At 64.0% G+C, this 56149-nt stretch carries 54 protein-coding genes and 1 pseudogene; 27 read left to right on the top strand and 28 right to left on the bottom strand.

Annotated features, from left to right (window positions below; translation table 11 throughout):
* Positions 1-55: 55 nt before the first annotated feature.
* The 3 genes from asd to LO50_RS03275 are packed head-to-tail and all read right to left on the bottom strand — an operon-like array spanning position 56 to position 3338.
* Positions 56-949: an archaetidylserine decarboxylase gene (asd, locus tag LO50_RS03285; protein ID WP_044314109.1), complete on the bottom strand. Its 894-nt coding sequence runs from the start codon at positions 947-949 to the stop codon at positions 56-58.
* Positions 950-960: 11 nt separating this feature from the next.
* Positions 961-1776: a rhodanese-like domain-containing protein gene (locus tag LO50_RS03280; protein ID WP_044314108.1), complete on the bottom strand. Its 816-nt coding sequence runs from the start codon at positions 1774-1776 to the stop codon at positions 961-963.
* Between the two features lie 47 nt (positions 1777-1823).
* The gene (locus tag LO50_RS03275; RefSeq protein WP_044314107.1) at positions 1824-3338 is read right to left on the bottom strand and encodes an HDOD domain-containing protein; all 1515 of its coding nucleotides are present in this window, start codon (positions 3336-3338) and stop codon (positions 1824-1826) included.
* Positions 3339-3504: 166 nt separating this feature from the next.
* Here LO50_RS03275 and motA point away from each other — a divergent pair, with 166 nt between their 5' ends.
* Both motA and motB read left to right on the top strand, forming a co-directional pair.
* Positions 3505-4356, top strand: coding sequence for a flagellar motor stator protein MotA (gene motA / locus LO50_RS03270; RefSeq protein WP_044314106.1), 852 nt, complete (start codon positions 3505-3507; stop codon positions 4354-4356).
* 9 nt (positions 4357-4365) lie between these two features.
* Positions 4366-5367, top strand: a complete 1002-nt coding sequence (gene motB, locus LO50_RS03265; protein WP_023444907.1) for a flagellar motor protein MotB — start codon at positions 4366-4368, stop codon at positions 5365-5367.
* 8 nt (positions 5368-5375) lie between these two features.
* Here motB and rsgA read toward each other — a convergent pair whose 3' ends face one another.
* On the bottom strand, positions 5376-6407 hold the full coding sequence (rsgA, locus tag LO50_RS03260) for a small ribosomal subunit biogenesis GTPase RsgA (protein WP_044314105.1): 1032 nt from the start codon (positions 6405-6407) through the stop codon (positions 5376-5378).
* A gap of 123 nt (positions 6408-6530) precedes the next feature.
* On the opposite strand from rsgA, the gene LO50_RS03255 reads away from it, so the two are divergent.
* Both LO50_RS03255 and orn read left to right on the top strand, forming a co-directional pair.
* The gene (locus LO50_RS03255; RefSeq protein WP_044314110.1) at positions 6531-7337 is read left to right on the top strand and encodes a class I SAM-dependent methyltransferase; all 807 of its coding nucleotides are present in this window, start codon (positions 6531-6533) and stop codon (positions 7335-7337) included.
* 28 nt (positions 7338-7365) lie between these two features.
* On the top strand, positions 7366-7908 hold the full coding sequence (gene orn / locus LO50_RS03250; RefSeq protein WP_044314104.1) for an oligoribonuclease: 543 nt from the start codon (positions 7366-7368) through the stop codon (positions 7906-7908).
* Between the two features lie 185 nt (positions 7909-8093).
* Here the strand turns inward: orn and LO50_RS03245 are convergent, their stop codons facing one another.
* The 3 genes from LO50_RS03245 to LO50_RS03235 all read right to left on the bottom strand — a co-directional run bounded on the left by LO50_RS03245 (position 8094) and on the right by LO50_RS03235 (position 10961).
* Positions 8094-8735 carry an oxidoreductase gene (locus LO50_RS03245; RefSeq protein ID WP_044314103.1) on the bottom strand — a complete coding sequence of 214 codons (642 nt, stop codon included), beginning with the start codon at positions 8733-8735 and terminating at the stop codon, positions 8094-8096.
* A gap of 19 nt (positions 8736-8754) precedes the next feature.
* Complete coding sequence (locus LO50_RS03240; RefSeq protein WP_044314102.1) at positions 8755-10428, bottom strand: C13 family peptidase; 1674 nt, start codon at positions 10426-10428, stop codon at positions 8755-8757.
* 77 nt (positions 10429-10505) lie between these two features.
* Complete coding sequence (locus LO50_RS03235) at positions 10506-10961, bottom strand: MaoC family dehydratase (RefSeq protein WP_003301687.1); 456 nt, start codon at positions 10959-10961, stop codon at positions 10506-10508.
* 228 nt (positions 10962-11189) lie between these two features.
* On the opposite strand from LO50_RS03235, the gene LO50_RS03230 reads away from it, so the two are divergent.
* The 3 genes from LO50_RS03230 to LO50_RS03220 are packed head-to-tail and all read left to right on the top strand — an operon-like array spanning position 11190 to position 12863.
* Positions 11190-11552, top strand: coding sequence for a CidA/LrgA family protein (locus LO50_RS03230; RefSeq protein ID WP_014818946.1), 363 nt, complete (start codon positions 11190-11192; stop codon positions 11550-11552).
* The gene (locus LO50_RS03225) at positions 11549-12268 is read left to right on the top strand and encodes an LrgB family protein (RefSeq protein WP_044314101.1); all 720 of its coding nucleotides are present in this window, start codon (positions 11549-11551) and stop codon (positions 12266-12268) included. Before LO50_RS03230 ends, LO50_RS03225 begins: the two co-directional genes overlap by 4 nt.
* A gap of 10 nt (positions 12269-12278) precedes the next feature.
* A complete protein-coding gene (locus tag LO50_RS03220; RefSeq protein WP_044314100.1) occupies positions 12279-12863 on the top strand; it encodes an LON peptidase substrate-binding domain-containing protein in 585 nt (194 codons plus the stop codon).
* Between the two features lie 76 nt (positions 12864-12939).
* On the opposite strand, the gene LO50_RS03215 is transcribed toward LO50_RS03220, so the two are convergent.
* Together LO50_RS03215 and LO50_RS03210 are read right to left on the bottom strand one after the other, a co-directional pair.
* Positions 12940-14694, bottom strand: coding sequence for a bifunctional alpha/beta hydrolase/class I SAM-dependent methyltransferase (locus LO50_RS03215; RefSeq protein WP_044314099.1), 1755 nt, complete (start codon positions 14692-14694; stop codon positions 12940-12942).
* Between the two features lie 169 nt (positions 14695-14863).
* Positions 14864-16183, bottom strand: a complete 1320-nt coding sequence (locus LO50_RS03210; RefSeq protein ID WP_044314098.1) for a bifunctional DedA family/phosphatase PAP2 family protein — start codon at positions 16181-16183, stop codon at positions 14864-14866.
* A gap of 203 nt (positions 16184-16386) precedes the next feature.
* Here LO50_RS03210 and LO50_RS03205 point away from each other — a divergent pair, with 203 nt between their 5' ends.
* The 13 genes from LO50_RS03205 (at position 16387) to LO50_RS03145 (ending at position 27958) form a co-directional block, all read left to right on the top strand.
* Positions 16387-17652 (top strand): glutamate-5-semialdehyde dehydrogenase, encoded by a 1266-nt coding sequence (locus tag LO50_RS03205; protein ID WP_044314097.1) that lies wholly within the window; start codon positions 16387-16389, stop codon positions 17650-17652.
* Complete coding sequence (gene nadD / locus LO50_RS03200) at positions 17652-18311, top strand: nicotinate-nucleotide adenylyltransferase (RefSeq protein ID WP_044314096.1); 660 nt, start codon at positions 17652-17654, stop codon at positions 18309-18311. Before LO50_RS03205 ends, nadD begins: the two co-directional genes overlap by 1 nt.
* 15 nt (positions 18312-18326) lie before the next feature.
* Positions 18327-18686, top strand: a complete 360-nt coding sequence (gene rsfS, locus LO50_RS03195; protein ID WP_014818953.1) for a ribosome silencing factor — start codon at positions 18327-18329, stop codon at positions 18684-18686.
* A gap of 3 nt (positions 18687-18689) precedes the next feature.
* On the top strand, positions 18690-19157 hold the full coding sequence (rlmH, locus tag LO50_RS03190) for a 23S rRNA (pseudouridine(1915)-N(3))-methyltransferase RlmH (protein ID WP_044314095.1): 468 nt from the start codon (positions 18690-18692) through the stop codon (positions 19155-19157).
* An 18-nt stretch (positions 19158-19175) separates the two neighbouring features.
* Positions 19176-21065 carry a penicillin-binding protein 2 gene (gene mrdA, locus LO50_RS03185; RefSeq protein WP_044314094.1) on the top strand — a complete coding sequence of 630 codons (1890 nt, stop codon included), beginning with the start codon at positions 19176-19178 and terminating at the stop codon, positions 21063-21065.
* Entirely contained in the window at positions 21062-22207 is a 1146-nt protein-coding gene (gene rodA, locus LO50_RS03180) for a rod shape-determining protein RodA (protein WP_023444920.1), read from the top strand. The genes mrdA and rodA overlap by 4 nt, the downstream gene beginning before the upstream one ends.
* 47 nt (positions 22208-22254) lie before the next feature.
* Positions 22255-23238: a lytic murein transglycosylase B gene (mltB, locus tag LO50_RS03175; RefSeq protein WP_044314093.1), complete on the top strand. Its 984-nt coding sequence runs from the start codon at positions 22255-22257 to the stop codon at positions 23236-23238.
* Entirely contained in the window at positions 23229-24221 is a 993-nt protein-coding gene (locus LO50_RS03170; protein WP_044314092.1) for a septal ring lytic transglycosylase RlpA family protein, read from the top strand. The genes mltB and LO50_RS03170 overlap by 10 nt, the downstream gene beginning before the upstream one ends.
* A 47-nt stretch (positions 24222-24268) precedes the next feature.
* Positions 24269-25426: a D-alanyl-D-alanine carboxypeptidase family protein gene (locus LO50_RS03165; RefSeq protein WP_014818959.1), complete on the top strand. Its 1158-nt coding sequence runs from the start codon at positions 24269-24271 to the stop codon at positions 25424-25426.
* A gap of 67 nt (positions 25427-25493) precedes the next feature.
* A complete protein-coding gene (locus LO50_RS03160; protein ID WP_041015896.1) occupies positions 25494-25775 on the top strand; it encodes a DUF493 domain-containing protein in 282 nt (93 codons plus the stop codon).
* Positions 25775-26431 carry a lipoyl(octanoyl) transferase LipB gene (lipB, locus tag LO50_RS03155; protein ID WP_044314091.1) on the top strand — a complete coding sequence of 219 codons (657 nt, stop codon included), beginning with the start codon at positions 25775-25777 and terminating at the stop codon, positions 26429-26431. The genes LO50_RS03160 and lipB overlap by 1 nt, the downstream gene beginning before the upstream one ends.
* Positions 26424-27401 (top strand): lipoyl synthase, encoded by a 978-nt coding sequence (gene lipA / locus LO50_RS03150; protein ID WP_041015898.1) that lies wholly within the window; start codon positions 26424-26426, stop codon positions 27399-27401. Before lipB ends, lipA begins: the two co-directional genes overlap by 8 nt.
* Positions 27402-27613: 212 nt before the next feature.
* Positions 27614-27958: a hypothetical protein gene (locus tag LO50_RS03145; protein ID WP_003301712.1), complete on the top strand. Its 345-nt coding sequence runs from the start codon at positions 27614-27616 to the stop codon at positions 27956-27958.
* Positions 27959-28030: 72 nt separating this feature from the next.
* Here LO50_RS03145 and LO50_RS03140 read toward each other — a convergent pair whose 3' ends face one another.
* From LO50_RS03140 to leuS, 5 genes are all read right to left on the bottom strand, one after another.
* Entirely contained in the window at positions 28031-29326 is a 1296-nt protein-coding gene (locus tag LO50_RS03140; RefSeq protein ID WP_044314090.1) for a lytic murein transglycosylase, read from the bottom strand.
* 62 nt (positions 29327-29388) lie between these two features.
* Positions 29389-29547, bottom strand: a complete 159-nt coding sequence (arfA, locus tag LO50_RS03135; RefSeq protein ID WP_003285150.1) for an alternative ribosome rescue factor ArfA — start codon at positions 29545-29547, stop codon at positions 29389-29391.
* Between the two features lie 104 nt (positions 29548-29651).
* A complete protein-coding gene (gene holA / locus LO50_RS03130; RefSeq protein WP_023444926.1) occupies positions 29652-30680 on the bottom strand; it encodes a DNA polymerase III subunit delta in 1029 nt (342 codons plus the stop codon).
* Between the two features lie 37 nt (positions 30681-30717).
* Entirely contained in the window at positions 30718-31323 is a 606-nt protein-coding gene (locus LO50_RS03125) for an LPS-assembly lipoprotein LptE (protein WP_042921806.1), read from the bottom strand.
* Positions 31324-31366: 43 nt separating this feature from the next.
* Positions 31367-33973, bottom strand: a complete 2607-nt coding sequence (gene leuS / locus LO50_RS03120) for a leucine--tRNA ligase (protein WP_044314089.1) — start codon at positions 33971-33973, stop codon at positions 31367-31369.
* A 305-nt stretch (positions 33974-34278) separates the two neighbouring features.
* Here leuS and LO50_RS03115 point away from each other — a divergent pair, with 305 nt between their 5' ends.
* Complete coding sequence (locus tag LO50_RS03115) at positions 34279-34686, top strand: hypothetical protein (protein WP_044314088.1); 408 nt, start codon at positions 34279-34281, stop codon at positions 34684-34686.
* Between the two features lie 60 nt (positions 34687-34746).
* Complete coding sequence (locus LO50_RS03110; protein WP_023444930.1) at positions 34747-35520, top strand: YdcF family protein; 774 nt, start codon at positions 34747-34749, stop codon at positions 35518-35520.
* A gap of 249 nt (positions 35521-35769) precedes the next feature.
* Here the strand turns inward: LO50_RS03110 and lnt are convergent, their stop codons facing one another.
* The 10 genes from lnt to LO50_RS03060 all read right to left on the bottom strand — a co-directional run bounded on the left by lnt (position 35770) and on the right by LO50_RS03060 (position 45335).
* Positions 35770-37278, bottom strand: coding sequence for an apolipoprotein N-acyltransferase (lnt, locus tag LO50_RS03105; protein ID WP_044314087.1), 1509 nt, complete (start codon positions 37276-37278; stop codon positions 35770-35772).
* 117 nt (positions 37279-37395) lie between these two features.
* Complete coding sequence (locus LO50_RS03100) at positions 37396-38238, bottom strand: CorC family transporter (protein ID WP_003301723.1); 843 nt, start codon at positions 38236-38238, stop codon at positions 37396-37398.
* Positions 38239-38247: 9 nt separating this feature from the next.
* Complete coding sequence (gene ybeY, locus LO50_RS03095) at positions 38248-38730, bottom strand: rRNA maturation RNase YbeY (protein WP_041015905.1); 483 nt, start codon at positions 38728-38730, stop codon at positions 38248-38250.
* Entirely contained in the window at positions 38723-39730 is a 1008-nt protein-coding gene (locus LO50_RS03090; RefSeq protein ID WP_003301727.1) for a PhoH family protein, read from the bottom strand. The genes ybeY and LO50_RS03090 overlap by 8 nt, the downstream gene beginning before the upstream one ends.
* A gap of 119 nt (positions 39731-39849) precedes the next feature.
* Positions 39850-41163: a tRNA (N6-isopentenyl adenosine(37)-C2)-methylthiotransferase MiaB gene (gene miaB, locus LO50_RS03085; protein WP_044314086.1), complete on the bottom strand. Its 1314-nt coding sequence runs from the start codon at positions 41161-41163 to the stop codon at positions 39850-39852.
* Between the two features lie 97 nt (positions 41164-41260).
* Complete coding sequence (locus LO50_RS03080) at positions 41261-41797, bottom strand: tetratricopeptide repeat protein (RefSeq protein WP_014818973.1); 537 nt, start codon at positions 41795-41797, stop codon at positions 41261-41263.
* 117 nt (positions 41798-41914) lie between these two features.
* On the bottom strand, positions 41915-42538 hold the full coding sequence (locus tag LO50_RS03075; RefSeq protein WP_044314085.1) for a hypothetical protein: 624 nt from the start codon (positions 42536-42538) through the stop codon (positions 41915-41917).
* 7 nt (positions 42539-42545) lie between these two features.
* Positions 42546-43829 (bottom strand): glutamate-1-semialdehyde 2,1-aminomutase, encoded by a 1284-nt coding sequence (gene hemL / locus LO50_RS03070; protein WP_044314084.1) that lies wholly within the window; start codon positions 43827-43829, stop codon positions 42546-42548.
* Positions 43830-43884: 55 nt separating this feature from the next.
* Complete coding sequence (gene thiE / locus LO50_RS03065; RefSeq protein ID WP_041015910.1) at positions 43885-44526, bottom strand: thiamine phosphate synthase; 642 nt, start codon at positions 44524-44526, stop codon at positions 43885-43887.
* Positions 44527-44540: 14 nt separating this feature from the next.
* Complete coding sequence (locus tag LO50_RS03060) at positions 44541-45335, bottom strand: hydroxymethylpyrimidine/phosphomethylpyrimidine kinase (protein ID WP_023444938.1); 795 nt, start codon at positions 45333-45335, stop codon at positions 44541-44543.
* 224 nt (positions 45336-45559) lie between these two features.
* Here LO50_RS03060 and LO50_RS03055 point away from each other — a divergent pair, with 224 nt between their 5' ends.
* Together LO50_RS03055 and LO50_RS03050 are read left to right on the top strand one after the other, a co-directional pair.
* A complete protein-coding gene (locus LO50_RS03055) occupies positions 45560-47560 on the top strand; it encodes a sensor histidine kinase (RefSeq protein ID WP_044314083.1) in 2001 nt (666 codons plus the stop codon).
* A gap of 144 nt (positions 47561-47704) precedes the next feature.
* The gene (locus LO50_RS03050; RefSeq protein ID WP_044314082.1) at positions 47705-49351 is read left to right on the top strand and encodes an acyl-CoA dehydrogenase family protein; all 1647 of its coding nucleotides are present in this window, start codon (positions 47705-47707) and stop codon (positions 49349-49351) included.
* Between the two features lie 22 nt (positions 49352-49373).
* Here LO50_RS03050 and LO50_RS03045 read toward each other — a convergent pair whose 3' ends face one another.
* Positions 49374-50216, bottom strand: coding sequence for an ion transporter (locus LO50_RS03045; protein WP_044314081.1), 843 nt, complete (start codon positions 50214-50216; stop codon positions 49374-49376).
* A gap of 521 nt (positions 50217-50737) precedes the next feature.
* On the opposite strand from LO50_RS03045, the gene scpC reads away from it, so the two are divergent.
* The 3 genes from scpC to LO50_RS03030 all read left to right on the top strand — a co-directional run bounded on the left by scpC (position 50738) and on the right by LO50_RS03030 (position 54269).
* Positions 50738-52249 carry a succinyl-CoA:acetate CoA-transferase ScpC gene (scpC, locus tag LO50_RS03040; protein WP_023444942.1) on the top strand — a complete coding sequence of 504 codons (1512 nt, stop codon included), beginning with the start codon at positions 50738-50740 and terminating at the stop codon, positions 52247-52249.
* Positions 52250-52469: 220 nt separating this feature from the next.
* Positions 52470-53945 (top strand): AMP nucleosidase, encoded by a 1476-nt coding sequence (gene amn, locus LO50_RS03035; RefSeq protein ID WP_044314080.1) that lies wholly within the window; start codon positions 52470-52472, stop codon positions 53943-53945.
* An 81-nt stretch (positions 53946-54026) separates the two neighbouring features.
* Positions 54027-54269, top strand: coding sequence for a DUF2789 domain-containing protein (locus tag LO50_RS03030; RefSeq protein WP_014818983.1), 243 nt, complete (start codon positions 54027-54029; stop codon positions 54267-54269).
* Between the two features lie 14 nt (positions 54270-54283).
* Here LO50_RS03030 and LO50_RS03025 read toward each other — a convergent pair whose 3' ends face one another.
* The 3 genes and pseudogenes from LO50_RS03025 to LO50_RS03015 form a co-directional block, all read right to left on the bottom strand.
* The gene (locus LO50_RS03025) at positions 54284-54856 is read right to left on the bottom strand and encodes a HupE/UreJ family protein (RefSeq protein ID WP_044314079.1); all 573 of its coding nucleotides are present in this window, start codon (positions 54854-54856) and stop codon (positions 54284-54286) included.
* A 107-nt stretch (positions 54857-54963) separates the two neighbouring features.
* On the bottom strand, positions 54964-55578 hold the full coding sequence (ureG, locus tag LO50_RS03020) for an urease accessory protein UreG (RefSeq protein WP_021210224.1): 615 nt from the start codon (positions 55576-55578) through the stop codon (positions 54964-54966).
* Positions 55579-55939: 361 nt separating this feature from the next.
* A pseudogene (locus LO50_RS03015) lies at positions 55940-56149 on the bottom strand (urease accessory protein UreF); the annotation flags it as partial.

The following is a 56149-nucleotide window of genomic DNA, read 5'->3' as shown; positions in this document are numbered from 1 at the left end:
TGATATTAGCCGACGTTCGGCAGTTATGGGCTGCCGAACGTCGCGGGGGCGGGAATCAGAGGGTTTCGAGCGGGTCGGTGGCGGTTGGGCTGGATGTCGCCAGGCCCAGCGCTTCGCCCATGCACACGGGGCTCAGCGGCCCCAGTTGTTCAGCCCAGCGCACCTGCTCCGGTCCGAACAGCAGAATCACCGTTGAACCCAGCTTGAAGCGGCCCATCTCGGCGCCTTTCTCAAGATGGATGGGCGCACGCGCCGCTGCGTCGTAGCGGAAGGTCTTCAAGGTGCGCTTGGGCGGTGTGACCAGCCCAGCCCAGACGGTCTCGATGCTGGCGACGATCATCGCGCCGACCAGCACCATGGCCATTGGCCCGTGCTCGGTATCGAACAGGCAGACTACCCGCTCATTGCGTGCGAACAGCTCCGGCACGCCCTGCGCCGTGACGGTGTTGACCGAGAAGATGCGCCCCGGCACGTAGACCATCTCCCGCAGCGTGCCGCTGACCGGCATATGCACGCGGTGATAATCCTTGGGCGAGAGGTAGACCGTGGCGAACGCGCCGCCCATGAACGGAGCAGCGCGTTCGTGATCGCCGCCAAGCAGCTCCATGGCGCTGTAGCTGTGGCCCTTGGCCTGGAAGATACGGCCTTGTTCTATCCGGCCCAACTGGCTGATGCCGCCGTCGCAGGGGTTGAGGATGGCGCCCGGAGTCTGATCCAGCGGGCGGGCACCGTCTCTCAATGCGCGGGTGAAGAAGGCATTGAAGTGCTCGTAGGCCGTGGGCTCCTCGACCTGGGCCTCGCGCATGTCGACCTGAAAATGCCGGACGAACCACTTGATGAAGGTGTTCTTCACCCACGGCAGCCGGCACTCGGCCAGGCAGCCAGCCAGGCGGGAGATGAGGTGATGGGGCAGCACGTACTGGCTGATGACGAACAGGCGATCTTTCATGTGGGTCCTTTTCATTGCTGCACCGGTGTATCAGGCAGGTTGCCCCATTCGGACCAGGAGCCGGCATAGCCCTTGACGCGTGGGTAGCCGAGTGCCTTGGCCAGGAGGTAGGTGAGGCCGGAGCGATGATGGGTGTGGCAGTGGGTTACGACTTCCTTTTCCGGGACGATGCCCAGTGCCTCCAATTGCTCGGCGATGTCCTCGCGGATTCGGAGGTCGCGAGCACGGTCCATGGCGGCGGTCCACTCGAAGTTGATTGCCCCGGGTATGTGGCCGCCCCGCGCGGCAAAGAGTTTTTCGCCACGGAATTCGGCCGGCGAGCGCGCGTCCCAGATCACCAGATCGTCTGCGCCGAGGCGGCTTTCGATGTAGCTGCGGGTCGCGATTGGGGCGGGGTCCAGCGTCAGGTTCGGCAGGCCGGGCGCCGCCTCGGGTATCTGCTGGGTCAGCGGTCGCGCCTCGCCGAGCCAGGCGTGCAGCCCGCCGTTCAGGTAGTGGTAGTGGTGATGGCCGATCACGTCGAGCAGCCAGATGAAACGACCGGCCCAGCCGCCGCCTTCGTCGTCATACACCACGTACACCGCGTCGTGCCGATGACCCAGTGCGCCGAACAATCGCTGCAGTTGCGCAATGTCCGGAAGCAATCCCGGCGCTGGCGGCTGGCCGAGCTGGGTCTGTTTGGGATCGACGAAGCGAGCGCCCGGCAGGTGGCCTTCGGCATAACGGGCGGCGCTGGTCAGGTCGACCAGAATCAGCTCCGGCGCCTCCAGGCGTGCGGCCAGGTCGGCTGGCTCGATCACCAGCGGCAGGTTGGAAAAGGCGGACACGGCAGCCCTCATCTAGTCGTAGAAGGGGCGAAGTCTAGCGAAAAAGCTCAGACCCCGCGCCTGCTGAAGGTAGCCAATGCGCGCTCGATGCACTGCGTTGTTTTAGCGAATGTTTGCAGGGTAGTGTCGGAGAAGGGTGCGCCGTTCTTGTCGGAAACCACCAGCATCAGCACGCGCCCGTCGATGCCCAGCGAGCGCAACAGCAGATGTTCGCCGCTGAAAAGCGCTTTCAGGCTGCCGGGCAGCAAGGCCGAGAACTGTGCCATGTTGGCCGGCTGCAGGCGCAGCTGTGCCGGCTTTTCCAGCAGGCGGCGCACGATCTGGCTCTGCTCGGGGGTGAGGGTAAGTCGCGCAGCATCGCTTGGCAGGCCGGCCGATTGCTGGGCGACCAGGCGGTTCTGCTTTCGGTCGAACAGCAACACCAGTGTGCGCTGCATACCCGCGCAGGCAAGGGCTTGGCTGGCGGTAGCGGTCAGCTGCAAGACGTTGCTGAACGGCGTCGGCTCGCTGAGCAGGCGGCGACAGTGCTCGCGCCATTCGGCTAGATCGGCATCGCTTGCTACCGGCGCAGCACGCAACACCTGAAAACGGGTACCGGTAGGCCACAGCAGGCCTTGAGCCGGATGCCAGAGATCGGTCCGGCCGATCTCCCGGGCGCTGGTCGCCGCCTGCTGGTGCACCATTTGTTGCATCTCGTCCAGCGGCACCTGCAGGTACAGTCCGGCCAGCCGTTGCCAGCGCAGGCTGTGCACGCCGCTCCAGCTGTGGTGTGCCGATAGCGCCAAGCCGTTGGCCAGCACGATGGTGTTGCTCGGCAATGTAAGCCAGCGGCGTAGCTCGGGGTCGGCGTCGAGCATCTGCTGCTGATGCAGCGGGTGCTCGTTGTCGTGGGCAATATGCAGGGCCTTGATCAGGCGCCGCCGATCGGTGCCCAGCAGGCGATAACCCTGAATGATCCAGTCTGGCAGCCGCCAATGCTCAGCAAGCCTTAGGCACAGCTCCAGCAGGGATACGCCGAGCAGCTCGCGCTCGACCCTGCTGGCCGGCTCGCCCTTGACCAGTACCCGCTGCTCCCAACTGTCGAGCAGATGCGGATAGGCGCCTATCAGCGCCCAGGCGGGAGACAGGAACAGCAGGCTGCCCCAGTGAATGTCCTGCCACAGTCGTGCGAGGCGGGCGGCGAACAGTCCGTTGGCCTGCTGGCTGGCGTGGCGGCTGATTAATACCAGTTGCCGCAGTGGCTGCGGCATGTCGGCGGCCTCCATGGCCGGAATGCGCGCCAGCAGCGCTTCGGCGCGCTGCAGGCCGATGCGGCTGAGCGCGACCTCCAGGCTCTCGGCCGGCTGGCTGTCGCCGATGCCTCGATTGGCCTCCTGGATGAAACGCAGCGCCAGCACGGGGCTGTTCTGAATAAGCTCGGCGATCTGCCGCATCGACTTGCTGCTGTCGCGCAGCGCCAGTCGCACCTTGCCATGGACGCCGGCAAACGCTGGAAGGGGTGCATCGTCGAGAGCCTTGATCCAGGCGGGTATCGTGCGTGGCAGCGGAGGTGTGGTGGTCATGGCCGAACTAGCTTTTCATCGGGATGGCCTTTAGTCTGGCGCAAAAGTTCCGATAACCAGAACAATTCTTCCAACATTCCTTTCGCAAGGTCGTCTGGTGGCGATTCTGGGCGTTTATTTGCCCTTGATCCGGACGGCTCGTAACCAGGTTTTAGACGTACCTCCTATGGTCAAAATAATCGGGATTATCGTCGTGTTCGCCAGCGTGCTGGGCGGGTTCGTGCTCTCTGGCGGCAAGATCGGCGCGCTCATCCATCCGTTCGAGGTGATGATCATCGGTGGTGCGGCGCTGGGCGGTTTTCTGCAGGCCAACCCCGCCAGCACCACCATGCTGGTGTTCAAAAAATCGCTGAAGATGTTCAGCACCCGTTTTACCCATACCTATTATCTGGAAGTGCTCAGCCTGCTCTACTCGATCCTCAACAAGAGTCGTCGTGAAGGGATGATGGCCATTGAAGCTGACCTGGAAGATCCCGCCGCCAGTCCGCTGTTCAGCAAGTACCCGGGCTTCCTGCAGGACGAGCGCATGACCGCCTTCACCTGCGATTACCTACGCATCATGTCGTCCGGCAACATGGCGCCGCACGAACTCGAAGGCCTGTTCGATATGGAGCTGAACAGCCTGAAGGAAGAGCTCGATCATCCCTCCCATGCGGTCGCCAAGGTGGCGGATGGCCTGCCGGCAATGGGTATCGTCGCGGCGGTACTGGGTATCGTCATCACCATGTCGATCCTGGCTGAAGCGAACAACGCCGAGATTGGCGAAAAGGTCGCTACCGCGCTGGTCGGTACCTTCCTCGGCATCCTGGCCTCTTACGGCTTCTTCAGTCCGCTGGCCGCGGCGCTGGAGCACGACGCCAAGGAAGAGCTGAACGTCTACGAGGCGATCAAGGCAACGCTGGTCGCCTCGGCCTCGGGCATGCCGCCGACGCTGGCCGTCGAGTTCGGGCGCAAGGTCCTTTATCCGGCGCATCGCCCGAGCTTTGCCGAGCTCGAGCAAGCCATGCGCGGCAGCTAAAGGCTCGTCATGGACAACACTCAACCGATCATCGTCAAACGGGTCAAGAAGGTTGCGGGCGGCCACCATGGCGGCGCGTGGAAGATCGCCTTCGCCGACTTTGCTACCGCGATGATGGCGTTCTTTCTGGTGATGTGGTTGATGAGTTCGGCGACGCCAGAGCAGAAGAAACTGATCTCCGGCTACTTCCAGGATCCGATCGGCTTCACCGAAAGCGCCAGCCCGCACGTCATCGACCTGGGGGGGACGCCAACCCCCTCGCCGGACCGCACACTCAATCCAGAGTTGGAGCCGGCGCAGAGCGAAGCGCAGATCGATAGCGATCAGGTGGAAACCTTCGCCGAACAGCTGGAGCGCGAGCGCCTCGAGCTGCTGTTGCAGGAGCTGCAGAACAAGGTCGACGAGAATCCCGAGCTGCAGAAGTTCAAGGACCAGATCCTTTTCGAAATCACCCAGGACGGCCTGCGCATCCAGATCATGGATGCCGAGAACCGGCCCATGTTCGCCCTCGGTAGCGCCCAGTTGCAGCCCTACTTCGAAGACATCCTGCTGGCGCTGGTCGACACCATCGCCGCGGTGCCGAACAAAATCAGCGTCAGCGGCCACACCGATGCCAAGCCTTTCTCGGGGCGCAGCGACTTCGGCAACTGGGAGCTTTCGGCCGGGCGTGCCAACGCTGCACGCCGCACGCTGGTGATCGGTGGTTACCCGGAAGACCAGATCGCGCGGGTAGTGGGCTACGCCTCGTCCGCGCTGTTCGATCGCAAGGACCCGCTCAATCCGGTCAACCGCCGCATCGATATTCTGGTGCTGACCAAGAAGGCGCAGCGTTCGATCGAGGATGAGCAGCCCGCGGCCACGGATTCGACCGGTGCTGCCGAAGGCGAAGTCGCGCCATCTGGCGGCGCGGCGCCGGCTGGGGAGGAGCCGTTACAGCCGGAGCAACTGCGGGAGCGGTTGAACATCTTCGAAGATGGCGTGTTGCAGTTCAGTCAGCCCGGCGAGGGCTGAGCGCCAGATCAGTAATCCGGTTCTGGCAGGCTGCTGAGAATGTGTCGGTAACTGCTCATGCGCTGCGGCTGGATGCGCCCGTCCTCCAGCGCCTGGAGCAGGGCGCAGCCGGGCTCGCGATCATGCTTGCAGTCGCGGAAGCGGCAGTGCCCGAGCAAATCCTGGAATTCGATGAAGCCCGCTTCGACGTCGGCGCGACTGACGTGACCTAAGCCGAATTCGCGGATGCCGGGGGAGTCGATCAGCTCGCCGCCACCGGGAAAGTGGAACAGACGTGCCGTGGTGGTGGTGTGGGTGCCCTTGCCGGTCATTTCCGACAGCGCCCCGACGCGGGTGTCGACGCCCGGCAACAGGCTGTTCACCAGCGAAGACTTGCCTACCCCGGATTGCCCGACGAAGACGCTGACGTGGCCGTCGAGCCGCGCCTTGAGCGCTTCCATGCCGCCACCACCGTGGGCCGAGACTTCCAGCAGCGGGTAGTTCAGCTGCCGATAGACTTCCAGCAGGCGATTCAGCGCGGCTTCGTTCTGCTCGTCGATCAGGTCGACCTTGTTCAACAGCAGCAATGGCGTGATGCCGGCGTGCTCCGCGGCGACCAGATAGCGGTCGATCAGGTTGGCGTGGGGCTCCGGTAGCGGCGCGAAGACGATGACGATCAGGTCGACGTTCGCCGCCACGGGCTTGAGCTGGCCACGGGTATCCGGGCGGCAGAGTTCCGAATGTCGCGGCAGCTGCGCAACGATGACACCGATGCCCTGGTTGCCCGGGCGCCAGACCACACGATCGCCGGTGACCAGTGCCGGCAGGTTGGCGCGCAGGTGGCAGCGAAAGACCTGCCCGCTGTGTTCGCCTTCCAGTGCTTCCACCTCGACCTGCACGCCGAAATGCGCGATGACCAGTCCGGTCTGCTCCGGGCCAAGATCGCCGACTTCGAGTTCTTCGAGTGCACGACTTTCGCGCCGCGCGGCGCGGGCGGCGCGCTCTTCCTGGATTTTCTCGATACGCCAGTTCTGCCGGCGGTTGAGTTGGCGTTTGGCCATGAATTCGGTTGTCTCTGAGGTTGGTGAGCGAGTCTAGCATGCTGCAACCCGCCCACTTCGGCCTGTATCGCGCTGAAGCCGGAGGGTTAGACTGGCGCTCCTTCACCCGTTCGATTGTCGGTCATGCCTGCTTCTGTCGTTACTCGCCTGCCCATCCTGCGTGCGCTGCTGGCCCAGCTGTTGGCGCTGCTGGTGGTCTGGCTGCTATTGCTCGGACTGGTCGGCGTGCTGGGTGTGCGTCCCGGTCTCATCCTTGTGGCCGTCGCGCAGGGCTGTCTGGCGGCGCTGATCGGGGCCCGGCTCGGGCTGTCGGCCTGGTGGCTGGCGATCAACCTGATGTTCGTTCCTGGCCTGGCGTTGCTGCGTGATTTCGATGTGCCGGGCTGGTTGCCGCTGGGCGCATTCACGTTGTTGTTGCTGTTGAACTGGAATGCCTTCACCGAGCGCGTGCCGCTCTACCTGACCGGTCGTGAAGCCGAGCGCCAGTTGCGCAATCTGCTGAGCGAGCTGCCGGCGGGTTTCCGCTACATCGACCTGGGCAGCGGCCTGGCCGGCACGCTGTCGCGCCTGGCACGGGACTTTCCGGCGGCGCAGTTCATTGGCGTGGAAACCGCGCCGCTGACCTTCGCACTGTCCTGGCTGCGCTGCCTGCCGCGGCGCAACTGCCATATTCGCCTGCTCAGTCTGTGGCGGGTCGATCTCGCCGAGTATGACGTGGTCTATTGCTTCCTCTCACCCGCACCCATGGCCGCCCTGTGGGACAAGGCGCGCGCCGAGATGCGTCCCGGCGCGCTGTTGATCAGCAACAGCTTCGCGGTGCCAGGGGTCGAGCCGGTTGAAGTGCAGCAATTGAATAACTGGCGCCGCTCGCGGCTGCTGATCTGGTACCCCGGTGGCGCGACACCTGACGGCGTCGATACGAGCGGCTAAACTGCGCCGCACAGCCAAGGAGCCCGCCATGCAGAACCCGCAGAACCTGATCTGGATCGACCTGGAAATGACCGGTCTGGATCCGGACAACGACGTCATCATCGAGATGGCGACCATCGTCACCGACAGTCAGCTCAACGTGCTGGCCGAGGGGCCGGTGATCGCGGTACACCAGAGCGATGAAACACTGGCGCGCATGGATGAGTGGAACACCCGTCAGCACGGCGGCTCGGGCCTGACCCAGCGCGTGCGTGAGAGCAGGATTTCCACCGCCGAGGCCGAGCAGGCGACGCTGGCCTTCCTCGAGCAGTGGGTGCCCAAAGGCAAGTCGCCTATCTGCGGCAACAGCATCTGCCAGGACCGACGCTTCCTCTACCGGCAGATGCCGAAGCTCGAAGCCTACTTCCACTACCGCAATCTGGACGTATCGACGCTCAAGGAGCTGGCCGCACGTTGGGTGCCGCAGATCATGGAAGGCTTCAAAAAGAGCGGCACGCACCTGGCGCTCGACGACATCCGTGATTCCATCGCCGAGTTGCGGCATTACCGCGAGCATTTCATCAAGGTCTGAAAGGGCGTTAACGCCTGACGCGTTTGCGGATCGTTGGGTGGATCACGCTTCACCGATCCACCGACGAGGCCAGGTGGATGTAAAAAGCGACATCCACCCTGCGTCACTGATGATGATCGTGAGAGCGATGCTGCAGCGTCGTCCATCCTGTGGTCAATCGGCGCCTTTTGGCGAGGCGCCGACAGTCATTTCCCCAGCTTGCGCAGCTCGTCCGATTCGACGATGCGCACGCCGTCGCCTTCCTCCAGCGCCAGTCGCCACAGCGCGCGGGCCAGGGTGCAGGTCTCGATGCCGTGGTACTTGCCCGGCAGCAGCTGCGACAGGGGCGCCGCGATGCGTTCGCTCAACCGCGGCTCCAGGCGTGGGCCGATCAGTTGAGAGGGGCGGGCGATGGTCAGCTGTGGCCAGTCCTGCTGCTGCAATGCCGCCTCCATTTCGCCTTTGACCTTGAGGTAGAAGATCGAACTGTCCGGGTTGGCCCCCAGCGAGCTGATCACCAGCAGGTGACGCGCGCCCATCTCCTTAGCCCGGCGGGCAAACGCCAGCACCAGATCATGATCGATGGCGCGGAACGCCTCCTGGCCACCGGCCTGCTTTAGCGTGCTGCCCAGGCAGCAGAAGGCCGTGTCGATCTCGCCGCCCAGCGTTGGCAGCAACGTCAGCAGCTCTCCGACCGGGTTTTCCAGGCGCTGATGGGCCGCCAATGGCCTGCGTGTGGGCGCCAGCACGCGTTCGACGGTGGGTTCGTTGAGCAGGCGATCGAGCAGGTGCTCGCCAGTGAGTCCGGTGGCGCCGGCAAGCAGAATGCGCTGTGGCGTCAAATACATGGTCTTGCTCCTGTGGCGATCATTGGGTGGCACGCCGCTGCCGCAGCTCCTGCCAGCGTTGGACGACCGCTTCCGGCGCCCAAATTTGCGGTTCCGATGCCTGATAGTCGTCGGCCTGCTCGCGTTCGGCAACTTTTGCTGCGGCCAGCGTGAAGGCCTGCACGATATCGTCGGTTTCCTGCAGCGCTTCGGCGAACAGCGCGCGGCCGAAGTAGGTGAAGTCGCTCTGCTCGGAGCAGCCGAAGGACACCCGGTCGGCGCGGGCGGCGGTCATGATCAGCGTCTGCTCGTTCTTTAGTGGCTCGATGAAACCGCCGGAATAGCAGGCCGAGATCACCAGGATGACCTTGCGCTTGGCGAGCGGCGCGAGCAGTTGCGCCAGATCCGCTGCCGGCAGGTCGTCCAGCGAAAGACGCGGCTGGTTCAGCACCAGTTCGTGGTCCGCCGAACCGTGGCTGGTGAAATAGAGAAAGATCAGGTCTTCCTCGCCACTGCGTTCGGCCAGCGCGCGAATCGCTCGGGTCAGGTTCTCCCGGGTCGCCAGCGGCCGGTCGACGAGATGATCGCGGTGGTTGACCAGGCTGAGTTGGCCATGGGCGGCGAAACGCTCGGCGAGCAGCTTCTGTACGTAATCGGTTTCGCGCATGAACACGCTCTGCCGGCCATCGCCGGCCACGGTCAGCGTATAGAGGTCCTGGGCAGGGCTGGAAGGCGGTAGCGCACTGATCGCACGCTCGAGCAGTGAGCCTTGTTCCAGCAGGGCGAGCTCGAGCGGGTCCGATAGCGCGTGTGCCTGCTCGTCGCGGACGCGTCGGTCATTACGCCAGCTGCCGCGCAGCTCGGTGCCGTCGGCCTGGGTCAGTACGCCCTCGCCGTCGAAGTGTCCGTGGCGGAAACCGCCGGTATAGAAGCTGCCGTCTGCGCGATCGAGACGGCCCTGGCCGTGGTAGCGCCAGTTGCGGAACTGCCCGCTGTAGCGGCTGCCATCGCTGGCGACATAAGTGCCGGTGCCGCTCAGTTCGCCCTGGACGAAGGTGCCGCTCCAGGCGTTTCCCTCGCCGTCCTCGTAGCGTCCCTGGCCATGAAACTGATCGTTTTCGAAGTGACCGCTATAACGCTCGCCCTGCTCGGTCGAAAAGCGACCTTCGCCATTCAGATTGCCCGCGCTGAAATGCCCGCTGAGCTGACCATTGGCGTCGCTGCGGGTGCCGGGGCCATCCGGCTGCCCTTCACTGAACTGCCCTCGATGACTGAAACCGTCGGCGTATTCCAGGCTGCCCTGGCCGTGGTAGAGGTTGTTGCGAAACTCGCCTTCGTAGACCGTGCCGTCCTGGCTGAAGCGCCCGTGGCCATGCATGCGTCCGGCCTGGAATTCGCCCTCGTAGACGCCACCCTCGACATAGCTGAAACGGCCCAGGCCGTCGAACAAGCCGTGCCTGAACTCACCCTCGTAGCGATCGCCTGTTGCGCTTTGCCAGGTGCCCAGGCCATGCCACTGGCCGTCCTTGAATTGTCCGAGGTAGTAGCTGCCGTTCGGGTAGTCGATACGACCGCTGCCCTGCAGCAAGCCGTCGACGATTTCGCCGCGATAGCGGCCGCCGTCCGGCAGCACTCTATCGGCAGGGGTGAGAGGCTCGCCCTCGCCGCAGGCGGTGAGCAGACCAAGTAACAGGAAGGGAAGAAGACGCAGCATGCGGACATCCGCTCAGGCAGGACGTCCGCAGTATGCCGCAAACCGAGCGGGCTGCGACAATCGCGCAGAGTTGCCGCTCAGAGGACGCACAGCGCCAGGGTTTCGGCGATATAGGCCGGTTTTTCCGAGCCTTCGATCTCCATCACCGCGCGCGCCTTGAGCAGCCATTGCCCGGGATTCTTCTCGTAGGCATCGATCAACGTCAGTCCCAAACGCACCCGCGAGCCGACCCTCACCGGCTGGATGAAGCGCAGGCTGTCCAGCCCATAGTTGACGCCCATCCGCGTGCCTTCCGGCACGACCATGAGGTCGCCAGACAACATCGGCAGCAACGACAGCGACAGGAAACCATGGGCGATGGTGCCACCGAACGGTGTTTGCGCGGCTTTTTCGGCATCGATGTGGATGAACTGGTGATCGCCGGTGCAGTCGGCGAACTGGTTGACGCGCTGCTGATCGACGGTCAGCCACTCGGAGTGGCCCAGTTCCTTGCCGATGTAATCCTTGAGCTGTGCGACGGGTACCTGTGGCATGTGTCCTCCTGATTGTTCTTGTATGGCTGCAGCGATGTGAGTCTGACTAGAGAGGGGCAGTGCCGGGCCCGAAGCGGCCGACTGGCTCTGCGTCATTTACAGCTCTAGATCAGCACGGGCAGGCGTCGCGGCAAACCAGCATCGGCACCGCGAATGGCCGGTCATAGCGCAGCGCGGGCGCCTGCCGGCGTTGCCCTTTATACTGTCGCAATTTTGCGGGAGGCTCCCATGCTGCTCAGAGGCCTGACCTGGCTGGTCGCATTCCAGTTGCTCGGCACCGTCCTCAATGTGCTGTTTCTGCCCATGCTGCCGGGCCCCATCATCGGCATGGTGCTGCTGTTCGCCGGCCTGCTGGCGCGCGGCCGGGCCAGCGAGTCGCTGCAGCTGGCGGCGAGCAGCCTGTTGCGCTACCTGCCGTTGCTGCTGGTACCGCCGGCGGTTGGGGTGATGGCCTATACGGAGGCGATCCTCGATGACTTCTGGGCCATCGTCGGCGTGCTGGTAATTTCGCTGCTGGTCTCGCTGGTCTTCACCGGCTGGCTGATGCAGACGCTGATCCGGCGCAAGCAGCGTCAGCAGGAGGGCGCATGATCGAACTGCACTGGCAGGCCGCCTGGGAGGCGCTGATCCATCATCCGCTGTTCGGTGTGGCTATTACCCTGGCTGTCTTCCAGCTGGCGTATGCGGCGTATGAGAAGACCCGCTGGGTATTCCTGCAGCCGGTTCTAGTGTCGATGACGCTGATCGTCGGCATCCTCCTGCTATGTGGTATCGACTATGACGAATACCGCATCAGTGCGCAGTGGCTGACGCTGTTGCTGGGTCCGGCCACCGTTGCGCTGGCCGTGCCGCTGTACCTGAACCTGCGGCGGATTCGCGAGTTGTTCGGCCCGATCGTGATCACTTTGCTGGTCGCCGGTTTGTTTGCCACGGCGCTGGGCATGGCCCTGGCTTGGGCTTTCGGCGCGGATGACATGATCCTGATGACCCTGGCGCCGAAGTCGGTCACTTCGCCGATCGCCATGCTGGTGGCCGAGCAGATCGGCGGTGTGGTGGCGCTGGCGGCGGTGTTCGTGATGATCACCGGCGTGCTCGGCGCGATTTTCGGTCCGGAACTGTTGCGCCGGTTTGGCGTTCAGCATCCTGCGGCCCGCGGCATTGCGCTCGGGCTGACCGCCCACGCCGTGGGCACCGCGCAGGCGCTGCAGGAAAGCGACGAATGCGGTGCGTTCGCGGCCCTGGCCATGAGCCTGATGGGGGTAATGACTGCGGTGCTGTTGCCGCTGGTGGTTGCCTTGCTGCTGTGATGGAGTCGCCATGAGATTGCCGTTGTTCCCGCTGGATACCGTGCTGTTCCCCGGTTGTTTTCTCGACCTGCAGATATTCGAGGCACGCTATCTCGACATGGTCAGCCACTGCCTCAAGGCTGGGCATGGCTTTGGCGTGGTGCATATTCTGGATGGCAAGGAGGTTGGCGCAGCACCGGCGGCGTTCTCTCATATCGGTTGCGAAGCGCTGATTCGCGACTGGCAACAGCTGCCCAACGGCCTGTTGGGTATCCGGGTCGAAGGCGGGCGGCGCTTCGATGTGCAATCGTTCGAAGTACTGCGTGACCAGCTGGCCGTCGCCCAGGTCGCCTGGCGCAGCGAAGTCGATAGCCAGCCACTGGCCGAACAGCACGCCGACCTCGTCGTACTGCTCGCCGCGCTGGGCCAGCATCCGATGGTGAAAACCCTGGGGCTGGGCGGCGCGGTGAGCGATCAGGCAGCTCTGGCCAGTCAGCTGGCCTACCTGTTGCCATTCGATGCGGAGCAGAAGATCGAATTGCTGGGGCTGGACGAGCCAGCGTCGCAGCTCGAGCAGATTCAAAGCCTGCTCGAGCAATTGCAGGACGGGGCGTAAGGCGTGTCGCCCCCGTGTGTTCGCGAGCGTGACCTAGGGCCGCACTGGCCAACCTTGATGTCGCTAGAGAAGGTCTTCAGTAGGGTTTTTGTGCCAACGACACCGTAAAGATCCCCCAGTCGTCGATACGCTGCTTGATTTTTACCAAACCTGCCGCTGCTACCAGTTGGTCAATCTCCGCTTGGGTACGCCGCCGCATCACCCATGCCTGCCCATCTCGGTGACTGGTCAGCGCTCGGGCTATGAGCTTCAGCTGTGGGTGCCAGGGTTGTCCGGTGTAAAGGATGTAGCCGCCCGGTTGCAGCGCTTCGGCGACGCCGGCAAGAGAGCGGCCGATCATCTGGTTGTCGCCGAACAACTCGTAGAGACCCGATACCACTACAAGCGTGGGGCGCGGCGAGAGTGCGGCGAGATCCGCCTGATCGAATGCGTCTGCCTTGATGAATCGAGCGATCTCTTCGAAACCCTTTGCCCGGATCAGGGCACTGCCGTCGCGTACATTGATATCGCTGTAGTCGCGCAGGAGAATCGAGGCAGGGCGTTCTCCGAGGTCCTGTATTGCCTCGAGAATGTAGCGGCCATGGCCGGCGGCAATGTCCACGATATGTACTGGCTGATCTGCGCTTCGCAGGCAGCTCATCGCCCCACGTAACAGCTCTTCTACATGCCTTTTTCTCGGGCGTATTGCACGCCAGCCTATGGAGTTCAAATAAAGCTGGTCAATCTTGCGCCCCAGTACAGTCAGCCCTGCTGGTTCGTTTCTGTAGACATAATCGAGCGTGCTGCCGGAATCGAAACCCGCTTCGAAACCGAGTTTCAGTCCGTGAGAAAGCCGGGCGCCAAGGCGCATTCCCGCACGCATGGCGCGCCAATAACATCCTTCCATGGAGTTCGGAGCTACAGGGGCAGCCAGTGCTTCTGCTTCCGCACACATCGGGCCTATTCGGTCCGCATCGAGGAGCGATGGGGGCGCCATTGGCATATCGAAATTATGACGAATGAAGCGGCGGGCCTGGCTTACTGCCCGATTACGATCTCGCTCGCCGAGCGTGTCGTGAAAGAAACCCGGCAGAACGTGTTTTTCTTTTCGTAAGCTGCCAAGTCTTTCGAAAAAAGTTACTTGTGGTTTGTGTTCTACGACGAAGTCTGCGCCTGAGATAAAAAGCTGAGTTGGGATCTGGATAGCCTGCGCATCCGCAACCACGCGCCGTGCCGCTTCATGCAGCCCAAGGAGCACATTGACGGAAATGGCCTTGGTGATAAGCGGATCCTGCTGATAGCTCTGAATCCGCGCGGGATCGTGCGTCAGGAAGCGGGCCTTGACGTAGCTGTCGACGAAGAAGTTGCCGCGAAACGCTCGTATTAGCCTTAGGCCTGTCCGTGCGAATGGTACATACAGCTTTACCTTGAACGCCGGTGACGCCAGCACCAGCGCCCGAACTTTGGGCGCATAGTCGTGGGCCCATGTCGCAATAACTACCGCCCCTACACTTTGCGCAACAATTGCTAGGTCTTCCTCTTTGATGCAGTGCATAGAGCCGATGTGATCAATGAACGTCTGCACGTCTCGTACGCTCGTCGCGAAGCTCGGGCTGTCTCCACGGGTGCCAGGCGACAGACCGTGCCCGCGCGCATCCCAGGCAAAGAAATCGCAGTCAGGAAGGTCGAGCTCATCAACGAGGTGGGCCAGCCGGCCGGAATGCTCATGTCCGCGATGGAACATGACGACGGCCCGCCTTGTAGGCCCTGTGGACGAAAGCGCGGGCCAATGGCGGTAGGAAAGCTCTAAGGCATCGTGGGTGCTGAAAGTTAGAAGGCGTGACTCGCGCATCGGAATATCCTGGTCCCTGGACAGTTATTGAGTTATCCGAAACTCAGCGGCGGAAGGCTGCTCTGCCAAGGCGAGGACTTTCCGCCGGTGGCGCGACATACGCAACGACGCCTCGCACATTCCTGGTTCGCACCAGAAAAAATTTCGGATCACACGCTTGAGGGAGCAATCACTGATACCGATACATCTGCATCGCTGTCGGCAGGGCCCAGACGCTGAATGCGCCGAGCAGGCCCATACAGGCCGGCAGGATCAGCCACCAGGCTCTCGGTGCCATTGCGTGCAGCGGGCTGCGCCATTGCACCAGGGTCAGGCTGGCGGCGCAGATGCAGGCGGCCAGCAGGGCGCCGGCCGTGACGTCGGTGGTCCAGTGCACGCCGAGATAGACCCGCGAGAGTGCGATTGCCGTCGCCGGCAGGCTGGCGAGGACCAGCCAGGCAAGGCGCAGGCGCGGTGGCTGGCCGCGACCGGCGAGCACGCCGAGGGTGAGGAAGAAGGCAAACGCCGCTGAGCTGTGCCCGCTGGGAAAACTGTAGCTGCTCAGCGGCTCCATCAGCACTTCCGGACGAACGCGAGCAAAGGTGGCCTTAAGGGCGCCGTTGGCCAGGGCCGTGCCCAGCAGCGTGAGAATGGCGAACAGGGCGGCGCGCCATTGGCGTGCGACCAGAAGCAGCAAGCATAGCAATACCGCGGCCCACAGTTGGGTGTGAAAGTCCCCGGCGCGGGTGACGATCACCATGATGCGGTCGAAGGTGGTGCTGCGTGCGCCCTGGATCACTGCCAGCAGGCCTTCGTCGAGTTCCTTCAGGTGCGGCCAGCCGAAAAACAAACCGAGCAGGATGGCAACGCCGAGGCCGGCCGACAGTGCGCTGACCCAACGCAAGCCGCGCAGGCTGCCGAATGCAGTTGCCGCGATCAGCGTCAGCAGCGCGCCGACCACTATCCCGGCTTCGCTCCAGAAACCCTCCTCCAGCGGCAGGCGGATGGCGGCTCCGGCGCTCCAACCGGGCAGCAGATAAGCCATCGACCAGCCGGCGGCAGCACACAGGCTGACCAGCAGGAAGCGTCCGAGCGGCATGTCGAGCATGCCGGCGGTCATCGGCAGCATGGGGCGCAGCGGGCCGATGAAGCGGCCTACCAGCAGGCTGGCTACGCCGTAGCGCTGAAAGTAGTGCTCGGCCTGCACCAGCCACTCGGGATGGTCGCGCAGGCCTCGCAAGCTGCGAATGCCCTGGTGATAGCGTCGACCGAGGGCATAGGAAAGTAGGTCGCCGATCAGTCCGCCGATAAAGCCCAGCAAAAGGGTTTCCCCCAGGCTCAGCACTCCGCTGCCAGCGAGTACAGCAATCGCGAATACCAGCACCGTGCCCGGGATGATCAGTCCGACTACGGCCAGACACTCCATGCAGGCGACGATCAGCAGCGCGAGGCCCAGCCATTGCGGATGTCCGGCGAGCCATTGGGTTAGGGTTTCGAGCCACTGGCCCATGCGGATTTCCTTGAATCGAGATCGCCTTTCGACCTGACGAAAGGGTGGTGGGTTTCCTCGGCGCAAGGATACTGCGCCGTGCTGGTTGGTTCGTAGCGCTGTCCGCGCATGCATTCGAGCGCCTTTCGCCCGGCGCCGCTGTGCGCGGGCGGTCGGGGTGGCTATAATCAGCCGCTTTCCCTTCAGTCAGGCCAGCTAGATCCATGACCGAGTCCGTACTCGATTACATGAACCGCCTGGGCCGCGCCGCGCGCGAGGCCTCGCGGGTGCTTGCGCGCGCCAGCACGGCGCAGAAGAACCGTGCCCTGCAGGCCGCCGCCGCCGCGCTCGACGCAGCCCGCGACGAGTTGGTCAGCGCCAACGAGCGGGACCTTGCCGGTGGCCGCGCCAAAGGTCTGGACGCGGCGATGCTCGATCGTCTTGCGCTGACGCCCAAGGTGATCGACGGCATGATCGAAGGGCTGCGCCAGGTCGCCACGCTGCCGGACCCGATCGGCGAGATTCGCGATATGCGCTACATGCCTTCGGGCATTCAGGTCGGCAAGATGCGCGTGCCGCTGGGCGTGGTCGGGATCATCTACGAGTCGCGGCCGAACGTGACCATCGACGCCGCCAGCCTGTGCCTGAAGTCGGGCAACGCGACCATCCTGCGCGGTGGTTCCGAGGCGATCCATTCCAATCAGGCCATTGCCCGCTGCATCCAGCTTGGCCTGGCCGAAGCCGGGCTGCCGGCAGCGGCGGTGCAGGTCGTGGAGACCACTGACCGGGCTGCGGTCGGCGCGCTGATCAGCATGCCGGAATACGTCGATGTGATCGTGCCGCGCGGCGGCAAGGGTCTGATCGAACGCATCAGTCGCGACGCCCGGGTACCGGTGATCAAGCACCTGGACGGCATCTGCCATGTCTACATCGACGTGGCGGCGGACGTGGACAAGGCCGTTCGCGTCGCCGACAACGCCAAGACCCAGCGCTTCGCGCCGTGCAATACCATGGAGACGCTGCTGGTTCACCAGGGTATCGCCGACCGGGTGCTGCCGCCACTGGCGGCCATCTATCGCGAGAAGGGCGTTGAGTTGCGTGGCTGTGCGCGAACCCAGGCGCTGCTTGGCGGCGATGTGCTGGAGGCCAGCGAAGAAGACTGGTCCACCGAATACAACGCACCGATCCTGTCGATCCGCATCGTCGATTCGCTGGATGCCGCCATCGAGCACATCAATCGCTACGGCTCGCAACACACCGACGCGATCGTCACCGAGAATTTCACCGATGCCCGGCGCTTCCTCACCGAGGTGGACTCCGCTTCGGTGATGGTCAACGCCTCGACGCGTTTCGCCGATGGCTTCGAGTATGGCCTGGGCGCGGAGATCGGCATCTCCACTGACAAGCTTCATGCCCGTGGTCCGGTCGGTCTGGAAGGGCTGACGAGCGAGAAGTACGTGGTGTTTGGCGACGGCCACGTCCGTACCTGATGAGCCAAGGCAGCGGCGCCCGGCGCATCGGTATACTTGGCGGCACCTTCGATCCGGTACACATCGGTCACTTGCGCGGGGCGCTGGAAGTGGCCGAGATGTTCGATCTCGACGAGCTGCGGCTGATACCCAACGCGCGTCCGCCGCACCGTGACACCCCCAATTGCTCGGCGCAGGATCGCCTGGCAATGGTTCGCCTGGCGGTGCAAGACCTGCCGCCACTTTGTGTGGACGCTCGTGAGCTGGAGCGGGAGAAGCCGTCCTACACCATCGACACGCTGATTTCCCTGCGCGCCGAGCTGGGCGAGGAGGATCAGTTGTTGCTGGTGGTGGGCTGGGATGCCTTCTGCGGCCTGCCAACCTGGCATCGCTGGGAAGAGCTGCTCGACTATTGCCATATCCTCGTCCTGCAACGCCCGGATGCCGGCAGCGAGGCGCCGCAGGTGCTGCGCGATCTGCTCGCCGCACGCAGCGTGCCCGATCCCCAAGTGCTTTGCGGGGGCAGCGGGCAGATTGCCTTCGTCTGGCAGACACCGTTGGAAGTGTCTGCCACACAGATTCGCCAATTGCTGGCCATCGGCAAGTCGGTCCGATTCCTGGTTCCCGATGCCGTACTGGCTTATATCAACGCGCACGGACTGTACCGGGCGTCGAACTGAGGTTGTTTTCACGTTATGCAAACTGAAGAGTTGGTCCAGCTGGCGGTTGCCGCCCTGGAAGATCTGAAAGGCCAGGACATCACCACCATTGATGTGCGCGGCAAGACCAGTGTCACCGATTACATGATCATCGCCAGCGGCAGTTCCAGCCGGCACGTCAAGTCGCTCGTCGAAAACGTGCTGGAGCAGGTCAAGGAGCAGGGCGTTCGCCCGCTTGGCAGCGAGGGTCTCGAAGGCGGTGAGTGGGCGTTGCTCGACCTGGGCGATGTCGTCGTCCATGTGATGCAGGTGCCGACCCGCCAGTTCTACGATCTGGAACGTCTCTGGCAGGGCGCCGAGCAGAGCCGCGCGCAGCACGCCCACGATCCGGAATAAGCCGTGCGTATCAAGCTGATTGCGGTCGGCTCGAAGATGCCACGTTGGGTCGAGGATGGTTGGCAGGAATATGCCAAGCGCCTGCCGTCCGAACTACCGCTGGAGCTGCATGAGATCGCGCTCAATAACCGTGGCAAGAACGCCGACGTGGCGCGGTTGATTCGCCAGGAAGGCGAGGCCATGCTGGGCAAGGTTCAGCCAGGCGAGCGCATTGTCACGCTCGAAGTACATGGCAAGCCGTGGAGCACCGAGCAGCTGGCGGCGGAAATCGAGCGCTGGCGGCTCGATGCACGCAACGTCAACCTCATGGTCGGCGGTCCGGAAGGGCTGGCACCCGAGGTTTGTGCGCGCAGCGAGCAGCGCTGGTCGCTGTCGCCGCTGACCCTGCCTCATCCGCTGGTGCGAATCCTGATCGGCGAACAGATCTACCGCGCCTGGACGCTGCTGTCCGGTCATCCCTATCACAAGTAGTCCGCGAACCCCTTCAAGATGCCGCAACCGATTCAACTCAAGGATCACGAGAAGGACGCCGTGCTGGTGCGCCGGCGCGTCATCGTTGGCCTTGTGTTCGTGTTGCTGTTGATCGGTGTGCTGGTGTCGCGGATGTACTACCTGCAGGTGGTGCAGTTCGAGCACCATTCGACGCTGTCGGAGAACAACCGCGTCCACGTGCAGCCGATCCCGCCCAATCGTGGCTTGATCTTTGACCGCAAGGGCCGGGTCATCGCCGACAACCGGCCCAGTTTCAGCCTGACCGTCACCCGCGAACGCGCCGGCGACTGGAAGACTGTGCTCGATGGCGTGGTCGAGGTGCTGGAGCTCAGCGAGGAAGAGCGTGGGCTGTTCGAGAAACGCGTGTTGCAGGGGCGCCGGCCATTCGAGCCGGTACCGATCATGTATGAGCTGTCCGAGGAGCAGATTGCGCGCATTGCCGTGAATCAGTTCCGCCTGCCTGGGGTCGAGGTGGCGGCGCAGCTGGTCCGGCATTACCCGCAGGGTCCGCACTTCGCGCACTCGGTAGGCTATGTCGGGCGAATCAACGAACAAGAGCTCAAGCAGCTCGACCCGGTCAATTACAGCGGCACGCACCATGTCGGCAAGACCGGTATCGAGAAATTCTACGAGTACGAGCTGCACGGCCAGGTCGGCTACGAAGAGGTCGAAACCAACGCCCGCGGCAGGGTCTTGCGCGTGCTCAAGCGTACCGATCCGATACCGGGCAAGGACATCACGCTGTCGCTCGATCTCGACCTTCAGGAGGCCGCAGAAGCGGCGCTCGGAGGTCGTCGCGGTGCAATCGTCGCGCTGCTGCCGAGCACCGGCGAGGTGGTGGCGATGGTCAGTCAGCCGAGCTTCAACCCCAACCTGTTCGTCACCGGCATCAGCTTCAAGGATTACGGTGAACTGCGCGACTCTATTGATCGTCCGTTGTTCAACCGTGTGCTGCGCGGCCTTTACCCGCCCGGCTCGACCATCAAGCCAATGATGGCCGTTGCCGGCCTCGATGCTGGCGTGATCACGCCGAGCAGTCGCGTGTTCGATCCGGGCTTTTTCCAACTGCCGAACGTGAAGCACAAGTACCGCAACTGGAACCGCAACGGCGACGGCTGGGTGGACCTGGACCTGGCCATCGCCCGCTCCAACGACACCTACTTCTACGACATGGCCCACAAGCTGGGCGTCGATCGCATGCACGAATACATGACCCGTTTCGGCCTGGGGCAGCGCGTATCCCTGGACATGCACGAGGAGACGGCGGGCCTGATGCCGTCGCGCGACTGGAAACGGGCGCGCTATCGCCAGCCCTGGTATCCCGGTGAAACAGTGATTCTCGGTATCGGCCAGGGTTACATGCAGGCCACGCCGCTGCAGCTGGCCCAGGCCACGGCGCTAGTGGCGACCCGCGGCAAGTGGATTCGGCCGCATCTGGCGCGCAGCGTCGGTAGTGAAGCGCCGGTGGACCATGATCCGGTTCCGGACATCCAGCTTCGCGATCCGCGCTTCTGGGACTACGCGACCCACGGTATGGAGCAGGTTCTGCATGGCGCGCGGGGTACGGCAAGGAAGGTCGGTGACAGCGCGGCGTATCGTATTGCCGGCAAGAGCGGTACCGCCCAGGTGGTCGCGATCCGCCAGGGCGAGAAATACGACAGTGCCAAGCTGGCCGAACGCCATCGGGACCATGCGCTGTTCGTCGCCTTCGCCCCGGTGCATGACCCGCAGATCGCCGTGGCGGTGATGGTCGAGAACGGCGAATCCGGTTCGGGCGTCGCCGCGCCAGTGGCCAAGCAGGTCATGGACGCCTGGCTGCTGAACGAGGAGGGCGTGCTCAAGCCCGAGTTCGCCCCGCCGCTGACCGCCGAAGGGAAGAAGCCATGAGCGGCAATTTCGACCGAACCCTGTCGCGCGAGGACGTGCTGCGGCGTCGCGCCAGCCTGTTGCAGCGCCTGCATATCGACGGGCTGCTGCTGGTGCTGCTGCTGATGCTGGCGGCGGGCAGCCTGTTCATTCTCTATTCGGCCAGCGGCAAGAACTGGGATCTGGTCATCAAGCAGGCGACGTCTTTCGGCCTCGGCCTGGGTGCAATGCTGGTCATTGCACAGTTCGAGCCGCGCTTCATGGCGCGCTGGGTACCGCTGGGCTATCTCGCTGTGGTAGCGCTGCTGGTGGCGGTCGAGGTCGTCGGCCATACAGCGATGGGCGCCACCCGTTGGATCAACATTCCGGGGGTGATCCGCTTCCAGCCGTCGGAGTTCATGAAGATCATCATGCCGATGACCATCGCCTGGTATCTGTCCTCGCGCAGCCTGCCGCCGAGCATCAAGCACACTGCGATCAGTCTGTCGCTGATCCTCGTGCCCTTCGTGCTGATCCTCAAACAGCCGGATCTGGGCACGTCGCTGCTGATTCTCGCCTCCGGCGCATTCGTCCTGTTCATCGGCGGCCTGCGTTGGCGCTGGATCATTGGCGCGGTCACGGCGATCGTGCCCATCGCTGTGGCGATGTGGTACTTCGTACTGCACAACTACCAGAAGCAGCGAGTACTGACGTTTCTCGATCCGGAAAGCGATCCGCTGGGCACTGGCTGGAACATCATCCAGTCGAAGGCGGCGATCGGTTCGGGTGGGGTGTTCGGCAAGGGCTGGCTGGCAGGCACGCAGTCGCACCTGGATTTTTTGCCGGAAAGCCACACGGACTTTATCATCGCCGTGCTCGCTGAAGAGTTCGGCCTGGTCGGGGTCTGCCTGCTGCTGCTGGTGTATGGTCTGCTGATCACCCGCGGCCTTGTTATCACCGTGCAGGCGCAAACGCTGTTTGGAAAACTGCTGGCCGGTGCGCTGACGATGACCTTCTTTGTTTACGTTTTCGTCAATATCGGTATGGTCAGTGGGCTGTTGCCGGTGGTGGGGGTGCCATTGCCCTTCATTAGTTATGGCGGAACTTCATTGGTGACCCTGCTGTCAGGGTTCGGGGTTTTGATGTCGATCCACACCCATCGCAAGTGGATCGCGCAGGTTTGACGAGAGTGAATTTGTTGACTTCATTACGGCGTGGCTGGATGGCGCGGATGCTAGGGGGCGTGGCTTTGGCCGGCGCTGTGCTGGGAAGCCTGCCGCTGCAGGCGGCCGATTACACCGGCGCCAACGTGGACGAGTTCATCGCGGAGATGACCCGCGACTACGGATTTGCCGACGAGCAGCTGCGTGACCTGTTCAAGCAGGCCGAGCGCAAGCAGGCGATTCTCGATGCCATTTCGCGTCCTGCGGAGCGGGTCAAGCCGTGGAAGGAATACCGACCTATCTTCCTCACCGACTCGCGCATCGCCCAGGGCGTCGATTTCTGGCGGGAGAACGAAGCCGCGCTGACTCGTGCGGAAACCGAATACGGCGTGCCGGCGGAAATCATCGTCGCGATCATCGGCGTGGAAACCTTCTACGGCCGCAATACCGGTAGCCATCGGGTGATCGATGCGCTGTCGACGCTGGGCTTCGATTACCCTCCGCGTCAGCCGTTTTTCCGTCAGCAGCTCAAGGAGTTCCTGCTGCTGACCCGTGAGGAGCAGGTCGACCCGCTTACGCTCAAGGGCTCCTACGCGGGTGCGATGGGACTGCCGCAGTTCATGCCGAGCAGCTTCCGCGCCTACGCGGTGGATTTCGACGGTGACGGGCACATCGATATCTGGAACAACCCCACCGATGCCATCGGCAGTGCGGCCAGCTACTTCAAGCAACATGGCTGGGCTGCGGGCGAGCCGGTGGTGGCGCGGGCCAAGGTAGGCGGCGAGCGTTATGAAGAAGGGCTGACCGTCGGCCTGGAGTCGCAGAAGAATGCCGGCGAAATGCGTAGCCTGGGCTGGCAGTTCGACAAGTCGGTGGCCGACGATACGGCCATTACCGCTTTCCGCCTGGATGGCGCAGAGGGTGATGAGTACTGGCTGGGCCTGCCGAATTTCTATGTCATTACCCGCTACAACCGTAGCGTGATGTATGCGATGGCCGTGCATCAGCTGTCCCAGCTGCTGGCCGAAGCGCGAGGCGAACAATGGCCGTGATCTGGACAAGGCTGGTCGCGCTGGGTGTCGCCGTGGCGCTGCTGGCGAGCTGCTCATCGACGCCGACACCGAGCAGTGCACCAAGCAAGAGTACCGGTATCAGTGGTCCCGGCGACTACAGCCGTCCGCACAAGGACGGCGCGCCCTGGTGGGACGTCGACGTTTCGCAGATCCCCGATGCCACGCCGATGCCGCATTACGGCCGTTACAAGGCCAATCCCTATACGGTGCTGGGCAAGACCTACTTTCCAATCAGCGATGGTCGACGTTATTCAGCTACCGGGACGGCATCCTGGTATGGCACCAAGTTTCACGGCCAGCCCACCGCCAATGGCGAGAAGTACGACCTTTATGGCATGAGCGCGGCGCACAAGACGCTGCCCTTGCCCACTTACGTCAAGGTCACCAATCTGGATAATGGGCGCACAGTGGTCTTGCGCGTCAATGACCGTGGTCCGTTCTACTCCGATCGGATCATCGATCTGTCTTTCGCCGCGGCGAAGAAGCTCGGCTATGCCGAGAGCGGAACGGCGCGGGTAAAGGTCGAAGGCATCGACCCTCAGCAATGGTGGGCCGACCAGGGCCGACCGGTGCCGACGATGATGGCGCAGCCGGAGATGGTTGCGAGCAAGCCCGCCAGCAATGTCGCGCAGCCGATCGAACAGTACACGCCGCCGCCCCAGCAGCACGCTGCGGCCACGGTGCCGCTGGAAGTCGATGCAAAAAAAAACGCTTCGCCCGCAGCCTCTGGCCTGTTTCTCCAGGTTGGCGCCTTCGCCAATCCGGATGCAGCGCAGTTGCTCAAGGACAAGCTGAGCGGCGTGGTCTCTGCCCCGGTGTTCATCAGCTCGGTGGTACACAATCAGCAGACCCTACACCGCGTGCGCCTGGGACCCATCGACACACCGGATGAGGCCATGCAGCTCGAAGAGAGCGTACGCCTGGCCAACCTCGGACAGCCGCGGCGCGTTGCCGCTGACTGACCGCTGCAAACCTTGCCTTCGTTTTACCTGACTAATTTGAGATTCGGATGAACATCACCAGCCTCGTGCAACGCTTCATAGTCCTGGCAGTGCTGACGGTCACCCCGACCGTCTGGGCAGCGCAGATCGTACCGTCCGCCCCGCAGCTGGCGGCCAAGTCCTACATGCTGATGGACGCGGCCAGCGGCGAGGTACTGGTCGAGCACAACGGTGACGAGCGCCTGCCGCCAGCGAGCCTGACCAAGCTGATGACCGCCTATATCGCCACCCTGGAAATCCAAAAGGGTCAGATCAGCGACAGCGACATGGTCACGGTGAGCGAAAAGGCCTGGCGTACCGGCGGCTCGCGGATGTTCATCCAGGTCAACACGCAGGTCTCGGTCGACGATCTGCTGCATGGCATCATCATTCAGTCGGGCAACGACGCCAGCGTTGCCATGGCCGAGCACATCGCCGGCAGCGAAGAGGCCTTTGCCGACCTGATGAACAGCACGGCTCAGCGCCTGGGCATGACTAACAGCCATTTCATGAATGCCACCGGCCTGCCGGACCCGGATCATTATTCCTCGGCCAACGACATGGCCAAGCTGGCTCGCGCGATCATCTACGAAGACCCGGCGCACTACGCCATCTACGCGCAGAAAGAGTTCTTCTGGAACAACATCAAGCAGCCCAACCGCAACCTGTTGCTGTGGCGCGACAAGACCGTCGACGGCCTGAAAACCGGTCATACCGAAGAGGCCGGCTACTGCCTGGTGGCCTCTGCCGTGCGTGACAACATGCGCCTGATCTCGGTGGTGTTCGGTACCGACAGCGAGCAGGCCCGCGCGGCGGAGACCCAGAAGCTGCTGACCTATGGCTTCCGCTTCTTCGAGACCCGCACCTTCTACCAGAAGGGCACCGAGCTGGCTCAGGCGCAGGTCTGGAAAGGCCAGCAGGACAAGCTTAAGGCGGGCCTGGCACAGGACCTGACCATGACCCTGCCGCGTGGCCAGGCAGAGAAGCTGCAAGCGGTCATGAGCTTCAACGGCACACTCACCGCACCGATCCAGCAGGGTGACGTCATCGGCAAGGTCGAGGTCAAGCTGGAGGACAAGGTCGTCCGCAGCACCGATCTGGTGGCGCTGGAAACCATCGAAGAGGGTGGGCTGTTCCGCCGGTTTTGGGATAGCATTCGCCTCTTCTTCTACAGCCTGTTCAACTGACCACGCGCGAGTGCACCGCGGCTGATCCCGCCGCGGCGCACGTGCGGATCACGAGTCCGTTACGCCCATGACCGATAACCAAGATGTCGCAGCACCCAAGATTGACTTCCCCTGCGAGCGCTACCCGATCAAGGTGATCGGCGACGCTGGCGAAGGCTTCCGTGAGGTCGTGATCGAAGTCATCCAGCGCCACGCGCCGGATTTCGACGAAACCACCGTCGTCACCCGCGACAGCCGCAACGGGCGATTCCTGTCGCTGCAGGTGCTGATCACCGCCACCGGCGTAGAGCAGCTGCAGGCCATTCACGTCGACCTGCGCGCCACTGGCCGTGTTCACATGGTGCTGTGATGACCCTCGAAGTGGGCGTGCGTGAGCTCGGCCAGATCGAGTACCGGACTGCCTGGCAGGCCATGCAGCACTTCACCAACACGCGCGATGCAGACAGTGGCGACGAAATCTGGCTGCTGCAGCACCCGCCCGTATTCACTCAGGGCCAGGCCGGCAAGGCCGAGCACCTGCTGTTCCCTGGCGAAATTCCGGTAGTGCAGGTGGATCGAGGCGGTCAGGTGACCTATCACGGGCCCGGCCAACTGGTTGGTTATCTGTTGCTCGATGTGCGCCGACTCGGTATCGGTGTGCGCGAGCTGGTGAATCGTATCGAGCAGAGTCTGATCGATCTGCTCGCCGGCTATGGCATCGAGGCGGCTGCCAAAGCGGATGCGCCGGGCGTTTACGTCAACGGTGCGAAGATCGCGTCTCTGGGCCTGCGCATTCGCAATGGCCGTTCCTTCCACGGCCTGGCGCTGAACGTGGACATGGATCTCGAACCTTTCCGGCGCATTAACCCCTGCGGTTATGCAGGGTTGCCCATGACCCAGTTGCGTGACCTGATCGGGCCGATCGACATCTCTGAAGTGGCCGATCGACTGCGTGATCACCTGGTCCGGCAGCTCGGATACGCGCAACAGAAGACCCTCGCGGGCGGAATCGAAGCTTATGAGTAGTGTAGAAACGGCAGGCAAGCGCCCGGCCAAGGTAGAGGCAGGCGTCAAACTGCGTGGTGCCGAGAAGGTTGCGCGGATTCCGGTGAAGATTATCCCCACCGATGAGCTGCCGAAGAAGCCGGACTGGATTCGCGTGCGCATTCCGGTTTCCCCGGAAGTCGACCAGATTAAGCAGACCCTGCGCAAGCACAAGCTGCACAGCGTCTGCGAGGAAGCCTCCTGTCCTAACCTGGGCGAGTGCTTCTCCAGCGGAACCGCGACCTTCATGATCATGGGCGACATCTGCACCCGTCGCTGCCCGTTCTGCGACGTCGGCCACGGCCGGCCGAATGCGCTGGACCCGGATGAGCCGAAGAACCTGGCCCAGGCCATCGCCGACATGCGCCTGAAGTACGTCGTCATCACCTCGGTGGATCGCGACGATCTGCGCGACGGTGGCGCCCAGCACTTTGCCGATTGCCTGCGCGAGATTCGCAAGCTGTCGCCGTCGATCCAGCTGGAAACCCTGGTGCCCGACTACCGTGGGCGCATGGATATCGCTTTGGATATCACTGCCAGCGAGCCGCCGGATGTGTTCAACCACAATCTGGAGACCGTACCGCGGCTATACAAGTCGTCGCGGCCGGGCTCGGATTTCGAGTGGTCACTGGATCTTCTGGAGAAGTTCAAGCAGCGCGTGCCGGGCGTGCCGACCAAGTCGGGACTGATGCTTGGCCTCGGCGAGACCGACGAGGAGGTCATCGAGGTCATGCACCGCATGCGCGAGCACGATATCGACATGCTGACCCTGGGTCAGTACCTGCAGCCTTCACGTAACCACCTCCCGGTGCAGCGCTTCGTTCATCCCGACACCTTCGCCTGGTTTGCCGAAGAGGGGATGAAGATGGGCTTCAAGAACATCGCCTCAGGCCCGCTGGTGCGCTCGTCGTACCATGCCGATCAGCAGGCGCACGGAGCCAAGAAAGACTGAAACCGTAAAGTTGTTGCGGCTCTTGAAGACCGCGCAGACAGTCCAGGCTGTCTGCGCGGTTTTTTCTTTTCCGTCCGCCATGCGCCTTGCGAAAGCGCATGGCGCGGGAACTGCCAAACGGTTGGCAAGAAAATTGCGGCATTACGCCGCATTAGACTTTGGTCTATAGTGGCGTTCGTTTACACCATGAGGCCAACCGAGGGCCACTGCAGATGAACGAACCCCAATTGAAGGACTTGCTTGACGATCTGGATGCCGCGAAGGTCGAGTGCGACGCGATGAGCCGCCTAGTGGTGACGCGGCTGGCCAAGCAGCACATTCCATACCGAGCGATGTTGGGGCAGGTCGAACTGGACGGTAAGGTGGTTTCACCGCACTTCTGGGTCGAGACCGACGGCTGCGTGATCGACTACCGCGCACGCCAGCGCCTTGGTGGTGATCAGCGCGTGCCACATGGTGTGGTCGCGCGCGAGGCAGTGAAGGCCCACTATCAAGGCCAGCAGGTAATCATTGATCCGCTGCCGGACTACCTCTACGAAGTAGCCATCAAACACTGACCTTGTTGCAGGGATAAAAAAAGCCCCGGCAGTCTGCCGGGGCTTTTGTGTTTGGCGCCAAGCCCAACGCGATCAGTTGTGCGCGCGCAGTCGCCCGAGCAGCTCCTGAGTGGGATGGCCATCGGCCGGCCAACCCAGGCGTTGCTGGAAGCCGCGGATAGCCTTGCGGGTATTGGCGCCGATGATGCCGTCCGGGGTGCCCGGGTCGAAGCCCTGAGCGACTAGACGTTCCTGCAGTTCAAGGCGCTCGGAGCGGCTGAGTGGCTGTTCGCCGCGTGGCCAGCTGCCCGCGATCTCGCCTTTGCCCTGGAAATTCTCTGCCAGCAGGCCGATCGCCAGGGCATATGCCGAGGAGTTGTTGTAGCGCAGGATGGCGCGGAAATTGTCCATGATGAGGAATGCCGGGCCACGATGGCCGGCAGGCAGCAGCAGGCTGGCGCTGGCTTCTTCCTGGTCGCCGGGCAGGTTGCGCAGGCCGAGGCTGCGCCATTCGGCCAGCGGCTTGCGAATCTCGGTGTCGGCCAAGGCGTAGTCGAACCCTTCGGGTAGCTCTACCTCGAAGCCCCAGGCCTTACCCTGTTTCCAGCCGGATGCCTGAAGGTAATGCGCGGCGGAGGCAAGGGCGTCGGCCGAGCTGTTCCAGATATCGCGCTTGCCGTCGCCATCGAAATCCACGGCATGGGTGTTGTAGGTGGTCGGAATGAACTGCGTCTGCCCCATGGCACCAGCCCAGGAGCCGCGCATGCGCTGTGGCGCGACGTCGCCGTGCTGGAGGATTTCAAGCGCTGCAATCAGCTGACTCTTGGCGAATGCCGGACGGCGACCCTCGTGGGCGAGGGTCGCAAGGGAACGAATCACCGATTTGTCGCCCATGATCTGGCCGAAGCTGCTTTCCAGTCCCCAGACGGCAACCAGGGTTTCGCGATCGACGCCGTAGCGGGCCTCGATCTGATCCAGTGTGGTGGCGTGCTCGCTAAGCAAGCGGCGGCCGCTGCGCACGCGCTGTGGCGAAATGGCGCCTTCCAGGTACTGCCAGACGGGCCGGGTGAACTCGGGCTGGCTACGGTCCGCCTCGATCACCGCTGGATCGGGCTGGACGCCGGCGAAGGCCTGGTCGAAGGTCGCGGCGGAGATACCGGCCGCAAGGGCTTCAGCGCGGAACTGCTCGCGCCACTGGCTGAAGCTCAGGTGAGTGGCTTCCGAACGGACATCGGCGATGGTGGCGTCGCTAGGCTGGCTGGCGGCGGGGACGTTGCTGACCAGAGTGGACTGCGCGAGGGGTTCGGCTGCACAGGCAACGACCAAGCTCATCGCCGAAGCGGCAACCAGGGTACGTAGCAGCAGAACGGGAACGAAGGTGTGATACATGCACCGCTCTCGAAACGTGTCGTCGGCCGCAGACATTATCACGCTTTGGCGGTGTTGGGTTTTCAGGCTGCCAGAAGGACCGAAGCCTCCCAGTTAGTGGACTGGGAGGCTTCGCGGCGGTAGCTGCCTTTGCCTTTTTTCGGCGTTTCCTGGCGGAGGCGGAACAGGGGTTGCGCAACCAGGTGCTTGGCCTTGTTCGGCCGTTTCTTGCGTGTGCTCATTTCGATTTCCTCAAATGGCCCGCTATCGGGCGAGGGAATCATAGGCCTTGTGCAAAAAATGTCCAGTGCGCTGCGGCGTGAATTCGCTCTCCACGATTCGCTCGTCAGGTACCGATCCGGCGGCCACTCAGTTGCAGGCAAATATCCGCCAGACCGATCCAGGGATCCCCGGCGGCCTGGCCCTTGATCTGCTCGTCTATGCGTTGCGCGTCTCTCAGCAACTGGTTCCAGCCGGCCGCGTCATGCCTTTGCAGTGCTTTGGAAACCAGCGGGCGACGCTTATCCCAGACCGGCGGGCGGGCCTGGCTGAAGGCACGCTCGAGCGGAGTGCCCTGGGCATATTGCTGCGCAATATTGGCCAGCAGGCGCAGTTCGCGGGCCAGCGCCCAGAGGATCACCGGCGCCTCGACGCCTTCACCGCGCAGGCCCTCCAGCATGTGCAGCGCATGGGCCGCCTGGCCGTGCAGGGCTGCGTCGATCAGGCCGAATACATCGTAACGGGCGCTATCAGCCACCGCGGCCTGGACGGTTTCCGCGGTGACCTGTCCGGCTTCGGCCAGCAGCTTGAGCTTTTCGATTTCCTGCGCCGCGGCCAACAGGTTGCCTTCGACCCGGGCGCTGATCAGTTCGACGGCTTCCTGGTCCGCGGACAGGCCCGCCTGTGCCAGCCTCTGACGTATCCACTGCGGCAGCTGCGCGGCATCCACTGGCCAGATCTGCAGGAACTGCACGTCCTTGCCATCGATCAGCGCCTTGGCCCACTTGGTCTTCTGGGTGCTGCCGTCGAGCTTGGGCAGACTGACCAGCAGCACGGTGTCCTCGGCGGGGCGGGCGAGATATTCCAGCAGCGCCGCGGCACCCTTGTCACCGGGCTTGCCGTTGGGGATGCGCAGTTCGAGCAGCCGCTTCTCGGCGAACAGCGAAAGACTCGCACCGGCTTCGATCAGCTGGCTCCAGTCGAAGCCGGTCTCCACGTGAAAGACCTGACGCTCACTGAAGCCCTGCGCTCGGGTCGCTGCGCGGATCGCATCGCAGGCTTCCTGGCACAGCAGGTGCTCGTCGCCACAGACGACGTACACGGGCGCCAGCGGGCCTTGCAGGTGTTTGCCGAGCTGAGCGGGAGAAAGCTTCATGGTGCGAAGACGGGGGCCTTGAGGCCCCCGTTACCTGTTACTGGATGGGCAGCTGGATGGGCGACTGTTGCGGCTGCGCGTCTTGGGCACGACGGGCAGCTTCCATGGCTTCAGCCTCGGCGCGGGCCTTGGCTTCGGCTTCCTGTTGCAGGCGGTCGAGCTGCGCCGGGGTGATGCGCTGGATACGCAGGGTCAGCTGCTGCAGCAGCTCGCGGCGCATTTCCTGGCGCAGCTGATCGCCTTCCTGGGACGAGCCGATCAGGTTGTTGCTGTCGTGCACGTAGACCTTCTGCACTTCGATGCTGTCCTCGAGCAGCAGCATGTTCTGCGGGCCGAGGAATTCGTAATCGAGGGTGCTGGTCAGCTCATACTCGGCGCTGCGTGCCGAGCTGGTGTAGCTGGCGGTGCGCTGGCGGGTCTGCTCGCGGGCAAGGTTCAGGCTGTACTTGGCGCCCGGGTAAACCCGCACGCCATTGCTCTTGAGTAGGTCTTCGAGCTGTTGCACCGTTTCGCCGTAGCTGTTGCGCGCCTGCAGGTCGATCTCCTTGAGACCGAACTCCACGTCACCGGTGCCGCGCAGCTGGAAGCCGCAAGCGCTCAGCAGCAGTGTCAGGCCCAGCACCACCAGATTCCGTTTGTTCATCTTGTTATCCCCTTGCAGGCCCGGCGCGGACGCCGGGGCCGAATCAGTTAGCGACGATGTTGACCAGCTTGCCCGGCACCACGATGACCTTGCGGATCGTCAGGCCCTCGGTGAAGCGCAGCACGTTCTCATTGCCACGGGCAGCAGCCTCGACCTCCTCGCGGCTTGCCGCGGCCGGTACTTCGATCTGCCCGCGCAGCTTGCCGTTGACCTGTACCACCAGCGTCAGGCTGTCCTGCACCAGGGCGGACTCGTCGACCTTCGGCCATTGCGCGTCGATGATCGCGCCCTGTTTGCCGAGTCGCTGCCACAGTTCGTGAGAGATGTGCGGTGTGATCGGTGCGAGCAGCAGGGCGACCGTTTCCAGGCCCTCCTGCAACAGCGCGCGATCCTGCTCGCTGGCGGTAGCGGCTTTCTCCAGCACGTTCATCAGCGTCATCACCTGGGCAATGGCGGTGTTGAATTTGTGATGCTGGCCGACTTCGACGCTGGCCTGCTTGATGGCGAGATGGATCGCGCGGCGTACGGCCTTCTGCTCGTCGCTCAGGCTGGCGGTGTCCAGCGTGCCTGCGACGCCAGCGCTGACATGGCCCTGAGCCAGACGCCAGACACGACGCAGGAAGCGGCTGGCGCCCTCGACGCCGGAGTCGGACCACTCCAGGCTCATGTCCGGCGGCGAGGCGAACATCATGAACAGGCGGCAGGTATCTGCGCCGTATGCATCGATCATGGCCTGCGGGTCGACGCCGTTGTTCTTCGACTTGGACATCTTCTCGGTGCCGCCGATTTCCACCGGCAGGCCGTCGGACTTGAGTTTGGCGCTGATGACCTTGGCCTTGGCATCGCGTTCCAGCTCGACATCGGCCGGGTTGAACCAGTCCTTGCCGCCGTTTTCCAGGGTGCGGTAATAGGTCTCGGCGACCACCATGCCCTGGGTCAGCAGGTTCTTGAACGGCTCGTTGGAGGAGACCAGGCCCTCGTCGCGCATCAGCTTGTGGAAGAAGCGCGCATAGAGCAGGTGCAGGATGGCGTGCTCGATGCCGCCGATGTACTGATCCACCGGCAGCCAGTGGTTGGCTGCCTGCGGGTCGACCATGCCGCCCTCGTAGTGCGGGCTGGCGTAGCGGGCGAAGTACCAGGACGACTCGACGAAGGTGTCCATGGTGTCGGTTTCACGCTTGGCCGGCGCGCCGCACTTCGGGCAGCTGCATTCGTAGAACTCCGGCATGCGCGCCAGCGGGCTGCCGGCGCCGTCCGGTACCACGTCTTCCGGCAGCACGACCGGCAGCTGGTCTTCGGGGACCGCGACGTCGCCGCAGCTGTCGCAGTGGATGATCGGGATCGGGCAGCCCCAGTAGCGCTGACGGCTGATGCCCCAGTCGCGCAGGCGGAACTGGGTGCGTGCCTGGCCGAGGCCTTTCTTCTGCAGCGCCACTTCGATGGCATCGAACGCGCCGTCGAAGTCGAGGCCGTCGAAGATGCCGGAATTGATCAGCTCGCCGTGTTCGCCGTAGGCGTCCTGCCAGGGTGCCGGGGTCTGGTCGCCGGCGCTGGTGCGTACCACCGGCTTGATCGGCAGGTCGTACTTGCTGGCGAACTCGAAGTCGCGCTCGTCGTGCGCCGGGACGGCCATGACCGCGCCTTCGCCGTAGTTCATCAGCACGTAGTTGGCGACCCACACCGGCAGCAACTCGCCAGTCAGCGGATGCTGCACGCGCAATGAAGTGGCGAGGCCCTTCTTCTCCTGGGTGGCGATGTCGGCTTCGGCGACGCCGCCACGCTTGCATTCATCGATGAAGGCCTGCAGCTCGGTATTGTTCTGCGCGGCAAGCGTGGCCAGCGGGTGCTCGGCGGCCACCGCGACGTAAGTTGCACCCATCAGCGTATCGGGACGGGTGGTGAAGACCTTCATCACGCCTTCGCTGCCGATGCTGGCCACGTCGTAGGGGAAGCTGATCTCCATGCCGCGCGACTTGCCGATCCAGTTGCGCTGCATGGTCTTGACCTGTTCCGGCCAGCCATCCAGTTCGTCCAGACTCTCCAGCAGCTCATCCGCGTAGGCGGTGATCTTGAAGTAGTACATCGGGATTTCGCGCTTCTCGATCAACGCGCCGGAACGCCAGCCACGGCCGTCGATGACCTGCTCGTTGGCCAGTACGGTCTGGTCGACCGGGTCCCAGTTGACGGTGCCGTTCTTGCGGTAGATCACGCCCTTTTCGTACAGGCGGGTAAACAGCCACTGCTCCCAGCGGTAGTAATCCGGCTTGCAGGTGGTGACTTCACGCGTCCAGTCGACCGCCAGGCCGAGGCTTTTAAGCTGGGCCTTCATGTAGGCGATGTTTTCGTAGGTCCACTTCGCCGGTGCCACCTGATTCTTCATCGCGGCGTTTTCCGCCGGCATGCCGAACGCGTCCCAGCCCATGGGTTGCAGGACATTCTTGCCCTGCATGCGCTGATAGCGCGCGATCACGTCGCCGATGGTGTAGTTGCGCACGTGACCCATGTGCAGCTTGCCGCTGGGGTAGGGGAACATCGACAGGCAATAGAAGGTGTCCTTGCCTGGCTGTTCGCTCACTTCAAAGGATTTCTGCGCGTCCCAATGGGATTGCGCGGCGGCTTCGATTTCGCGGGGCTGATACTGTTCGTGCATGGCTACTGGCGTTGGGATGGGGGCTGGCTCTCCGCGAATGCGTTGTCGCGGGCACGTTGGCAGGTCCGGCGGACCTGGCGCTAACGCGACCCGGCGGGCTGCGGGCGGAGGCATGGAAGCGCCGTAGCATACATGACCCCCCGCGGCCTAGGGAAACCCCATTTGCCGCTGCTCCAGAGCTCCGTCCGTCGTGCGCGGCTTGAGCGCGTCAGGCTGAGCTACGCTTGATCCAGGGGCGGGACGAATGTGAGGTGAGGTTGATGGACCGAGAGCCACGATCTGAGGACAGTAGTCTTTATGCAAGGGTGTTGCAGCGACTGAGCTCGGCCCTGCAGGAGGCCGAACGTGCTACGTCCGCTGATGCGGACGGTGCTGGCGAGCTGGAAGTGCGCGGTTTGACGCCGGCGGAATTCGAGCTGATCCGTGCGTATCTGCAGCGTGATTCCCAATGGCTCTCGGGCTGGCATGCCGCGGCGGAGGAGCAGGCTCACCTGTCGCGCCAGGCGCTGCGTCCGGCTGTGCGCAGCGGTAGTCGACAACGGCACGGCGCGCATGGCCGCCACGCGCCGCTGACGTTGCAACAGACACTGAGTTGCGCGCTGTGCAACGCCGAAGTGAGCTGGCCGGAAGGCGCCGGTCCCGCAGCCTGCCACGTCTGCGGGTCGCAGCTGCTGCGCGCCAGGCAGCGTCTGCACACCTATCCGCGGCATTGAGCAGTGGCCGACAAATCCTCCGGCTGCGGCTAGAGTGTCTGCCTTTGCCGCGGAGGTCGGATGCCGATTCGCTATTTCTTCAAGCAGCTGCTTTTGCCGCCGGGCGTGCTGCTACTCCTGCTGTTGCTCGGATGGTGGCTGCGCCGGCGCGCGCCAAAGCTGGCGGCGCTGTGCTTCGTCACGGGGTTGGTTGGGCTCTGGTTGATGAGCCTGCCGGTCGTCGTCGAATGGACGGCGCGGCTGGTCGAGCGCGAGCCGGCGCTGGCCGAGGCGCAGTGGATGCAGCTGGATGAAGAGGCCGGCGCCATCGTGGTGCTGGGGGCCGGGCGCGAGCAGAGTGATCCGGCATGGGGCGGCGATCAGCCCGGCTACATCGCGCTGGAGCGCTTGCGTTATGCGGCGCGGTTAGCCAAGACCAGCGGCCTGCCGATTCTCACCAGTGGCGGGCTGCACTACGGCCAGCCACCCAGCGAGGCGATGCTCGGCGCGGAGGTGCTGCAGCGCGACTTTGGCGTCGCCACGCGCTGGCTCGAGGAGCGTAGCCGGACGACCTGGGAGAACGCGGTTTTCAGCGCCGAGATGCTGCGTGCGGCGGGCATCGAGCGGGTGGTGCTGGTGACATCCGCCTCGCACATGCCGCGCTCGCGCTGGTGCTTCGAGCAGAACGGGATCGAGGTGATCGCTGCGCCGGTGGGCTTCATGGGCGTGCCCAATCGTCGGCCGTTGAATGGCTGGTTGCCGGAGGCCAAGGCCTTCTGGCAGAACGGCATGTTGCTCAACGAGGTCGTCGGTATGGCGGTTTACCCGCTTGTGTACCGCTCCGCGAACGACTGAGTCGAACGCATTAACCTGAGTGTACGGTCGTGGGTGAGCCTCAGCCCGCAACTCGCCATTCGCGGTCAAGGTCGCCCCCACGTTGGCGGCTGTAGGAGCGGCCTTGGCCGCGAACAAAGCCAGCTCGGAGCTGGACTTTCGCAGTCAATAGCGGCGCAGCGCTCAGCATAACCGCCTGGCTTGCGATGAAGCCCTCTCAGCGGCAGCCAAAAGACCCGTTCAGGACCCAGCAGCTTCGCATAGATGAGGCTATGCCTTGCGCCTGATCAGTGCCCAACCGAGCAGCAGCACGCATACCGCGATCAGCGGCCAGGAGCGCCAGCGCAGATACGGCGTCAGCCCCTGCATCGGGGTGACTTCGCCATACAGCACGGCCTGTTCGAACTGCGGAATCTGCTCGGTGATCTGGCCGTAGGGGTCGATCAGCACGGTGATGCCGTTGTTCGTCGCGCGGATCATCCAGCGCCCGGCTTCCAGAGCGCGCATCTGCGCCATCTGCAGGTGTTGCAGCGGACCGATGGAGCGGCCGAACCAGGCATCGTTGCTCACCGTCAGCAGCAGATCGCTCTGCGCCGCGAGCCCTGCGGCGAACTCCGGGTAGACCACCTCGTAGCAGATGTATGGCGCGATCTGCAGGCCCTTCGCCTGCAACAGTGGTTGGCCGGATTCGCCGCGGGCGAAGTCGGACATCGGCAGGTCGAAGAAGGCGATCAGGCCGCGCAGCAGATCCTGCAGCGGTACGTACTCGCCGAACGGCACCAGTTTCTGCTTGAGATAGGTGCCGGCACCGTCACCGGTGCTGGTCAGCCCGTTGTAATAGCGCAGCTCGCCAGCCGCATTGGGCTGGCGTACCGGTACGCCGGTGATGAGTGCCGATTCGCGCTGGTTGGCGAAGCCGGCCATCATCGTCAGGTAGCCCTCGGCATGATCCTTGAGGATCGGCACGGCGGTTTCCGGCCAGACGATCAGGTCTGCCGGGCGACTACCGAAGGTCATGTCGCGATACAGCAGCAGCTGCATCTCGAGCTTCTTCGGGTCCCACTTCATGCTTTGTGCGACGTTGCCCTGCACTGCGGCAACGGTCAGCGGTTCGCCCTTGCTGGTCGTCCAGGCATGGTCCTTGAGTGCCAGGCCTGCCAGCCAGGGGGAAAGCAGCAGCACGACGGCGGCGGCCAGGCGTGCTTTGTCGGCAAGCAGTCGCGGGATCGCCGCGAGCAGGGTGGCGCTCAGAGCGACGGCAAAGCTCAGCAACCAGACCCCGCCGAGCGGAGCCAGTCCGGCCAGCGGACCATCCAGCTGGCTGTAGCCGATGTACAGCCAGGGAAAGCCGGTGAGAATCCAGCCACGCAGCGCATCCAGCGCCAGCCAGAGTGCGGCGAAGGCCAGCGCATCGCCAAGTGCGGAATGGCGATTGCGCAGCAGGCGCACCCAGAGCCAGCCGAGCAGGGCGAAGAACAGCGCCAGGCCGGCGACGAAGCCGAGAGTGAGCAATCCGGCCAGCGCCGGCGAGGCCGCGCCGAAGTCATGGATGCTGACGTAGACCCAGCTGACCCCCGAGGCGAATAGCCCAAAGCCGTAGCACCAGCCGCGCTGCGCCGCCTGCTTCGCTGCGGTTTCGCGCAGGCCAAGGTACAGCAGCGCCACCGAGAGCAGCGCCAGCGGCCAGATGTCGAAAGGCGCCAGCGACAGCGTGGTCAGTGTGCCGGCGACCAGTGCCAGCAGGTTGCCCGGCCATCCGGGACGGGTGATCCAGTGCATGGAAGTTCCTTGCGCAGCGGTGCGGGGAGGGAGGCTAAGGGCGATGAAGTTGGCCGGCAAGCAGCTGGCGGACGAGCGTCCGCGCAGGGTCGGCTGCGCGGAACGGCTCGTGCCGGCTTACGCGCCCGCGGTGCGGCTCAGGCGCAGCATATGCACACGGCGGCTGTCGGCGTTGAGCACACGCACGCGGAACCCGTCGATCTCGGTGACTTCGTTGCGCTTGGGCAGGTGCCCGAAGGTGCTCATCACCAGGCCGGCGACGGTATCGAATTCGTCGTCGGGGAAGGCGCTGCCGAAGTATTCGTTGAAGCTGTCGATCGGGGTGAGCGCCTTGACCAGGAAGTCGCCGCTGGGCAGCGGGCGGATGTAGCTGTCTTCCTCGACGTCATGCTCGTCCTCGATGTCGCCGACGATCTGCTCCAGCACGTCTTCGATGGTCACCAGGCCGGCCACGCCGCCGTACTCGTCGATGACGATGGCCATGTGGTTGTGGTTGGCGCGGAATTCGCGCAGCAGTACGTTGAGACGCTTGGACTCCGGCACGAAGGTGGCCGGGCGCAGCAGATCCTTGATGTCGAAACTGTGGTGTTCATCCTTGAGGATCAGCGGCAGCAGGTCTTTGGCCAGCAGCACGCCGATCACTTCATCGAGGCTTTCACCGACGACCGGATAACGCGAGTGTGCGGCACCGATGATGGCCGGCAGAAACTCGCGGGGGGATTGATCGGCCTTGATGCTGATCACCTGCGAACGCGGCACCATGATGTCGCGTACCTGCAGATCGGCGACCTGGATGGCACCTTCGACGATGGCCAGCGCCTCGCTGTCGAGCAGCTTGTTCTGATGGGCTTCGCGCAGGATTTCCAGCAGCTCCTGGCGATTCTTGGGCTCATGGGCAAAAGCCTGGGTGATTTTTTCCAGCCAGGTCTTCTGCCCGCTGATCGATCGATCTTCGCTCATGTCGTTGACTCAGGAGTCCTTGCAAGTGCCCATGACGGGCGATTCTTCGGCATAGGGGTCGGGATGACCCAGCTCGGCCAGCAGTTGACGCTCCAGCTCTTCCATCTCTTCCGCTTCGGCATCGTCGATGTGATCGTAGCCGAGCAGATGCAGACAGCCATGGATGACCAGATGCGCCCAGTGTGCGGCCAGTGCCTTGCCCTGTTCCGCGGCTTCGCGCTCGACCACCGGGACGCAGATGACCAGGTCGCCGAGCAGCGGGATGTCCAGCAGTTCGTCGGGAACGTCTGCCGGGAACGACAGCACGTTGGTCGCGTAGTCCTTCTGCCGCCAGGTGCGGTTCAGCTCGCGCCCTTCTTCCTCGTCCACCAAGCGAATGGTCAGCTCCGAGTCGCCGCTACGCTGGCGTAGCGCCAGTTCGCACCAGCGCTGCAGATCGGCGAGGGCCGGCGCAGCGCCCGTGCTGGCGCACTGCAGGTCGAGCTCAATCATCGCTGGCGTCCTGCGCGGCACGCTTGCTGGCCGGCGACTGGCGATCCTCGAAGGACTCGTAGGCCTCGACGATGCGCTGCACCAGCGGATGGCGCACGACGTCCTTTGGCTTGAAGTGGGTGAAGCTGATGCCGTTGACGTCCTTGAGCACCTCGATGACGTGCGCCAGACCGCTCTTGGTGCCGCGGGGCAGGTCGACCTGGGTGATGTCGCCGGTGATCACCGCGGTGGAGCCGAAGCCGATCCGCGTAAGGAACATCTTCATCTGTTCCTGGGTGGTGTTCTGGCTTTCATCGAGGATGATGAAGCTGTTGTTCAGCGTGCGGCCGCGCATGTAGGCCAGCGGGGCGATCTCGATCACCTGCTTCTCGATCAGCCGTGCCACATGCTCGAAGCCGAGCATCTCGTAGAGCGCGTCGTAGAGGGGGCGCAGGTAGGGATCGATCTTCTGTGCCAGGTCGCCGGGCAGGAAACCGAGCTTTTCGCCAGCTTCCACAGCCGGGCGTACAAGGAGGATGCGGCGCACCTGTTCGCGCTCCAGCGCGTCCACGGCACAGGCGACGGCGAGGTAGGTCTTGCCGGTACCGGCCGGGCCGACGCCGAAGTTGATGTCGTTGTCGAGGATGGCTTTGACGTAGCGCTGCTGATTCGCACCGCGGGGGCGGATCATGCCCTTCTTGGTGCGCAGGGCGACGCCCTGGTGCGCATTCGGATTGGCCAGCTCCTCCATTCCGGATTCCTGCAGGTACAGGTGCACCATGTCCGGAGAGAGCTCGGTGTTCTTGGTTTCCCGGTACAGCCGGCGCAGCAGCTGTTCGGCAGACTTGGCCGCGTCGGTTGGGCCGATCAGCTCGAACTGGTTGCCGCGGTTGCGGATCTCCAGTTCCAGGCGCTGTTCGATCAGGCGCAGATGCTCGTCGAATTGGCCGCAGAGATTGGCGAAGCGACGGGCTTCAAAGGGTTCGAGGGTGAAACGATGCGGTTCTATGGGTGCGTTCAAGGGCTTTTATATGTGGCCGTGGTCGGCGAAGTGGTGAGGGAAGAATAGCGCCGCGGGCGCAAAGCGGAAAGCGCAGTCGCGGCCCCGATGCAATCACATGGGGGCCGCATGCCCGGTTCTCAACCTAGCAAGGTGCCACGTAGCGAGTGCGGCAGCGCGTCGTCGATGTGCACGTCGACGAACTGGCCGATCAGCCGCGGGTTGTCGCAGCGGAAGTTGACGATGCGATTGTGCTCGGTACGGCCCTGCAGCATGCCAGGGTCCTTCTTCGAGTAGTCGCTGATGAGGATGCGCTGAGTGGTACCTACCATCCGTCGGCTGTTCTCGAAGCCCTGCTGATTGATGCGCTGCTGGAGGATCGCCAGGCGCTGCTTTTTCACCTCGTCCGGGGTGTCGTCGACCAAGTCCGCGGCTGGGGTGCCGGGGCGCGAGCTATAGACGAAGGAGTAGGAGAAGTCGAAGCCAACGTCTTCGATCAGCTTCATGGTCTGTTCGAAGTCCTTGTCGGTCTCGCCGGGGAAGCCAACGATGAAGTCCGAGCTGATCAGGATGTCCGGCACTGCGGCCTTGAGCCGGCGGATGCGCGACTTGTACTCCAAGGCGGTGTGGTTGCGCTTCATCGCCGCGAGGATGCGGTCGGACCCGGCCTGCACCGGCAGATGCAGATATTTCACCAGCTGCGGGATGTCCGCATGGGCCTGGATGATCGCGTCGGAGAACTCCAGTGGATGGCTGGTGGTGTAGCGGATACGGCCGATGCCTTCTACTGCGGCGACGGCGTGCAGCAGGTCGGCGAAGTCATGCCCGTCGTAGCGATAGCCATTGACGTTCTGCCCCAGCAGGGTGACTTCCTTCACGCCGTTTTCGGCCAGGTGGACGACTTCCGCCAGCACGTCGGCCAGCGGGCGGCTGACTTCTTCGCCGCGGGTATAGGGCACCACGCAGAAGGTGCAGTACTTGCTGCAGCCTTCCATGACTGAAACGAAGGCACTGGGGCCGTCGACGCGCGGCTCTGGCAGGCGGTCGAACTTCTCGATCTCGGGGAACGAAATGTCCACCTGCGGCTTCTTGGTGGTGCGTGCGGCGTCGATCATTTCCGGCAGACGATGCAGGGTCTGTGGCCCGAAGACCACGTCGACGTACGGGGCGCGGTCGCGAATGGCCGCGCCTTCCTGGCTGGCCACGCAGCCGCCGACGCCGATCACCAGTTGCGGATTGTCCAGCTTCAGTTCGCGCCAGCGACCCAGTTGCGAGAAGACCTTTTCCTGGGCCTTTTCGCGGATCGAGCAGGTATTGAGAAGAATCACGTCGGCTTCTGCCGGGTTCTCGGTGATCTCCATGGCCTGGTGTTCGCCCAGCAGGTCCACCATGCGCGAGCTGTCGTACTCGTTCATCTGGCAGCCATGGGTTTCGATGAAAAGCTTGCGGGTCATGTTACGGGCCGGCGTTGTGCAAAAAATGACCGGCGATTATATGCCCACGACCGAGCAGGGGAAAGCGCGGGTGGATGCCGTGGGGTTTCTCGATTGTTCAGGGGATCTGCGGCGCGTCGGCGGCCTGCAGTTGCATCAGGTAGTCGCGGAAGATCTGCCCGAGGACCTGGGTGGCAATTTCCAGCTCGTCGCGACGCATCTGTCCGGAAACTCGGTCGGCGGTATCCAGCGCATCGTCTTCGCCATTCACGGCAGCCATCTTCAGCACGATGTAGGCCTGGACGTTGTTGGCCTTGACCCCTTCGCCGCGGAAGAACATCACGCCGAGCCGGTGTTGCGCGGCTGCATGACCGCGCAGTGAGGCCTGCTCGAACCAGTACAGCGCCTTGGCCAGGTCGCGTGGCGCACGCTTGCCGTCGTAGTGAAACTCGCCCAGCTCGTAGGCGGCTTGCACATCGCCTTCGCTGGCGGCCTGCTGGCAGTTGCGCAGTGCTTCGGGGAGTTCTTCGGGAAGGGTGTCGAGCGCGCAGCGCGCGGTCGCCGGGATCAGCAGGGTATTCCCGCCGGCCAGGGCCGTGAGAGGCGAGAGAAGCAGCAGACAGCCCAAAGACAGGATGCGGCCGGTGCGGATCATGAAAATCTGGCGCCTCGAGGAGCAGGGCGGTAATGAAAGGCTGGAACGAGCCAGCCGTCACATTATGGATAAGCTGCAGCCTGCTTACAAAGCCTTTAACCGCCTGTCATCGGCTTTTTACGCGACTGCCGGACTGTCCTCGCGTGTGCTGCCCGGCAGGCGCACCAGCAGAATGGCCAGCAGCGGGCTGGCGATGGCCAACAGCAGCGGTCTCAGGTCGCCGAGCGGATGGACGATCGACACGCCGTTCGGCAGCGGTGCCGCGCCCAGCAGAAGCGCGCCAGCCGCCAAGCCGGCAAGGGTCGGCAGGCTTGCCGGCCATTGCAGCGCGCCGGCATAGACCACCAGCAGCGCACTGGTCAGCATCAGGCCGAAGGCGTAGGGCTCGCTCCAGCCCAGCTGTCGCGCCAGTTCGAAGAACACGCACAGCCCCAACACCACGCGACCCCAGTTCGGTCGACTCCACACCCAGCGCCGCGCCAGGGTCAGCGCAGCCACCGCTATCAGCGGCAAACCGAGCAGCAGGCTGGCGCGCTCCAGCCACTGGTGCGCCTCCTCCAGATCCATGCCAAACAGGCTCGCCGCGGCGCACGCAGCGCTGGCGGCCGTCAGGATGAAGCCAAGCAGTGCGCTGAACAGCGCTGGCTGGTCCGCCTCGCCGTAACGGCGCCGGGCGCGGCCGATCAGCACCGCGCTGACGCCGGCAGTCAGGGCGAGCAGGATGCTCTGCAGCAATTCCATCGTCGGGTCACTTGAGCTTGGCGAAGGCGCGCTCGGCGGCATCCAGAGTGATTGCGAGCTCGGTGTCGCCATGGGCGATGGAAGTGAAACCGGCCTCGAACGCGCTCGGTGCCAGGTAGACGCCACCTTCGAGCATCAGATGGAAGAAGCGCTTGAAGCGGTCGGCATCGCTGGCCATGACATCGGCGAAGGTCACAATGTCATCGGCGCCGCTGAAATACAGACCGAACATGCCGCCGACCTGGGTGGTTACGAAGGGGATGCCAGCGGCATCGGCGCGGTCCTGCAGGCCTTGCAGCATACGGCTGGTGTAGGCGCTCAGTTCGTCATGGAAGCCGGGGCGGCTGATCAGGCCCAGCGTGGTCAGGCCCGCGGCCATCGCCAGTGGATTGCCCGACAGGGTGCCGGCCTGGTAGACCGGGCCAAGCGGCGCGATGTGCTGCATGATGGCGCGCTTGCCGCCAAAGCAGCCGACCGGCATGCCGCCGCCGATGATCTTGCCGAACGTCGACAGGTCCGGAGTCACGCCGTAGTAGGCCTGGGCGCCGCCGAGGGCGACGCGGAAACCGGTCATCACTTCGTCGAAGATCAGCACCACGCCATACGCGTCACACAGGGCGCGCAGGCCTTCGAGGAAGCCTGGTGCCGGGGGAACGCAGTTCATGTTGCCGGCGACCGGCTCGACGATGATGCAGGCGACCTGCTCGCCTTTTTCCTTCAGCGTGGCTTCGACTTCTGCTAGGTCGTTGTAGGCCAGGGTCAGGGTGTGCTTGGCGAAATCCGCCGGCACCCCGGCCGAGCTCGGCACGCCCTGGGTCAGGGCGCCAGAGCCGGCTTTGACCAGCAGGCTGTCGGAGTGACCGTGGTAGCAACCTTCGAACTTGATGATGTCATCGCGGCCGGTGTAGCCACGGGCCAGGCGGATCGCGCTCATGGTCGCTTCGGTGCCGGAGCTGACCATGCGCACCATCTCCATGGATGGCACCAGGCGGCAGACCAGTTCGGCCATCTCGGTTTCCATGGCGGTCGGCGCGCCGTAGGACAGCCCGTGTTCGAGCTGGCGGCGCACGGCATCGAGCACCTCAGGGTGGCTGTGGCCGAGAATCATCGGGCCCCAGGAGCCGACGTAGTCGACGTAGCGCTTGTCATCTTCGTCGATCACATAGGCGCCGGCGGCGTGCTTGAGAAACAGCGGGGTGCCGCCGACGCTGCGAAAGGCGCGCACGGGGGAATTGACGCCGCCAGGGATGTGGGTCTGGGCGCTGGCAAAAAGGGTTTCGGAACGGGACATGCGGGCCTCGCAGAACAGGGGCTGACCGCCGTATGGCGGGTCAGCGGTGGCGGAATCAGGGGGTATTGAACAACTGGCTGAACGCTCTGGCGCGGCGCTCGACCTCGGCGGGGCTGTCAGCGGCGAACAGCGCGTGCACCACGGCGATCATCTGCACGCCCTCGGCGATCAGGCTTGGTGCCGTTTCCGGCGTGATGCCGCCAATGGCGACAATCGGCAGGCCAATGCGGGCGCGGGCCTCGCGCAGCAGCTCGGGACCGGCCGAGGGTGCGCCCGGCTTTGTCTGCGACTGGAAGAAGCGGCCGAAGGCGACATAGCTGGCGCCCTCACGCGCGGCCTGCTCGGCCAGCGGCAGCTGCGCATGGCAGGTGGCGCCGATGATTGCCTGGCGGCCGAGCAGGGCACGGGCGGCGGCCAGCGAGCCATCTTCCTGGCCTAAGTGCAGGCCGACACCCAGTCGCGCCGCCAGCTCGGCGTCGTCGTTGATGATCAGTTGCGCGCCATGGCGGGCGCAGAGTTCCTGCAACGCATCGGCCTCACGCAGTCGACGGGCCTCGTCACTGGATTTGTCGCGGTACTGCAGCAGGCGGGCGCCACCTTTCAACGCGGCTTCGACATACGGCAGCAAACGGCCCTCGGCGAGCAACTTGCTGTCGGTGATGGCGTACAGGCCGCGCAGGCGGGTCGAATCCTTCATGCGCTGCTCTCCAGTCAGACCAGGTCCAGTGGCAGGCGCCGCGGGACGAATTGCCCGTGGCCGGGCGCCTCGGCATCGCGCAGGGTGCGCCAGGTGTAGTCGAGCGCCGAACGGACGGCACTGGTCAGCTCCTCGCCCAGCGCCAAACGGCCGGCCAGGGCGCTGGCCAGTGTGCAGCCGGAACCGTGATAGCTGCCGGGCAGGCGCGCGCAGGTGAAATCGTGGCGGCTACCATCGCGGCAGTAAAGACGGTTATGCACTTCGCTTTCATCGCCGTGGCCGCCGGTGATCAGCAGGTGGCGGATGTGCGGCAGCAGGCGTTCGGCACATTCGTCGGCGCTGCCCTCGGGCAGCTCGGCGAGGATGCGGGCTTCCGGCAGGTTCGGTGTGGCGATGGTCGACACCGGGAACAACCGCTCGCGCATGGCGAAGCCGACATCATCCTTGCCCAGCGCGCCGCCGCCACCGGCGCGTAGCACCGGATCGCAGACCAGCGGCACGCCGGGCAGCCTGGCCATGATCTCGAGAACGGTCTCAACCATTTCCACCGAGCCGAGCATGCCGAGCTTGACTGCCGCGATCGGCATATCGGCGATCACTGCGTTGGCCTGGGCGAGCACCCATTCGCGGTCGAGGACGCGGAAGTCGGTGACGTTGACAGTATCCTGCACGGTCAGTGCGGTGACCGTCGGTGCGGCGTGACAGGCTTGCGCCAGGAGGGCTTCGATGTCCGCCTGCAGGCCGGCGCCGCCACTGGGATCATGGCCGGACAGACAGAGGACGACGGGTCTTGAAGTAGGGTTTTTCATGGCGTGCGAGCTTATCACCAAACAGCGCTGGCGGGACGCGGCAGTTGTGCGTTTAACCGCCGCTGCGGCGCTCGCCGGCCATCGGACGATCGATCCCTCAGGCATTCGCCTTTTCCGGCTGCAACCATCGCTGTGGTAGATTGCTGGCACTTTGGTTTTCGGACCGGGTGGCGGGGTTCGCGGGGCGTGAATCCGTTTTCGTCGCCTGGCCTGCACGAGGCATCATGCGGTACGTCTTCCTGCTTATCCTGGCCCTCTTGCCGGCGCTGGCCGCTGCCGTCGAACTGGACGAACACACCCGTCACCTGCCACTCGGGCAGCACATGCGGGTGTTCGAGGATCCACTAGGCAACGCGCAGATCGACGAGGTCGCCTCGCCCGCGTTCGAAAGTCACTTCCTGCCTCACCGGACTGCGGTGTTCAATGCCGGCTATTCGCGCTCCGCGCATTGGGTGCGCGTCGATCTGCATTACCGTCCGCAAACCGTGCAAGGCGCGCGACGCTGGTTGCTGGAGGTGGCCTATCCGCCGCTCGACAGCCTGCAGCTGTACCTGCCGGACGGCAAAGGCGGTTACCGCCTGGCCCGCGACACCGGCGACACCCGCCCCTGGGCCAGCCGTGAGATCGGCCAGGGCAACTACCTGTTCGAAGTGCAGCTGCCGACTGATCGGCCCCAGCGCCTGTACCTGCGCGTGCAAAGCGAGGGTTCGATCCAGGTGCCCCTGAGTCTCTGGTCGCATCACGCCTATCTTGAGGCGCAACCCGGGCGGCTCTATGTGCTGGGCATGATCTACGGCGTACTGCTGGCGATGCTGGTCTACAACCTGTTCATCTATATCAGCATCCGCGATCCCAGCTATCTCTACTACATCCTCTACATCGCCGCGTTCGGCCTCTACCAGGTCTCGGTGAACGGCGCCGGTGTGCAGTTCCTCTGGCCGGATCGTCCCTGGTGGGCCAATGCCGCGACGCCGCTGCTGATCGGGGCCACCGGGCTGTTCGGCTGCCTGTTTACCCGCAGCTTCCTGCGCACCGCCGAGCACAGCCGCTGGGTGGATTGGCTGCTGCGGCTGATCATTGTCTTCTCGGTGCTGGTGATGGCGCTCGCAATGGCCGCCGATTACGGAGTGGCCCTGCGCCTGGCCACCGCGCTGGCGCTGCTGTTCACCCTGGCGGTGTTTGCCGCCGGCATCCTGGCCTGGCTGCGTGGCATGCGCGTGGCGCGCTACTTCATCATCGCCTGGAGCGCGCTGCTGGTCGGCGGGCAGATCAACACGCTGATGGTGCTCGGGCACCTGCCGCACAACTTCCTGACCATGTACGCCAGCCAGCTTGGCGCCGCGCTGGAAGTAGTGCTGCTGTCGATGGCGCTGGCCGATCGCATCAACGCGCTGAAGGACGAACGGGCGAAGATCCTGGAAAACGCTCGAGCCGAGCTGGAACAGCTGAACTGCGAGCTGGCCGAGAGCAACCGACTCAAGGACGAGTTTCTCTCCAATATCAGCCACGAACTGCGCACGCCGATGATGGGCGTCATGGGCGCCCTGGAGCTGTTGCCCAGCTCGGATACGGCGGAAGAGCTGCAGCAATACCAGCACATCGCCACCGGCTCGGCGCGCGACATGATGCGCCTGGTCAACAACATCCTGGTGCTCAGCGAACTGCGCGCCGGCAAGCTGCGCCTGCAGGATCAGCGTTTCAGTCTGCGGGAAGCTGCGGCACGGCTGCAGCAGCAGTTCGACCCGCGGGCGCAGGACAAAGGCCTGGCCTTCGATCTCGAGTTCGACGAGAAACTGCCCGACCGCGTGTACGGCGATGGCGAGAAGCTGGAACAGAGCATCTGTCATCTGCTCGACAACGCCGTCAAGTTCACTTCTCGCGGAGCCGTCACGCTGCGTTTCGCCGGCGCGGTGGAGCAGCGCGAGCTGCTGCTGAATATCGAGGTCGTCGACAGCGGCATCGGTTTCAGCGACGCCGATCAGGCCTTCCTCTATCACCAGTTCCGTCAGGTCGACGGCTCCATGATCCGGCGCTACGGCGGCCTCGGCATCGGCCTGGCAATCAGTCGGGGGCTGATCGAAGTGATGGGTGGACAGCTCGATCAGCAATCGCGACCTGGGCTGGGTAGCCGCTTCTGCGTGCGCCTGCGCCTGCCGCTGAGCGCCGCGGATGGGCTCGCCGCGGGCCGTGCCAACGGACTTCCGCCCAGCGCGCCGATTGCCTGACGCGCGGACCTTTTGGCCGATACCTCGCTTCAATCCTCGCCGCGCAGCATGTTTCACTGCCGATCCATTGCCGCGCGGCCGACGCACCGCCCAGGCCGACTACGCTTGCTGGCAGCTGCGCCGGTATCGAAGGAGGACGCCCAGATGAATCTGCAGAGTTGCGCCGAAACCCATGAGGTCACCAACCAGGTTCCGCCACTCGACGGTGCCAATCTCTATCGCATCGACTTGCCGTTGCGGCAGTGGGTACAGCGATATCAGGCGGGCTGGGCGCAGGCGCGGCTGGACGTCTACGGTGCGCTCGCCGGTGGGCCGCTGATGCAGGCCGGCTTTCTCGCCAACGAGAACAGGCCGGTGTTCAAGAGTCATGACCGCTACGGCCATCGCATCGATCTGGTGGAGTTTCACCCGGCCTATCATGAACTGATGCGCAGCGCCGTCGAGCACGGTATTCCGTCGCTGCCCTGGAGCGACCCGCAACCCGGTGCGCAGGTGGCGCGTGCCGCCTTGATGTACCTGCATAACCAGGCCGAGGCCGGCAGCAGCTGCCCGCTGACCATGACCTACGCCAGCGTGCCCGCCCTGCGCCTGCAGCCGGATCTCGCCGAGCGCTGGCTGCCGAAGATTCTTGCCCGCGAATACGACCCGCGCAACCTGCCGATGGAGCAGAAGGCCGGCGTCACCATCGGTATGGCGATGACCGAGAAACAGGGCGGCACCGACGTACGCGCCAACAGCACACGCGCCTATCCGGTTGGCGCCGGTGGCCCCGGGCAGACCTACGAGCTGGTCGGGCACAAGTGGTTCTGTTCGGCGCCGATGTGCGATGCCTTCCTCACCCTGGCGCAGACCAACAAGGGCCTGTCCTGCTTCCTGCTGCCCCGCCATCGCCCGGATGGCACGCGCAACCAGTTCTACATCCAGCGCCTGAAGAACAAGCTGGGCAACTGGGCCAACGCCTCCAGCGAAGTCGAGTACCGCGGCGCGCTGGCCTGGATGGTCGGCGAGGAAGGGCGCGGCGTGCCGACCATCATCGAGATGGTCTCCTCGACCCGTTTCGATTGCATGATCGGCTCCAGCTCGCTGATGCGTCAGGCCCTGACCCAGGCCATGCACCATTGCGCGCATCGCCAGGTCGGCGGCCGAGTCCTGCTGGAGCAGCCGCTGATGCAGAACGTACTGGCCGATCTCGCCCTGGAAAGCGAAGCGGCGCTGGCGCTGACCCTGCGCATGGGCCGTGCCCAAGACAATCGCCATGATGAGCACGAAGACAAGTTCGCCCGGCTGGTCACCGCCGTCGGCAAGTACTGGATCTGCAAACGCGCGCCGAACATGATCGCCGAGGCCAGCGAATGCCTGGGCGGTGCCGGCTACGTCGAGGAAACCATCCTGCCGCGGCTGTATCGCGAGGCGCCGGTGAATTCCATCTGGGAAGGTTCCGGCAACGTGCAGTGCCTCGACGTCTTGCGCGCGTTATCGAAGGAGCCGGGCGTGCTCGAAGTACTGTTCGCCGAGCTCGGCGACGGTCACGGCGACGCCCACCTGAAGGCGCATATCCGGCGGCTGAAGGCCGCCTTCGGCGATACCGAGGACATCCAGTACCGCGCCCGTCAGCTCACCGAGGACGTTGCCGTCGGCCTGCAGGCCAAACTGCTGCTCGAAGCGGGCAACGCCGCCGTTTCGGATGCCTTCATCGCCAGTCGCCTGGAAGTGCATGGGCGGGTTTATGGAACGTTGCCGCGCGGGCTCGACATCGACGCGCTGCTGGCGCGCAGTGCGCCGCAGCTGTGACTCCGTGGCAGGGTTGCGTCGCCTAGCGGCGCGCCTGCCCGCGTAGCAGGTCCTTGAGCTCGGCGATTTCCCCACGCAGAGCGCGGACCTCTTCATGCAGGTCGGCCTCGATGTGCTCGCGCGCCGCCTCGATGCTCGCCTGGGTGGCTTCGTGCTCCGCATCGGTAACCGTCTGCATCGCGTTGACGATGATGGCGATGAACAGGTTGAGCATGGTGAAGGTGGCAATCAGGATGAACGGGATGAAGAACACCCAGGCGTAGGGGAATACGTCCATCAGCGGGCGCACGATGCCCATCGACCAGCTTTCCAGCGTCATCACCTGGAATAGCGTGTACACCGAACGGCCGAGGTTGCCGAACCACTCGGGGAAGTCGGCGCCGAACAGCCCGGTGGCGATCACCGCGGAAACGTAGAAGACCAGCGCCAGCACCATGGCAATCGAGCCCAGGCCGGGAATGGCCGACAGCAGCGCGCCGACCACGCGGCGCATCGACGGTACCATGGTGACCATGCGCATCACCCGCAGTACGCGCAGGGCACGTAGAACGCTGAACGGGCCGCTGGCGGGCACCAGCGCGATGGCAACCACGGTGAAATCGAACAGGCTCCAGGGATCACGGAAAAACGCCGCGCGATGAACGTAGATGCGCGCTGCGATTTCCACCACGAATACGCCGAGGATCAACATGTCGAGCACTCTGAGCAGCTCGCCCCAGCTGGCCACCAGTGCCGGCGAGGTCTGCATGCCGAGGATGGCCGCGTTGATCACGATCAGCAGCAGAATGCTGCGCTGAACGGCTGGCTGCTCGATGACCTGTTGCAGTCGACGACGAGTGCTCGTTTCCACGGGTGTTGCTTGCATGATGCCTACCTGTCTGTTTCGATCATCGCCCTGCCCGCGACCGTGGGGCTACCGTTGAATACAGTCGGGCGGACGCGAGTATGGTGGCGAAGACCAGCGCGGGGAAGTGACGGCGGTGCCCGGTTCGTTTCCTCATTTGACAGCGTTCAGGCGGCGCTTTGAGCGCGGCGACAGCCTGGGTGGCCCGGTTTACTGCGGGAAGTCGGCCTGCGAACGCCTCGCCGCCGGCCGGTCGCGGTTGCGCTGGGCGTCGATACCGGCTATGACCTCTCCTGTGCGGCGGCCTGCTAGTACCTTTGTATAACAGCCAAACGAGCTGGTGCTCCTAGAATGGGGCGAGCGACTACGTTACGGGGTTGCAAGTGCCGCATGATTTTTTGAGGTTCCGATATTGAGCGGCAAAAGACATGGGCGCTTTGTCTCCGGACATCAAGTGGCCGTCTCCCTGCCTCGTCAGGCCTGGCGAATTTCTTTGCAGAGCCTTCACGGACGAGCATTCGATGAGTTTCTGAGGTGAGTTCATGGCAACCGATCTAAACAAGTACATCCGCAACGCAGCGTTTCTCGACAAGGTCGTCTCGGCAGAAGAGGCCGCGTCGTGGATCGAGGACGGCATGACGCTGGGCATGAGCGGCTTCACCCTGTTCGGAGAGCCGAAGGTGTTTCCGAAGGCACTGTCCGAACGCGGCCAGCGCGAGAAATTCAAGGTCAACCTGTTCACCGGCGCGTCCATGGGCCCGGCAGCCGACCAGTCGATGGCCGAAGCCGGCATCATCAACAAGCGCATTCCGTATCAGGGCAACCCGGTGCAGCGCAAGAAGATCAACGCCGGCGAGGTGCTCTACATCGACCAGCACCTGTCCCATACCGCGGAACTGCTGCGTCAAGGCGTGCTGCCACAGGTCGACTACGCCATCATCGAGGCGGCTGCGATCACCGAGGATGGCCAGATCATCCCGACCGGTTCGGTCGGTAACTCGCCGATCTTCGTGCAGAACGCCAAGCACGTGATCATCGAGCTGAACACTTCTGCTCCGCGCGAGTACGAAGGCATGCACGACATCTACATTCCCGGCCCGGCCGGCGAGGATTCGCGCAAGGACATCCCGGTCTACAACGTCAGCAAGCGCATCGGCTCGATCGGTATCCCGGTCGATCCAGCCAAGGTGCGCGGTATCGTGCTGTCCAGCGAGCCGGACATTCCTTCCCCGCTGTTCGAGCCGAACGCCGAAACCCAGAAGATCGCCGACAACCTGCTGGACTTCCTGCGTGAGGAAGTGAAGCTGGGACGCCTGACCAACAGCCTGGCTCCGCTGCAGTCCGGTGTGGGCTCGGTGGCCAACGCGGTGCTGGCCGGCATGAAGACTTCCGAGTTCAAGGACCTGACCGTCGCTTCCGAAGTACTGCAGGACGGCGTTTTCGACCTGATCGACGCCGGAGTGGTGAAGTTCGCCGCCGCCACCGCCTTCTCCCTGTCGAAGAAGCGCGTGGACAACCTGGCCTCGGACCTCGCCAAGTACGCCGGCAAGGTGGTGTTCCGTCCGCAGGAGATCTCCAATCATCCGGAAGTGATCCGCCGGCTGGGGATCATCTCCTTCAACACTGCGCTGGAAGCCGACATCTACGGCAACGTGAACTCCACGCACGTCAACGGCACCCACATGATGAATGGCATCGGCGGCTCGGGTGACTTCGCCCGTAACGCACGTATCAGCATCTTCGTGACGACTTCGACGGCGAAGGACGGCAAGATTTCCTCCATCGTGCCGTTCGTCACGCATGTGGATCACACCAACCACGACGTCGACGTGATCATCACCGAGCAGGGCTATGCCGATCTGCGCGGGCTGGCGCCCGTCGAGGCGGCGGCGCGAATCATCAACAACTGCATGCACCCGGATTACAGGGCCCAGGCGCTCGCCTACCTCGAAGAGGCGAAGCAGCGTGGCGGCCACACCCCGCACGTGCTGGAAAAAGCCTTCTCCTGGCATGCCAACTTCGCCAAGAACGGCACCATGCTGCTGGACAAGTAATCGGTAGGAGCCTGTGCGGCTGATGCAGCAATGCATCGGCGGCGGGCTCGAAGCGGTGCCCGAATCCGACGCCAGGCTCTGGCGTCGGATTTTTTTCGCCGATGACGGCGCACATTTCCAGCGCGCCGGCGTCTCGGATGCGGCTCCAGCCGCTCGGCTGCGTATACATCCGTCACCAAATGCAGCCAAGATAGGCCCGTGTGTTAAGCCAGGATGAGCCATGACTTCCAACGAATCCAGAACCTTCACCGTCGCCACCTGCGCTGAGGAGGCGGTCGACAAGCTGGCCGAGCTGCACGCGCAGGCCACAGCGGCGCTCAACCAGGCGCTCAAACGCTACGTCGCCAGCCGCACCGAGCCCAGCGCCGCGGAGCGCAACCTGTTCCGCTACCCGCAGCTGCGCCTGACCTACGAGTGCCACGGCGAAGTGCCGGCCTCGACCCGTGCCTACGCCAAGGTCCAGGCGCCCGGCGTGTACAGCGTCACCGTGACCCATCCGGCGGCGTTCCGCGCCTATCTGCTCGATCAGCTGAAACCGCTGATCCAGGACTTCAACGTCACCGTTGAGGTCGGCATGAGCGACCGCAACATCCCTTATCCGTACGTCATCGAGCAGGGCGACGAGCTGGCCGGCACCGGCGTGACCGCCGCCGAGCTGGCGCGGGTATTCCCCAGCACCGACCTGTCCGCCGCTACCGACGATATCGCCGACGGGCTCTACGACTGGGAGCACGCCGATCCCTATCCGCTGGCACTGTTCGATGGCGCGCGGGTGGATTTCTCGCTGCGCCGGCTGGTGCACTACACCGGCAGCGATTGGCGCCACGTACAGCCGTGGATCCTGCTGACCAACTACCACCGCTACGTCGACCAGTTCATCCGCCACGGCCTGGACATGCTGCGCGACGAAACCCGCTTCGTGCGCATGGTGCTGCCGGGCAACGTGGTTATCGAGCGGGGCATGGAAGAGGGCGAGGCGCAGGCGATTATCGGCGGCGTGATGTGGCACCGCTACCAGATGCCGGCCTATCACCTGATCGCCGAGGACGGCCACGGCATCACCCTGGTCAACATCGGCGTCGGACCGTCCAATGCGAAGAACATCACCGACCACCTCGCCGTGCTGCGCCCGCACTGCTGGCTGATGATCGGTCACTGCGGCGGGCTGCGGCAGTCGCAATCCATCGGCGACTACGTGCTGGCCCACGCCTACATGCGCCGCGATGGCATCCTCGATCGCGTACTGCCGCCGCACATCCCGCTGCCTGCACTGGCCGAGGTGCAGCAGGCGCTGCAGGATGCCGCCGCGACGGTCACCGGCGAACAGGGCGAAGCGCTGAAGAAGCGTTTGCGTACCGGCACCGTGCTGACCTATGACGACCGCAACTGGGAGCTGCGCTGGGCGCAGGAACGGCCGCTGATCAACCTGTCACGTGCCGTGGCGGTTGACATGGAAAGCGGCACCATCGCCGCCCAGGGCTACCGCCTGCGGGTGCCGTACGGCACCTTGCTCTGCGTATCGGACAAGCCGCTGCACAGCGAGATCAAGCTGCCGGGCTCGGCCAATGCGTTCTACGAGCGGGCCGTGACCCAGCACCTGAAAATCGGCATCACCGCACTGGAACTGCTGCGCAGCCAGCTCAACTCTCTGCATTCGCGCAAGCTACGCAGCTTTGACGAGCCGCCGTTCCGCTGAATCAGCATGGGCTGCCGGCGCTTTCGTGGGAATGGACGATACTCACATCGTTCATTCCCGCGTCAGCACCGGAGGTTCAACATGGAACAGTCGATCCACGCCTTCCATAACCTGTTCGAGCAATTGGGCCTGCCCAACGATGATGTTTCGATCAGGCGCTTTATCGAAACCCACTCACCCCTGGCCGAAGACGTCTATCTGGCCGATGCGTCGTTCTGGACGCCAGCCCAGGCGGCTTTCCTGCGCGAGGAAATCCTCGAGGATGCCGACTGGGCCGAAGTGGTCGATCGCCTCAATGTGGCGCTGCGACGGCGCTACCACTGAGGCAGGCCTGGTTCTCAGCTGGCCAGCAGCCAGGCGCCGGTGACTGCTGAAGCAGCACCGGCGATGCGCACCAGTGGCGCGGCTGCCTGCGGCAGGTAACGCACCAGCGCATAACCGGCGGCATGCAGAGCGGCAGTGGCGATAACGAAGCCGGCGGCATACCCCCACGGGCTGGACAGCTCTGGCAGTTCCAGGCCGTGGGCAACGCCGTGGCTGGCGGCGAACAGCGCGGTCAGTGCGGCAGCCACTACCAGCGGTGGGCGCACCGCCAGGGCAACCAGCAGGCCTAGGGCTAGTACCGAGCCGGCAATGCCTGTTTCCATCAGCGGCATTTCGATTCCGGCGAAGCCGGCCAGGCCGCCGAGCAGCATGGTCGCGACGAAGGTCATCGGCAGCGCCCAGCGCGCCTTGCCAGTCTGCTGAGCCGCCCATAGACCCACCGCGAGCATGGCCAGCAGATGGTCGAGACCGAAGATCGGGTGGGCGATACCGGACACCACGCCGGCATGGTCATGCCCAGGGTGAGCCAGGGCCAGCGCCGGGCTGAGCAGCAGGGCGGAGGTGACCAGGATTTTCTGTACGTTCATGCGAGTTCCTCTGATTGCATGGCTAAAAGCTGGACCGAGCCGTCGTCGGTTGGCCGGGTTTGGTTTGAGTGAGGCCACGGCTTGCTGGCGCCTGAACACATCGCGGGTCAGGCGGCGCTGAGCATTCCCTGTTTCTCGATAAAGGCGATGATCTCGTCGAGCCCCTGACCGACTTTCTGGTTGCTGAAGACGAAAGGCTTGTCGCCACGCATCTTGCGGGTGTCGCGGTCCATGACCTCCAGGGAGGCGCCGACCATGGGCGCCAGGTCGACCTTGTTGATCACCAATAGGTCGGACTTGCAGATACCCGGGCCGCCCTTGCGTGGCAGCTTGTCGCCAGCCGATACGTCGATCACATAGATGGTCAGGTCTGACAGCTCCGGGCTGAAGGTCGCCGAAAGGTTGTCGCCACCGGACTCGACGATGATCAGGTCAAGGCCGGGGAAGCGCCGGTTGAGCTGGTCGACGGCTTCGAGGTTGATCGAGGCATCTTCGCGAATCGCCGTGTGCGGGCAGCCGCCGGTCTCAACGCCGATGATGCGCTCGGGCGCCAGGGCCTCGTTGCGCACCAGGAACTGGGCGTCTTCCTGGGTGTAAATGTCATTGGTGACCACGGCGAGGTTGTAGCGCTCGCGCAGGGCCAGACACAGGGCGAGGGTCAGCGCGGTCTTGCCGGAACCGACCGGCCCGCCAATGCCGACGCGCAGGGGTTGGGTGTTCATGGGTGGTCTCCTCTGGAAGGCGGTGTGGCTGCCTTGGGGTTGATGCGAAGGGCGTGCCGCTGCCGATTTGGGCAGGCATGGGATTCGTTGGCTGAGTGTGGTGATCGTGCCGCGAGAGCCGTGAAAGGCCAGGGATGGCTCTTGCGCGGCGACCCTCGGAGCAGCGATGAAACGAGGGAAGTCGAGCGCAGCGAGGCCCGGATGCAGAGGCAAGACTTTTTGGTTCCTTTTGGGGGGCCGGCCATCCGGGCGATTGCCAAAAGGAACTTGCCCAGCAGGGCGAAACCTAAGCCATCCGCCGTTGGCGCTGTCGAGCCGGCCGCCGCAAAAGGTGCCGCCAGCACCCACGTGCCAACACCTCTCATGACCTAAACAACCGACTGTACTGCCGCTCATGCGCCATGCTGGTCAGCACCAACCCGAACGGCGCGCTGCCCCATTCCAGCTCCGGCAGTTCGCTGGCCTCCCGCTGCGCCTGGCTCAGCACTGGCAACAACTGCGAGGTCAACCGCTGCGCCGCCTGCTGCCCCAGCGGCAGCGTCTTCATCAGCACCGCTAGCTGATTTTCCAT

The sequence above is a fragment of the Stutzerimonas stutzeri genome (assembly GCF_000935215.1).
Classification (GTDB): Bacteria; Pseudomonadota; Gammaproteobacteria; order Pseudomonadales; family Pseudomonadaceae; genus Stutzerimonas.
Note: the sequence above shows the minus strand (reverse complement) of the source record. Positions and strands in the feature narration are given on the sequence as shown.

Coding starts and splice junctions, on each gene's coding strand:
- asd (WP_044314109.1), bottom strand. CDS start 949: ATGAAAGATCGCCTGTTCGTCATCAGCCAGTACGTGCTGCCCCATCAC.
- LO50_RS03275 (WP_044314107.1), bottom strand. CDS start 3,338: ATGACCACCACACCTCCGCTGCCACGCACGATACCCGCCTGGATCAAG.
- motA (WP_044314106.1), top strand. CDS start 3,505: ATGGTCAAAATAATCGGGATTATCGTCGTGTTCGCCAGCGTGCTGGGC.
- motB (WP_023444907.1), top strand. CDS start 4,366: ATGGACAACACTCAACCGATCATCGTCAAACGGGTCAAGAAGGTTGCG.
- rsgA (WP_044314105.1), bottom strand. CDS start 6,407: ATGGCCAAACGCCAACTCAACCGCCGGCAGAACTGGCGTATCGAGAAA.
- LO50_RS03255 (WP_044314110.1), top strand. CDS start 6,531: ATGCCTGCTTCTGTCGTTACTCGCCTGCCCATCCTGCGTGCGCTGCTG.
- orn (WP_044314104.1), top strand. CDS start 7,366: ATGCAGAACCCGCAGAACCTGATCTGGATCGACCTGGAAATGACCGGT.
- LO50_RS03245 (WP_044314103.1), bottom strand. CDS start 8,735: ATGTATTTGACGCCACAGCGCATTCTGCTTGCCGGCGCCACCGGACTC.
- LO50_RS03240 (WP_044314102.1), bottom strand. CDS start 10,428: ATGCTGCGTCTTCTTCCCTTCCTGTTACTTGGTCTGCTCACCGCCTGC.
- LO50_RS03235 (WP_003301687.1), bottom strand. CDS start 10,961: ATGCCACAGGTACCCGTCGCACAGCTCAAGGATTACATCGGCAAGGAA.
- LO50_RS03230 (WP_014818946.1), top strand. CDS start 11,190: ATGCTGCTCAGAGGCCTGACCTGGCTGGTCGCATTCCAGTTGCTCGGC.
- LO50_RS03225 (WP_044314101.1), top strand. CDS start 11,549: ATGATCGAACTGCACTGGCAGGCCGCCTGGGAGGCGCTGATCCATCAT.
- LO50_RS03220 (WP_044314100.1), top strand. CDS start 12,279: ATGAGATTGCCGTTGTTCCCGCTGGATACCGTGCTGTTCCCCGGTTGT.
- LO50_RS03215 (WP_044314099.1), bottom strand. CDS start 14,694: ATGCGCGAGTCACGCCTTCTAACTTTCAGCACCCACGATGCCTTAGAG.
- LO50_RS03210 (WP_044314098.1), bottom strand. CDS start 16,183: ATGGGCCAGTGGCTCGAAACCCTAACCCAATGGCTCGCCGGACATCCG.
- LO50_RS03205 (WP_044314097.1), top strand. CDS start 16,387: ATGACCGAGTCCGTACTCGATTACATGAACCGCCTGGGCCGCGCCGCG.
- nadD (WP_044314096.1), top strand. CDS start 17,652: ATGAGCCAAGGCAGCGGCGCCCGGCGCATCGGTATACTTGGCGGCACC.
- rsfS (WP_014818953.1), top strand. CDS start 18,327: ATGCAAACTGAAGAGTTGGTCCAGCTGGCGGTTGCCGCCCTGGAAGAT.
- mrdA (WP_044314094.1), top strand. CDS start 19,176: ATGCCGCAACCGATTCAACTCAAGGATCACGAGAAGGACGCCGTGCTG.
- rodA (WP_023444920.1), top strand. CDS start 21,062: ATGAGCGGCAATTTCGACCGAACCCTGTCGCGCGAGGACGTGCTGCGG.
- mltB (WP_044314093.1), top strand. CDS start 22,255: ATGCTAGGGGGCGTGGCTTTGGCCGGCGCTGTGCTGGGAAGCCTGCCG.
- LO50_RS03170 (WP_044314092.1), top strand. CDS start 23,229: ATGGCCGTGATCTGGACAAGGCTGGTCGCGCTGGGTGTCGCCGTGGCG.
- LO50_RS03165 (WP_014818959.1), top strand. CDS start 24,269: ATGAACATCACCAGCCTCGTGCAACGCTTCATAGTCCTGGCAGTGCTG.
- LO50_RS03160 (WP_041015896.1), top strand. CDS start 25,494: ATGACCGATAACCAAGATGTCGCAGCACCCAAGATTGACTTCCCCTGC.
- lipB (WP_044314091.1), top strand. CDS start 25,775: ATGACCCTCGAAGTGGGCGTGCGTGAGCTCGGCCAGATCGAGTACCGG.
- lipA (WP_041015898.1), top strand. CDS start 26,424: ATGAGTAGTGTAGAAACGGCAGGCAAGCGCCCGGCCAAGGTAGAGGCA.
- LO50_RS03145 (WP_003301712.1), top strand. CDS start 27,614: ATGAACGAACCCCAATTGAAGGACTTGCTTGACGATCTGGATGCCGCG.
- LO50_RS03140 (WP_044314090.1), bottom strand. CDS start 29,326: ATGTATCACACCTTCGTTCCCGTTCTGCTGCTACGTACCCTGGTTGCC.
- arfA (WP_003285150.1), bottom strand. CDS start 29,547: ATGAGCACACGCAAGAAACGGCCGAACAAGGCCAAGCACCTGGTTGCG.
- holA (WP_023444926.1), bottom strand. CDS start 30,680: ATGAAGCTTTCTCCCGCTCAGCTCGGCAAACACCTGCAAGGCCCGCTG.
- LO50_RS03125 (WP_042921806.1), bottom strand. CDS start 31,323: ATGAACAAACGGAATCTGGTGGTGCTGGGCCTGACACTGCTGCTGAGC.
- leuS (WP_044314089.1), bottom strand. CDS start 33,973: ATGCACGAACAGTATCAGCCCCGCGAAATCGAAGCCGCCGCGCAATCC.
- LO50_RS03110 (WP_023444930.1), top strand. CDS start 34,747: ATGCCGATTCGCTATTTCTTCAAGCAGCTGCTTTTGCCGCCGGGCGTG.
- lnt (WP_044314087.1), bottom strand. CDS start 37,278: ATGCACTGGATCACCCGTCCCGGATGGCCGGGCAACCTGCTGGCACTG.
- LO50_RS03100 (WP_003301723.1), bottom strand. CDS start 38,238: ATGAGCGAAGATCGATCGATCAGCGGGCAGAAGACCTGGCTGGAAAAA.
- ybeY (WP_041015905.1), bottom strand. CDS start 38,730: ATGATTGAGCTCGACCTGCAGTGCGCCAGCACGGGCGCTGCGCCGGCC.
- miaB (WP_044314086.1), bottom strand. CDS start 41,163: ATGACCCGCAAGCTTTTCATCGAAACCCATGGCTGCCAGATGAACGAG.
- LO50_RS03080 (WP_014818973.1), bottom strand. CDS start 41,797: ATGATCCGCACCGGCCGCATCCTGTCTTTGGGCTGTCTGCTGCTTCTC.
- LO50_RS03075 (WP_044314085.1), bottom strand. CDS start 42,538: ATGGAATTGCTGCAGAGCATCCTGCTCGCCCTGACTGCCGGCGTCAGC.
- hemL (WP_044314084.1), bottom strand. CDS start 43,829: ATGTCCCGTTCCGAAACCCTTTTTGCCAGCGCCCAGACCCACATCCCT.
- thiE (WP_041015910.1), bottom strand. CDS start 44,526: ATGAAGGATTCGACCCGCCTGCGCGGCCTGTACGCCATCACCGACAGC.
- LO50_RS03060 (WP_023444938.1), bottom strand. CDS start 45,335: ATGAAAAACCCTACTTCAAGACCCGTCGTCCTCTGTCTGTCCGGCCAT.
- LO50_RS03055 (WP_044314083.1), top strand. CDS start 45,560: ATGCGGTACGTCTTCCTGCTTATCCTGGCCCTCTTGCCGGCGCTGGCC.
- LO50_RS03050 (WP_044314082.1), top strand. CDS start 47,705: ATGAATCTGCAGAGTTGCGCCGAAACCCATGAGGTCACCAACCAGGTT.
- LO50_RS03045 (WP_044314081.1), bottom strand. CDS start 50,216: ATGCAAGCAACACCCGTGGAAACGAGCACTCGTCGTCGACTGCAACAG.
- scpC (WP_023444942.1), top strand. CDS start 50,738: ATGGCAACCGATCTAAACAAGTACATCCGCAACGCAGCGTTTCTCGAC.
- amn (WP_044314080.1), top strand. CDS start 52,470: ATGACTTCCAACGAATCCAGAACCTTCACCGTCGCCACCTGCGCTGAG.
- LO50_RS03030 (WP_014818983.1), top strand. CDS start 54,027: ATGGAACAGTCGATCCACGCCTTCCATAACCTGTTCGAGCAATTGGGC.
- LO50_RS03025 (WP_044314079.1), bottom strand. CDS start 54,856: ATGAACGTACAGAAAATCCTGGTCACCTCCGCCCTGCTGCTCAGCCCG.
- ureG (WP_021210224.1), bottom strand. CDS start 55,578: ATGAACACCCAACCCCTGCGCGTCGGCATTGGCGGGCCGGTCGGTTCC.